The sequence below is a fragment of the Kosakonia sp. S57 genome (assembly GCF_016516575.1).
GTDB lineage: Bacteria > Pseudomonadota > Gammaproteobacteria > Enterobacterales > Enterobacteriaceae > Kosakonia > Kosakonia cowanii.
This window is the reverse complement of sequence record NZ_JACVUL010000002.1, coordinates 115,344-171,742: the sequence shown is the minus strand read 5'-3', so window position 1 is coordinate 171,742 and position 56,399 is coordinate 115,344. Positions and strand designations below refer to the sequence as shown.

Below are 56,399 nucleotides of genomic sequence, written 5' to 3'. Positions count from 1 at the left end.
GTCAGCGCGTAATCGCCTGCATAGCCTGCTGGATGAAGGATCGCTGGTTGAACTGGGCAGCGAACTTGAGCCGAAAGATGTGCTGAAGTTCCGCGACTCGAAGAAGTATAAAGACCGTCTGGCGACAGCTCAGAAAGAGACCGGCGAGAAAGACGCGCTGGTCGTGATGAAGGGCACGCTGCATGGCATGCCGGTTGTCGCAGCGGCCTTTGAGTTCGCGTTCATGGGCGGTTCTATGGGTTCCGTAGTTGGCGCGCGCTTTGTGCGTGCGGTTGAGCAGGCGCTGGAAGATAACTGCCCAATGATCTGCTTCTCCGCTTCCGGCGGTGCGCGTATGCAGGAAGCGCTGATGTCGCTGATGCAGATGGCGAAAACCTCTGCGGCGCTGGCGAAAATGCAGGAGCGCGGTCTGCCGTACATCTCCGTGCTGACCGACCCGACCATGGGCGGCGTCTCTGCCAGCTTCGCGATGCTGGGCGATCTCAACATCGCTGAGCCGAAAGCGCTGATCGGTTTTGCCGGCCCGCGCGTTATCGAGCAGACCGTGCGCGAGAAACTGCCTGCCGGTTTCCAGCGCAGTGAGTTCCTGATCGAAAAAGGCGCTATCGACATGATTATTCGCCGCCCGGAGCTGCGCTTTAAGCTGGCGCGTATTCTGGCGAAGATGATGAATCTGCCGGCGCCGGATGCGGACGATACGCATATTGGCACGGTGGTGACGCCAGAGCCGGATCAGGAAGGCGAAGCCTGATAATACACGTCACGCTTTCTGCTGCGGGTGCGTTGATGCGCCTTGCTTAGCTCGCTCTTTCTCCACACAGGAAAGCGGGATGGCTATGTGACCACGCGCCAGCAGCGAAAACGAGCATGTGTATACTCATGAGGGCAGGGCCAAAAGGCACTGCCCTTTTGCTTTTCAAACCGCACACTATCAACGGGCATCATGGACACTCTCTCTACTCCGCAAGCCACGTCGCCCCTGGCCGCATGGCTCTCTTATCTGGAACAGCTGCACAGTAAACCTATCGATTTAGGGCTCGATCGCGTAAGCCAGGTGGCGGCGCGGCTTGATGTGCTGCGTCCCGCACCTTTTGTCTTCACCGTCGCCGGAACCAACGGCAAAGGCACCACCTGCCGCACGCTGGAGTCGATCCTGCTGGCGGCCGGTTATCGCGTCGGCGTTTATAGCTCGCCGCATCTGGTGCGCTACACCGAACGCGTACGCGTGCAGGGCGGGGAGCTGGCAGAAAGCGCACATACCGCTTCCTTCGCGGAGATCGAAGCCGTGCGCGGTGATATCTCTTTAAGCTATTTTGAATTTGGCACCCTGTCAGCGCTGTGGCTGTTTAAGCAGGCACAGCTGGACGTGGTGATCCTCGAAGTGGGCCTCGGTGGACGGCTTGACGCCACCAATATGGTCGATGCCGATGTCGCGGTGGTCACCAGCATTGCGCTCGATCATACCGACTGGCTCGGGCCGGATCGCGAAAGCATCGGTCGTGAAAAAGCGGGCATCTTCCGCGCAGGTAAGCCTGCCGTAGTCGGCGAGCCGGATATGCCGCACACCATCGCGGAGGTGGCGCAGGAGAAGGGCGCGCAGCTGTTACAGCGCGATGTGGCGTGGCACTACGAGGTTGGCGCACAGAGCTGGCGTTTTCGCGATGCGCAGGGCGAGCTGAGCGATCTGCCGCTGCCGCAGGTGCCGCAGCCGAACGCGGCTACCGCGCTGGCCGCGCTGCGCGCCAGTAAACTGGCAGTAAGCGAGCAGGCGATCCGCGATGGCATAGAACGGGCGATTTTACCCGGTCGTTTTCAGATTGTGAGCGAATCACCACGTCTGATCCTCGATGTCGCGCATAATCCTCATGCCGCAGGCTATCTTGCCGGGCGGCTGGCGGCGCTGCCGAAAAGCGGCCGCGTGCTGGCGGTGGTTGGCATGCTGCATGATAAAGACATTAGCGGAACGCTTGCCTGTCTGGAGCCGGTGGTCGATAGCTGGTATTGTGCCCCTCTGGAGGGGCCGCGCGGCGCGACGGCGGAGCAGCTGCTGGCGCACCTGACGTCGGGGCAAGCATTCCCGGACGTGACCCAGGCTTGGCAGGCGGCAATGGCGGAAGCTGACGCCTGCGATACCGTGCTGGTGTGTGGCTCGTTCCACACCGTGGCGCATGTCATGGAAGCGATGGAAGCGGGGAGAACCGGTGGCAAGTAAGTTTCAGAACCGTTTAATGGGCACCGTTATACTGGTCGCGCTTGGGGTGATTATTCTGCCCGGGCTGCTCGACGGGCAGAAAAAGCATTATCAGGATGAGTTCGCGGCGATCCCGCTGGTGCCGAAGCCGGGCGATCGGGACGAGCCGGATATGATGCCGGCCGCAACCCAGGCGCTGCCCGCGCAGCCGCCGGAAGGCGCAGCGGAAGAGGTGCGTGCTGGTGATGCCGCCGCACCGTCCCTTGATGCCTCAAGGTTTGCGGCAAACAGCAATCCCGATCCGGAAGTGACCACCACGCCGGTGACGCCAAAGCCAAAACCCGTTGAAAAGCCGCAGCCTAAACCGCAGCCGCAGCAGCAGTCACAACCGCAGCCTGCGCGCGAGCAGCAGACGGCGGCGAACGCGGCACCGGCTAAAGCGCAGGAGGAGAAACCTGCTCCGACCGGCAAAGCCTATGTGGTTCAGCTGGGCGCGCTGAAAAACGCCGATAAAGTGAATGAAGTGGTGAGTAAACTGCGCGCGGCGGGCTATCGCGCTTACACATCGCCGACGACGCCGGTTCAGGGTAAAATCACCCGCATTCTGGTCGGCCCTGATGCTTCGCGCGATAAACTCAAAGCGTCGCTTAGTGAGCTGAACCAGCTGTCAGGACTCAATGGCGTGGTGATGAACTACAGCGCCAATTAACCGCGCAACCCTGCGCTATTTTGCTGGCAACGGCCCGTAAAACGGGGCAGGGAAGCCAGATAAATGTGCGGTCATTAGGGCCAATGTTCTGCTGGCGTTGAATATTTTTTCAGCGCCATTTTTATTTCCGCGCGGGAAGGAAATCCCTACGCAAACGTTTTCTTTTTCTGTTAGAATGCGCCCCGAACTGGATGACAGGGCGTAAAATCGTGGGACACATATGGTCTGGATTGATTACGCCATCATCGCGGTGATTGGTTTTTCCTGTCTGGTAAGCCTGATCCGCGGCTTTGTTCGTGAAGCGTTATCGCTGGTGACATGGGGTTGTGCTTTCTTTGTCGCCAGCCATTACTACACTTACCTGTCAGTCTGGTTCACGGGCTTTGAAGAGGAACTGGTACGTAATGGAATTGCCATCGCGGTGCTGTTTATCGCGACGTTGATTGTGGGCGCTATCGTTAACTACGTTATCGGTACGCTGGTGGAGAAAACCGGCCTGTCGGGTACAGACAGGGTGTTGGGGATCTGCTTTGGTGCGCTTCGTGGCGTACTGATCGTCGCCGCCATTCTGTTCTTTCTGGATACCTTTACAGGCCTGTCGAAAAGCGAAGACTGGCAAAAGTCGCAGCTTATCCCGCAATTCAGCTTCATCATCAGGTGGTTCTTTGACTATCTGCAAAGCTCGTCGAGTTTCTTGCCCAGGGCTTAAGCCCTGAGATGTGGCTTAGAGTTTGGTTTAACAGGCGGTTTTCGCGCGCTGTCGCTGTTCAAGCGGTCTTTGACGATTACGCCTGGTAAACCAAGCTCTTAACGAGGAAAAGACGTATGTGCGGTATTGTCGGTATCGCCGGTTTCATGCCGGTAAACCAGTCGATTTATGACGCGTTGTCGGTGCTGCAGCACCGTGGGCAGGATGCAGCGGGCATCATCACCATTGATGCCAATAACTGTTTCCGTCTGCGTAAAGCGAATGGCATGGTGAATGATGTATTCGAAGCCCGCCATATGCAGCGCCTGCAGGGCAATATGGGGATTGGCCACGTGCGTTACCCTACCGCGGGCAGCTCCAGCGCTTCAGAAGCGCAACCCTTCTACGTTAACTCCCCGTACGGCATTACGCTTGCGCACAACGGCAACCTGACCAACGCGCACGAACTGCGTAAAAAGCTGTTCGAAGAGAAGCGTCGCCACATTAACACCACCTCAGATTCTGAAATCCTGCTCAATATTTTCGCCAGCGAGCTGGATAACTTCCGTCATTACCCACTTGAAGCGGATAACGTTTTCGCCGCGATTGCCGCGACCAACCGCCAGATCCGCGGTGCCTACGCCTGCGTGGCGATGATTATTGGTCACGGTATGGTCGCCTTCCGCGACCCGAACGGCATTCGCCCGCTGGTGCTGGGCAAGCGCGAACTGGGCGATGGTCGCACCGAATATATGGTGGCCTCGGAGAGCGTAGCGCTCGATACGCTGGGCTTTGAGTTCCTGCGTGATGTCGCACCGGGTGAAGCGGTTTATATCACCGAGAAAGGGCAGCTTTACAGCCGTCAGTGCGCGGAAAACCCGGTCAGCAACCCGTGCCTGTTCGAGTACGTCTACTTTGCGCGCCCGGACTCCTTTATCGACAAAATCTCCGTCTACAGCGCCCGCGTCAATATGGGCATGAAGCTCGGCGAGAAGATCGCCCGCGAGTGGGAAGATCTCGATATTGACGTGGTGATCCCGATTCCGGAAACCTCCTGCGATATCGCGCTGGAGATCGCCCGCATTCTGGACAAGCCTTACCGTCAGGGTTTTGTGAAAAACCGCTACGTTGGCCGCACCTTTATCATGCCGGGCCAGCAGCTGCGCCGTAAATCGGTGCGCCGCAAGCTGAACGCCAACCGCGCCGAGTTCCGCGACAAGAACGTGCTGCTGGTGGATGACTCCATCGTGCGTGGCACCACCTCGGAGCAGATTATCGAGATGGCGCGCGAAGCCGGGGCGAAGAAGGTTTACCTCGCTTCCGCAGCACCGGAAATTCGCTTCCCGAACGTCTACGGCATTGATATGCCGACCGCCAATGAGCTGATTGCCCACGGTCGTGAAGTGGATGAAATTCGCCAGATCATCGGCGCCGACGGGCTGATTTTCCAGGATCTCAACGATCTGATTGATGCCGTACGCGCAGAGAACCCGGATATTCAGCAGTTTGAGTGCTCGGTGTTTAACGGTATTTACGTCACCAAAGATGTCGATCAACAGTACCTTGATTACCTCGACTCCCTGCGTAATGACGATGCCAAAGCGGTACAGTTGCAGAACGAAGTTGAAAGCTTAGAGATGCACAACGAAGGCTAATCCCGCCGCGCCCCTCGCGTGAGGGGCGCAACTTGTTGCAACACCCTCTATAATCAGGCAAAGTTTGCGCTTATGTTAGCGGGTGGATAAGCAGATGAAACGACTGATTGTGGGCATTTCCGGCGCCAGCGGCGCAATTTATGGCGTTCGCCTGTTACAGGTGCTGCGCGATGTCGCTGAAGTAGAGACCCATCTGGTGATGAGCCAGGCCGCCCGGCAAACTCTCTCCCTTGAAACCGACTACTCCCTGCGCGATGTCCAGACGCTGGCAAACGTGGTGCATGACGCCCGCGATATCGCCGCCAATATCTCCTCTGGCTCGTTCAAGACCGCAGGCATGGTGATCCTTCCCTGTTCCATTAAAACCCTCTCCGGCATTGTTCACAGCTACACCGACGGGCTTCTGACCCGTGCGGCAGACGTGGTGCTGAAAGAGCGTCGCCCGCTGGTGCTCTGCGTGCGTGAAACGCCGCTGCATCTTGGTCACTTACGCCTGATGACCCAGGCGGCAGAACTTGGTGCGGTGATCATGCCCCCGGTGCCGGCGTTTTATCACCGTCCGCAGAGCGTGATGGATATCGTCGATCAGACCGTCAACCGCGTTGTGGATCAGTTTGATATCGAACTGCCGGAAGATCTTTTTGCCCGCTGGCAGGGTGGCGATGCTGCAAAATAGTGCAACGTATCGCCGGATGCGCTTTTTTAGGGCAATTTTGTAAGCGCGATCATATCCTCAACATTTAATCCTCTTTTCCCCCGCTTACTGCTGCGGTTCGTTCCGCAGACCTGCTATCTTTCATCACAACGGTCAATCTGCAACGTTTTATTAACATTTCCCGCACCGCATTATTTGGCCCTCGGGAAAGTGGCATAAGACGTGCAAGGCTACTGGCTGCAACACAACACACGACACAATAAAAAAACAGCACACTTGAGGGTAATGTATGAAGAAGACGGTCCTCGCTCTGTCTTTACTGCTGGGGCTCTCCGCCACCGCCAGCGTTTATGCAGCGCTTCCCCAGACAGTCCGTATCGGCACCGATGCCACCTATGCACCTTTCTCCTCGAAAGATGCGAAAGGGGAGTTTGTGGGCTTTGATATCGATCTTGGTAATGAGATGTGCAAACGCATGCAGGTGAAATGCACCTGGGTCGGCAGCGATTTCGATGCCCTGATCCCCTCGCTGAAAGCGAAGAAGATTGACGCCATTATCTCGTCGCTCTCTATTACCGAAAAACGCCAGCAGGAGATCGCCTTCTCCGAGAAGCTCTACGCGGCGGATTCACGCCTGATTGCAGCCAAAGGCTCGCCCATCAAACCGACGCTGGAGTCGCTGAAAGGTAAACATGTCGGCGTGCTGCAAGGCTCAACGCAGGAAGGCTACGCCAATGATAACTGGCGCAGTAAAGGCATCGATGTGGTCGCCTATCAGAACCAGGATCAGATCTACTCTGACCTGGCTGCCGGTCGCCTCGATGCGGCATTCCAGGATGAAGTGGCCGCCAGCGAAGGCTTCCTGAAACAGCCAGCGGGCAAAGAGTTTGCTTTTGCCGGCCCGTCGGTGAAAGACAAAAAGTACTTTGGCGACGGCACCGGGATTGGCCTGCGTAAAGATGATACCGAGCTGAAAGCGGCGTTCGACAAAGCCTTTACCGAGCTGCGTAAAGATGGAACCTACGACAAGCTTGCCAAAAAATACTTCGACTTTAACGTCTACGGCGAGTAAGGCTGTACGGCCTGCGCCAGCGGGCCGTAAGGGAAAACGCTGCGCCATGCGCCTTTCGCGGCATGGTGCAGTAAACGGTGTCTGTTCCAGTGTGGTGCAGTGGCTGCATCACAATAGTGCAGGGCTGCATAGTTACGCACTCAGATTGCAAAAAAAGTTATCCTGCCGCGTTTATCTTTTGCCTTGCCGGGGGAGATGATGGCACGATAACGCACCGTTAAGTTGTGAGAATTCCCTTAGGAAAGACAGTCTGTTGAGGATAATGATGAAAAAATTGGTGCTCTCCCTTTCTCTGGTGCTCGCTGTTTCCAGCGTCTCTACTGTATTTGCTGCAATCCCGCAAAAATTACGTATCGGTACCGATCCCACTTATGCCCCGTTTGAATCAAAAAATGCGCAGGGTGAGTTGGTCGGTTTTGACATCGATCTGGCAAAAGAGCTCTGTAAGCGCATTAATACGCAGTGTGTGTTCGTTGAAAACCCGCTGGACGCGCTGATCCCTTCATTAAAAGCGAAGAAAATCGACGCGATTATGTCCTCGCTGTCGATCACCGAAAAGCGCCAGCAGGAGATTGACTTCACCGACAAACTCTACGCGGCGGATTCCCGTCTGGTGGTGGCAAAAGATTCTGACATTCAGCCGGAGCTGGATAAGCTGAAAGGCAAGCGCATCGGCGTATTGCAGGGCACCACTCAGGAGACCTACGGTAACGTGCACTGGGCACCGAAAGGCGTTGAGATCGTCTCCTATCAGGGCCAGGACAATATCTACGCCGACCTGACCGCAGGCCGAATTGACGCCGCGTTCCAGGATGAAGTAGCCGCCAGCGAAGGTTTCCTGAAAACCCCGATGGGCAAAGCCTACAAATTCGGCGGGCCGTCGATTAAAGATGAGAAGCTGTTTGGCGTCGGCACCGGCATGGGCGTGCGTAAAGGCGATAGCGAACTGCGTGACGCGCTGAACAAAGCCTTCGCCGAGATGCGCGCTGACGGCACCTACGACAAGCTGGCGAAGAAGTATTTCGATTTTAATGTTTACGGTGGTTAATCCCACCCCCCATTAACGTGCGCCCCCTCCCGCAAGGGAGGGGAAGAGACACGGCAAACACCACACACGACAGGACAGGCTGCATGCTGCACGGGTTTTCTCAAGTGATATTCCAGGGCGCGCTGGTGACCCTCGAGCTGGCGCTCAGCTCCGTGGTGCTGGCGGTGCTGATTGGCCTGGCGGGCGCAGGCGCGAAGCTCTCCAAAAGCCGCGCACTGGCGCTGATCTTTGAAGGTTACACCACGCTTATTCGCGGCGTGCCCGATCTGGTGCTGATGCTGCTTATCTTCTACGGCCTGCAAATTGCCCTTAACGCCATTACCGACGCGCTCGGCATGGCGCAGCTGGATATCGATCCGATGGTGGCTGGCATCATTACCCTCGGCTTTATTTACGGCGCTTACTTTACCGAAACCTTTCGCGGCGCTTTTATGGCGGTGCCGAAAGGGCAGATTGAAGCGGCGACGGCGTTTGGCTTTACCGGCCGCCAGGTGTTCCGCCGTATTCTGTTTCCGGCGATGATGCGTTTTGCGCTGCCGGGCATCGGCAACAACTGGCAGGTGATCCTGAAAGCGACGGCGCTGGTCTCCTTACTGGGGCTGGAAGATGTGGTGAAAGCGACGCAGCTCGCAGGTAAAAGCACCTGGGAGCCGTTCTACTTCGCCATTGTCTGCGGCGCGATCTATCTCATTTTTACCACGGCCTCCAACGGTGTCCTGCTGCTGCTTGAACGCCGCTACTCGGTGGGTGTGAAGAGGGCCGACCTGTGATTGAGATTATTCAGGAGTACTGGCAATCCCTGCTCTGGAGCGACGGCTACCGCATTACCGGCGTGGCGATCACCCTCTGGCTGCTGATCGCCTCGGTGGTGATGGGCGGCATACTGGCGCTGTTTCTCGCTATCGGGCGCGTCTCCAGCAACAAATTTATCCGCTTCCCGATCTGGTTATTCACCTATATCTTTCGCGGCACGCCGCTCTATGTGCAGCTATTGGTCTTCTACTCCGGCATGTACACGCTGGAGATTGTGAAAGGTACCGAGCTGCTAAACGCCTTTTTCCGCAGCGGCCTCAACTGTACGGTGCTGGCGCTGACGCTCAATACCTGCGCTTACACCACCGAGATTTTTGCCGGGGCGATCCGCTCGGTGCCGCACGGTGAAATTGAAGCGGCGCGGGCGTATGGCTTCTCATCTTTTAAAATGTACCGCTGCATTATTTTGCCTTCGGCGCTGCGTATCGCGCTGCCGGCCTACAGCAACGAGGTGATCCTGATGCTGCACTCCACGGCGCTGGCCTTTACCGCGACGGTGCCGGATCTGCTGAAAATCGCCCGTGATATTAACTCCGCCACCTACCAGCCCTTTACGGCGTTTGGTATCGCGGCGGTGCTCTATCTCATTATTTCGTATGTTCTGATTAGCCTCTTCCGCCGGGCGGAAAAGCGCTTTTTACAGCATATGAAGCCCTCTTCGACGCACTGAGAGCACGATGTCTGAGAATAAATTAAACGTTACCGATCTGCATAAGCGCTACGGCGAGCATGAAGTGTTGAAAGGCGTGTCGTTGCGGGCTAACGCCGGGGATGTGATCAGCATCATCGGCTCCTCCGGCTCCGGCAAAAGCACCTTCCTGCGCTGCATCAACTTCCTTGAGAAACCGAGCGAAGGCACCATTGTGGTGAGCGGGCAGAATATCAATCTGGTGCGCGACAAAGATGGCCAGCTGAAAGTCGCCGACAAGAATCAGCTGCGTCTGCTGCGCACGCGCCTGACGATGGTGTTCCAGCACTTCAATTTGTGGAGCCACATGACGGTGCTGGAGAACGTGATGGAAGCGCCGATTCAGGTGCTGGGGTTGAGCAAGCAGGAGGCGCGCGAGCGGGCGGTAAAATACCTGGCGAAAGTGGGTATCGATGCGATGCAGCAGATCAAGTATCCGGTGCATCTCTCCGGCGGCCAGCAGCAGCGCGTGTCGATTGCCCGCGCGCTGGCGATGGAGCCGGAAGTGCTGCTGTTCGATGAACCAACCTCAGCCCTCGACCCGGAGCTGGTGGGTGAAGTGTTGCGCATCATGCAGAAGCTGGCAGAAGAGGGGAAAACCATGGTGGTGGTTACCCACGAAATGGGCTTCGCCCGCGATGTCTCCAGCCACGTCATCTTCCTGCATCAGGGCAAAATTGAAGAAGAGGGCACGCCGGATGAGCTGTTCGGCAACCCGAAAAGCCTGCGCTTGCAGCAGTTCCTCAAGGGATCGCTGAAGTAAGCCATGATTGCCTGATGGCGCTGCGCTTATCAGGCCTACGGGAAGCGCTGTTGTAGGCCGGATAAGGCGAACGCCGCCATCCGGCACTGCGCCGTCGCAATATCACTTATCCGGGCGATTAACCGGCCACCAGCCTTGCGGAATACCTGAGGCGGAAATAAAACGGTAATGGGTGAATATCGCCCCACGTGCGGAGACGCGCTTCTCAAGCTGAACCGTTTGCGCACCAGGCGGCACAAGCGCGTCGCGGGTGCAGAGTTCAATCGGGCGGTTTAACCACGCATCGTAAAAGCGCAGCCCCGCCGGGCAACGGTTGGTGCGGGTGATGGGCGGGCCTGGGTGACCAATAGTAAACGTTACCTCACTCTCTACTATCTCGCTGGCAGTAAACTTTACCCACGCTTCCGGCACGTTCCACAGGGTTGCGAGGCTAAGCAAACACAGGACAACAAAACAAAGCAGCTTATTGCGCAGCGTCGTAAAGGGGCCGCGCCAGGCCGCCAACAATCCCACCAGCACGGCAACGATCAGGATAATCCAGGGATCCGGCTCACCGTTTTTCAGATAGACCTTGTGGCTAAACCCGCTGGAGAAAAGCAGCCATATCACCCACAAAAAGAAGATCACAACCCCGAGAGTGGCTTTCGCTTTGGCTGATTTGAACATCCTCTTAGTGCTTTTCACGGCGATAGATCCAGTCATCATAATATTTCCCGCGCAGCAAATAGGCCTGCTCCAGCACCTGTACGCGGGTGAAACCGCTCTTCTCCAGCACCCGCACCGAGCCGAGGTTGTCCGACAGCACCCAGGCGTTAAGGGCGTGAATATCGCGCTGGGTAAAGGCGAAATCGCACAGGGCGGCAACCACTTCTGACGCCACGCCCTGGCCTTGTGCTTCAGGCAGGATCGAGTAGCCGACATCCGCTTCCTGCAAAAGATGTGGACTCGGGCGCAGGCCGACATCACCAATTGCATGACCCTGCTCATCGCGGATCACAAAGGCATTCGGATCGTTAAGCCGATCTTCAAACAGGGTGCGGATCTGGCTTTCAGAGGCGATCTCAGCCATATAGCGCATCACGCTTTTATCCTGACGTATCTGCAAAAAGAAGGGCCAGTCAGACGCCTGAAATGGCGTGAGGGTAAAACGGGGGGTCTGCAACGTCATGACGCGTCCTTGTGAGAATCAAACGAAGAAGCTTAGCACTGCAAAGGCGCGCGCGAGTGCCACAAAAATTAGGGGATAGCAGGCTGCCAGGCGTAGGTTTTGCCATTCTCAGCGATAAAACGGTAGCGGGTAAACCAGGCCCCGCGTGCGGCGAGGCGTTTTTCGACCTGCACCGAGCTGGCGTCGCGCGGCACGCTCTCTGTGTGGGTGCACAGCGTGACTAATCGCCCGAGCCACGCATCATCAATGCGCAGCCCGGCTTCGCAGTGGCTTTTGCGCCCGAGCGAAGGGCCGGGATAGGTGAGGCGAAAGGTGACGTCGCTCTGTACCGTTTCGCCTGCCGTCAGGCGAACCCAGCCTTCCGGGACATTAAGCAGCGTAACGCCAACAAAGGCCGCGACGCTGAGGAAAAGCTGCCACGGGGCTAACGCCTTAAATGCGCTCGCCTCACCGCGTACTGCCCTGCGCCAGCCACACCAGACTCCAGTCAGCAGGGCAACTACCAGCAGAAATGGCGTATCGGGCGCGCCATCACGCATAAAAACCGTCACCGCCAGCTTGTTGCTCTCCCACATCCAGAGTGCCCATACCAGAAGCAGCAGACAGAGTGCGCAGAGGCGGATTTTTTGCGACCGGGTCAATGGCAAGCCTTTTGCTTTAAAAGGCGTAGCTTACCACTGCTGCAATCATGAGAGACTATGCTTGTCTCTGAAAGTTAATCATGTAGACCTGCGTATACGTGTTGAGCGGTCAATATAGTTTCCTTCCTCATCAAAATAGCGTTCGGGCCAGATTACTGCAGGATCCAACTCCAGTGCTTCAGCAATAATTTTTTCCCCTTTAGGCCAGGGGCGCTGCAGCGTGTTTGCAAGGGTAGATGAACTTAAACCTGCTTGTCGTGATAGTGCCGCTAAAGACATTTTACGTTTATGCAGCATTGCAATGATATCTGCGGGATGTATGCCATCACTTGTTTTCATATATTTTCCTTAATAAATGAGGTGGCTCAAATAATGTACTCAAATACTAAGTAATACTTAGCGTTTTCTCAATGGCACAAAACCAAAATCATGACTTTGCTTCCAGAAAAAAAGAGTTTTTATGCTTCCCCATAGGTTAAAGACGGCAAGGTTGAAAGCTGGGTTATCACAGCAGAAGTTAGGTATCTTGGCCGGGATTGATGAGGCCACTGCAAGCGCAAGAATGAATCAGTATGAAAAAGGCATTCATACTCCTGATTTCGCATTGGCCTGCAGGCTGGCGGGAGTCTTGCACGTGCCAGTCTGCTATTTTTATACGGTTGAGGAGGATTTGGCAGCTTATATTCAAAGCTACTATTTGAAATGAATGGAATATAAACTCAACATTGGCAGAGATATATATGGCAAAGAATCGTGACGATTTTACAAAAAAAGTTATTAGAGAGCTTAAAGATAGGGTTAATGATATATGCTCAAATCCCTCATGCCGTGTCAGCACGAAAGGTCCAAAGGGTAACAATGATTCTTTTACTATTGGTGTGGCCTCTCATATATGTGCGGCTGCGCCAGGAGGGCCAAGATATGATGCTTCAATGTCTTCTGAGTATAGGAAATCTTTCGAAAACGGAATATGGCTTTGTGCAAACTGTGCCACTAAAATTGATAAAAACACATCTCCTTACTCTATTAAAACTTTAAATAAATGGAAGCGTGATGCTGAAGCTGACGCTAGAAATAACATAGGGATAAAATCAATAACACATCAAGACGCATTAGATATGTTAACAATGTCTCTAACTGGCTTCCCTAAGAAATTTATCGTTCAAACTATCGAAAATGCTCATATTGCAACCTCGCAATCTATTGCACAATTGGATTCGAGATTTGACGTGGTCTCATCATATAGTAAAGGAACAACGTCTTTTATATTGAATGCTAACGTACCTGTTGAGCTTACCGCCTCAATCAATGATTACGAAAAGTATCAAAAAGATTTTTCGGAATTAATTAGGGCAGGTAAGACACTAAGACTGGATAACAAGGATGTGAATTTTTCAGGATCGCCTATTTTTGAAGATCTAATTGATAAACAAGAAGGTAAGTTAATCTTCTCAGCTCTTGAAAAAAAAGCTTTATTGAAAGTTTCATTAGTTGGTGAGAGTAATAATGAAATTGAAAGTCTTGATGATATTGGTGGAGCGCTAGTTGGTGGTAACGAAGCGATCTCTTTTTGTGGAGGTTGTTATGACGGGCTACTTCATTTTTCGGTTGCGTTTGATTTTAAAAATAACAATGGCAATATGACCTTTTCATCTAAATTAAAAAAATGGCAAGGCATAGATATAAGTAAATTGCCCTTTTTTAAAAAAGTTTTCAATCTTTACGAGAAGCTAAATGCAGGCTGGAAATTCGTCATCAAGCTTGAGGTTGATGGAGAGGTTATTTTGGGAAATACGTTTGTAGATCTTAAAGAGAGCGAGAAATTCCCTTCAATTATTACATTGCTTAAATATACAAGGGTCGCTAGGATTATCTCCAAGAAAACGAATAACTTGGTTGCTTTTACATCAAATGTTAATTTTACGGCAGAAGAACATAAGAAATTAAAAACAGTTGCCGAATTGCTTGAAAGTGATAATATTCTTTATAGTCATGATTTAGATTCTAATCCTATGATTAGTGTCTACGTTAATCAAGAAATTAAATCTGCATTAGATAGTAGTAATGATGATGTAAATGCTAACTTTAGGTATGTTGAGGAGAGTGGTGAGGAAATAAAAATATTTAATAGTATTATTGTGCTGCCAAAGAAATCTATCGAGTTTATTGCAGTGAAATTAAAAATTGATAATGATTTTATTGAAATGAGTAAGGACGATTTAATAGTGATTGAGCTTATTCCAAAGCAAGGTTTTAAGCTTGTTCAAAAATACATTTTCAACTAATAATAAAATGCGCACTAACAGTGCGCATTAATTGATTAGTTCACCACATCCGTCAGCGCCTCTTCGAGATCGTGCCAGCGAAAGGCAAACCCGGCCTCTTCCAGGCGTTTAGGCAGCGCGCGCTGGCCGCCGAGCACCAGCACCGAGGATTCCCCCATCATCAGGCGTACAGCCGTGGCGGGCGCGCGCATAAACGCCGGGCGGTGCAGGGCATGACCGAGCGCGTGAGCGAACTGCTCATTACGCACCGGGTAAGGGGCGACCATATTAAACGGCCCGCGCAGATCGTTATCCAGCAGCCAGAGGATGGCGTTGACCATATCGTCGATATGGATCCAGGCCATATATTGCCGGCCGGTGCCAATCGGCCCGCCGAGACCGAGGCGGAAGAGCGGCAATAGTTTGCCGAGAATGCCGCCTTTCGGCGTTAACACCACGCCGGTGCGCAGCAGGCAGACGCGGGTGCGGTCGCTCTGCGCTTCGCAGGCGATCTGCTCCCAGCGCGCGCAGAGCTTATGGGTAAACTCGTTATGCGGCGGCTCCTCTTCTGTTACCACCACTTCGCCGAGATCGCCGTAGTAGCCGCAGGCGGAACCGGAGATCAGCACCTGCGGTGGGTTGTCGCTGGCTTTGATCAAATCCGCCAGTTGCTGCGTAATCTGCCAGCGGCTGTTGCACAAGCGCTGCTTCTGCTCCTCGGTCCAGCGCTTATCAGCAATTGGTTCGCCTGCCAGATTGATCACCGCATCAAAGGTGTTGAGATCCGCAAGATCGTTAAGCCCCTTCAGCAGGCTGACGCGGGCATCAAGCTTTTGCTGCGCTTTGGCCGGATTTCGTGTGACCACCGTTACGCTGTGGTGTAACTCCAGAAGACGGGGGATCAGATGGTGGCCAATCAGGCCGGTACCGCCAGTAACGAGTATCTTCATGCTTCCCTCCGAAGCGTGATTATCCTTAAAACGCGCAGCTTATGGCAGCTGCGCTTTCTGCAATGCACTCTCAGTGGCCGGGCGCGTGCGAATGCGCTCAAACCAGTTAAAGACCGCCGGGTAATCCTCAAGCGAAATACGCTGGCGCGCATGCGCATTAATCCATGGCCAGGCGGCGATATCCGCAATGCTGTAGTGCTGGCCCGCCAGCCACGGCACCTGCTCAAGACGTTTATTCATCACCTGATAGAGCCGCTGCGTCTCCACCTGGTAGCGCTCGATGGCATAGGGCACCGGCTGTGGCGCGAAGTGGTTAAAGTGATGATTCTGCCCGAGCATCGGCCCCAGTCCCGCCACCTGCCAGAATAGCCACTGCAAAGTGACATGACGCTCGCGCAGCTCACCGCTCAGGAGCTGGCCGGACTTCTCCGCCAGATAGAGCAGGATCTCGCCCGACTCGAACAGGCTAAGCGGTGCACCGCCGTCGGCGGGTTCATGATCGACAATCGCCGGGATCTTATTATTTGGTGAGATATCTAAAAATTCCGGGCGAAACTGCTCGCCTTTACTAATATCTACGCGGATCAGACGATACGGCAGCCCGGCCTCTTCGAGAAACAGCGTTATCTTATGGCCGTTCGGTGTCGGGGCGAAATAGAGGTCTATCATCGAAACTCCTGTGAGCGGAATGGGCGTCGCCTGTTAAGTATAGGTGTTCCCGGTAATGACAACGTTTTCCGCGAGTGACAGAAGGCAGAAGAGGCTATATTTTGGTCGAAACCTATCCGCTAAACGAGGATGTTATGAGCGAACCGGCAATCACGTTGTGGTCTGACAAAGAGTACTTCTCCCCGTATGTGCTGTCGGCGTACGTTGCCCTGCATGAAAAGGCGCTGCCGTTCACGCTGAAAACCGTCGATCTGGCGAGCGGCGCGCAGCACGGCGCGGGCTGGCCCGGCTTTCGTCTGACGCAACGTGTTCCTTCCTTAGAGATTGATGGCTTTGTGCTGAGCGAGTCCTCGGCGATTGCCGAATACCTCGACGAGCGTTTTGCGCCGCCGGAGTGGGAGCGTCTCTATCCCCATGACCGCGAGAACCGCGCCCGCGCGCGGCAGGTGCAGGCCTGGCTGCGCAGCGATCTGCTGCCGATCCGTGAAGCGCGCTCAACGGATGTTGTGTTTGCCGGGGCGAAAAAAGCGCCGCTCAGCGAAGCAGGCCAGGCGAGCGCCGATAAGCTGTTTGCCATCGCGGGCGAATTGCTGGCACACGGCAAGCCGAACCTGTTTGGCGAGTGGTGTATTGCCGATGTCGATCTCGCTCTGATGCTTAACCGGCTGGTGATGCATGGCGACCCGGTACCGGAGCGCTTAGCGGAGTACGCCACCTTCCAGTGGCAGCGCTCCTCGGTTCAGCGCTATGTTGCACTTTCCGCTAAGCGCGCGGGCTGATAAGCGCTTCGCGTTCCGGTATCATATGGGCGTTTTTTTCAAAGAGGTGCAGTGATGAAACTGATGTTTGCATCGGATATTCACGGGTCGTTGCCCGCGACGGAACGCATACTGGAACGGTTCGCGCAAAGCGGCGCCCGCTGGCTGGTTCTGCTTGGCGATGTACTCAATCACGGGCCGCGTAACGCGCTGCCGGAGGGGTATAATCCGGCGCAGGTGGCAGAACGGCTCAATACGCAGGCGAGCCGGATTATCGGCGTACGCGGCAATTGCGACAGCGAAGTGGATCAGATGCTGCTGCGCTTTCCCATTACCGCGCCCTGGCAGCAGGTGTTGTTACCCGCGTGCCGCCTGTTTTTGACCCACGGTCATCTCTTCGGCGCGGAGAATATTCCGCCGCTGGAGGCAGGCGATGTGCTGGTGTATGGGCATACCCATATTCCGGTTGCCGAGCAGCGTGATGGGATTGTGCACTTCAACCCCGGTTCGGTCTCTATTCCGAAAGGTGGATTTGCCGCCAGTTACGGCATGCTGGAAGAGAATATGTTACGTGTTATCGCACTTAATGATCAGCGGGTTATTGCGCAGGTTGCGATTAATCCGTAATTTACCCGTCAACCGAAACGCGCCGTAAGAGCGCCATAAAGAGAAGATGTCCCGATGGTGGAACAGAGTCATTTTGCAGGCATGGAATGGGTAGATATTGTCAACGAAGACAATGAGGTGATCGCACAGGCCAGCCGGGAGCAAATGCGCGCGCAGTGCCTGCGTCATCGCGCAACCTATATTGTGGTGCATGATGGGATGGGCAATATTCTGGTGCAGCGTCGTACCGAGCTAAAAGACTTTATGCCCGGTAAGCTGGACGCCACCGCGGGCGGCGTGGTACAGGCGGGTGAAAACCTGCTGGAGTCCGCGCGCCGCGAAGCGGAAGAGGAGCTGGGCATTGCTGGCGTACCGTTTGCCGAGCATGGTCAGTTCTACTTTGAAGATGAGCACTGTCGGGTGTGGGGCGGGCTGTTCAGCTGCGTCTCCCACGGGCCGTTTGCCCTGCAGGAAGAGGAGGTGAGTGAAGTCTTCTGGATGACGCCGGAAGAGATCACCGCCCGCTGCGACGAGTTTACCGACGATTCGCTGAAAGCGCTGGCGCTGTGGATGAGCCGTAACGCCAGCAATGATGTGGAAAAGCGCGAGCAGGAGACGGAGTAACCTCTCTTGCTTTGCAGAAAAAAGCGACCTTGAGGGTCGCTTTTTTATTGCCGGTTTGCGGCTGCGGAGGGTGTTTTTGCCGGATGGCGCTGCGCTTATCCGGCCTACAATCCTCCGTATAAAAAAGGCGACCCGAAGGTCGCCTTTTTTTGTCTGGTGGCGGAGAAGCTTATCAAACCGTAGGTCGGATAAGGCGCAGCCGCCATCCGACATCTTACTGCTGCTGGGACGCCTGAATCGCGGTCAGAGCGATGGTGTAGACGATATCGTCTACCAGCGCGCCACGAGAGAGGTCGTTCACCGGCTTGCGCATACCCTGCAGCATCGGCCCGATGGAGATCAGGTCGGCAGAGCGCTGCACCGCTTTGTAAGTAGTGTTACCGGTGTTCAGATCCGGGAAGATGAACACGGTAGCGCGACCGGCAACCGGCGAGTTCGGCGCTTTAGATTTCGCTACATCCGCCATAACCGCGGCGTCATACTGCAGCGGACCGTCGATAACCAGGTCAGGACGTTTTTCCTGCGCCAGGCGAGTCGCTTCACGCACTTTCTCAACGTCGCTACCCGCGCCGGAGTTGCCGGTGGAGTAGGAGAGCATCGCCACGCGCGGCTCGATGCCGAACGCGGTTGCGGAGTCAGCGGACTGAATCGCGATCTCGGCCAGCTGCTCAGCGGTCGGATCCGGGTTGATTGCACAGTCACCGTAAACATAAACCTGTTCCGGCAGCAGCATAAAGAATACGGAGGAGACCAGCGAGCTGCCCGGCGCAGTTTTGATCAGCTGCAGCGGCGGACGAATGGTGTTCGCAGTGGTGTGAACCGCACCGGAAACCAGGCCGTCAACTTCATCCTGCTCCAGCATCAGCGTGCCGAGCACCACGTTGTCTTCCAGCTGCTCGCGCGCCACGGCTTCGGTCATGCCTTTGCTTTTACGCAGCTCAACCAGGCGAGCAACGTAGCTTTCACGCACCACGTCCGGATCGACGATTTCGATCCCGGCGCCCAGCTCAACACCCTGTGCTGCCGCAACGCGATTGATCTCATCCGGGTTGCCCAGCAGGATACAGGTCGCGATACCGCGTTCAGCACAGATAGCGGCCGCTTTCACGGTACGCGGCTCGTCGCCTTCCGGCAGTACGACGCGTTTGCCCGCTTTACGCGCCAGCTCGGTCAGCTGGTAACGGAAGGCTGGCGGCGAGAGGCGACGGCTGCGCTCGGAGGTGGCGGTCAGGGAGTCGATCCACTGCGCGTTGATGTAACGGGCAACGTACTCCTGCACGTTTTCAATACGCTCGTTATCGTCAACCGGCACTTCCAGGTTGAAGCTCTGCAGGCTCAGGGAGGTCTGCCAGGTGTTGGTGTTCACCATAAATACCGGCAGGCCGGTGGCAAACGCGCGTTCGCACAGCTTGCGCACGCTCTCTTCCATCTCGTAGCCGCCGGTCAGCAGCACGGCACCAATCTCAACGCCGTTCATCGCTGCCAGGCAGGCAGCAACCAGCACGTCAGGACGATCGGCAGAGGTCACCAGCAGTGAACCCGGACGGAAGTGTTCCAGCATGTGCGGAATGCTGCGCGCACAGAAGGTGACGGACTTCACGCGGCGGGTTTTGATGTCGCCTTCGTTGATGATGGTCGCATTCAGGTGGCGCGCCATATCGATCGCACGGGTGGCGATCAGATCGAAGCTCCACGGCACCGCGCCCAGTACTGGCAGAGAGCTGGTCTCTTGCAGCTGTGCCGGATCGATATGCACTACTTTTGCTTTTGAGGAGTCATCAAAGATCTCAGAGAGATCCGGGCGCGTACGGCCCTGCTCATCAACCGGGGCATTCAGTTTGTTGACGATAACGCCGGTGATGTTGCTGTTTTTCACGCCGCCGAAGCTGTTGCGCGTAAGCTCGATGCGCTCTTTCAGTTGCTCCTGCGTGTCAGTGCCCTGAGACATGACGAAGACGATTTCCGCATTCAGCGTTTTCGCGATTTCGAAGTTCAGGGACTGGGCGAACTGGTGTTTACGGGTCGGGACCAGGCCTTCAACCAGCACCACTTCAGCGTCTTTGCTGCTTTCGTGGTAGCGGGCGATGATCTCTTCCATCAGCACATCTTTCTGATTGCTGGAGAGCAGCGACTCGACGTGGCTCATTTTCAGCGGTTCAGCCGCCGGCAGCCCGGAGTTAGCGCGCACGATGGTGGTGGTCTGGTCAGGCGCATCGCCGCCCGCACGTGGCTGGGAGATCGGTTTAAAGACGCTCAGACGAACGCCTTTGCGTTCCATAGCACGGATCACGCCAAGGCTGACGCTGGTCAGGCCGACGCTGGTTCCGGTAGGGATCAGCATAATAATACGGGACACGGTTAATCCTCTTTCGTTACCGTCGAAGCGGACGGGTTACAAAACAGCACCGCCAGCGTTGGCTGGCGGTGTGGGTAAGCTATCAGGCAGTCAGGCGGCTTGCGTCTTGCGCAATCACCAGCTCTTCGTTAGTCGGGATAACGATCGCCGGGCGGGTGCCTTCTTTGTTGATAAAACCAGACTTGCCGAAACGGGCAGCCAGGTTGCGTTCGTGGTCAACTTCGAAGCCGAGCACGCCCAGTTTGCCCAGGGAGAGCTCGCGTACCATCGCTGCGTTTTCACCGATACCGCCGGTGAAGATCACCGCGTCCAGACGACCATCCATCAGCGCAGTGTAAGAGCCGATGTATTTCGCCAGGCGATGGCAGTAAACGTCCATCGCACGCTTCGCGTCTTCTTTGGTTTCGTAGTTATCTTCTACATAACGGCAGTCGCTGGTGACTTCGGTCAGGCCCAGCAGGCCAGACTCTTTGGTCAGCATTTTGTTGATCGCTTCAACGCTCATGCCCAGGGTGTCATGCAGATGGAAAATGATCGCCGGGTCGATATCACCAGAACGGGTACCCATTACCAGGCCTTCCAGCGGGGTCAGACCCATGGAGGTATCAACGCACTCGCCGTTACGGATAGCGGAAACAGAGCCGCCGTTGCCGAGGTGGCAGGTGATGATGTTCAGTTCAGAAACCGGCTTGTTCAGCACTTTTGCCGCTTCCTGAGTTACATAGAAGTGGCTGGTGCCGTGCGCGCCGTAGCGACGAACGCCGTGCTCTTTGTACAGTTTGTACGGCAGGGCGTAGAGGTAGGACTCTTCCGGCATGGTGGTGTGGAACGCGGTGTCGAACACGGCAACGTTCTTCTCTTTCAGGCTCGGGAAGGATTTCAGCGCTTCGGCGATACCGATGAGGTGAGCCGGGTTGTGCAGCGGGGCGAAGGAGGCCGCGTCTTTAATACCCTGAATCACAGACTCATCGATCACCACGGAACGGGTGTATTTTTCACCACCGTGGACGATACGGTGACCGATTGCGGTCAGCTGAGCAGACAGTTCTGGTTTTTGTGCCAGAATAGTGTTAACGATAAAGTTAAGCGCTTCGCTGTGAGCGGCACCTGCACCTAAAGCCGCTTCTTGTTTACCGCCATCCATTTTCCACTTGATGCGTGCTTCAGGAAGGTGGAAACATTCGGCTAAACCAGAGAGGTACTCTTCACCGTTAACAGCATCGATAATTGCGAATTTCAGTGAGGAGCTACCGCAGTTCAGAACCAGTACTAACTTACTCGACATGGAAGTACCTATTTATGATACGTGGCTAAAAAAGGTCAGTGAGTCGCACAGCGTAGCGCAGGTTGACGCTGACATTTATGATTAACATCATGTCGAGAGAACTTTCTGACACGATGAAAGAATAGTTAAAATTTTAAGCTATTTTGCGCAATTTTCAGACAGTGGCATAATGAGCTTATTATTTGACGACTCAAACCTATTCGTCTAAGGCCTGGTAAAGGCCGCCACAGAATACCCGATAGCAGGTGGGATTGACAAAAAATTTTAACGTTGTCATTCACAGTTGTTGTTTTGCATAAAATTTTTAATTTTTATACGTGAAGTTGAGGTGAAGCCATGTCAAATCCTGAGATTCGACCCGTCAGTTTCTTCAGTTTATTTCGCCGGGGTCAGCACTATGCGAAGACCTGGCCTATGGAAAAACGCCTCGCTCCCATGTTTGTAGAGAACCGTACCATTCGCGCGACACGCTACGCGATTCGCTTTATGCCGCCGCTGGCAATCTTCACGCTCTGCTGGCAAATCGCCCTCGGCGGGCAGCTCGGCCCGGCTGTCGCCACCGCGCTGTTTGCCCTGAGCCTGCCAATGCAGGGGTTATGGTGGCTCGGCAAGCGCTCGGTCACGCCGCTGCCGCCCTCGATTCTGAACTGGTTCTATGAAGTGCGCGGTAAGTTGCAGGAGGCGGGCCAGGCGCTGGCACCGGTTGAAGGCAAGCCGGACTACCAGGCGCTGGCCGATACCCTTAAGCGCGCCTTTAAGCAACTGGATAAAACCTTTCTTGATGAGCTTTAAAGTTGTGCGTGATTGATAAGAAGAGAGCATCCCCGGATGCTTTCTTTTTTGGTAGATAGGCGCAACACCCCCGGCAAATCAAGAAAGCGCCTTTTACTCACAGGTAGACTGAGGCCAACTTATTTTACTGCGCCGAAGTGCCACAGGAGTCGAAGATGGAAATGACCAATGCCCAACGTCTGATCTTATCCAATCAATACAAGATGATGACCATGATGGACCCGGCTAATGCGGAGCGTTACCGCCGTTTGCAAACCATTGTCGAACGGGGATATGGTTTGCAGATGCGCGAGCTGGATCGCGAATTCGGCGAGCTGAAAGAGGAAACGTGCCGCAACATCATCGATATCATGGAGATGTATCACGCACTCCACGTCTCCTGGACCAATATGAAAGATAACGCCACCATTGACGAGCGTCGCGTCACTTTCCTCGGCTTCGACGCCGCGACCGAAGCGCGCTACCTCGGATATGTGCGCTTTATGGTTAATATTGAAGGGCGCTATACCCATTTTGATGCCGGTACCCACGGCTTTAATGCCCAAACGCCGATGTGGGATAAATACCAGCGTATGCTGAGCGTGTGGCACGCCTGCCCGCGCCAGTACCACTTGAGCAGTAACGAAATTAATCAAATTCTCAACGCCTGAGGAGGTGAACGTGCAGTGCAAAGGCTTTCTGTTTGATCTGGATGGAACCCTGGTAAATTCACTCCCCGCCGTTGAGCGAGCCTGGTGCAGTTGGGCCGATCGCTTTGGCATCAGCCATGACGAGGTGCTGAATTTTATTCACGGCAAACAGGCCATCACCTCACTGCGTCACTTTATGGCGGGTGCCTCAGAAGCGGAGATTGCGGCTGAATTTACCCGCCTTGAGGAGATTGAAGCGTCAGACACGGACGGCATTACGCCGCTGCCGGGCGCGATTGAACTGCTTCAGCATCTGGATGCCTCCGCGATTCCGTGGGCCATTGTTACCTCCGGCTCGGTGCCGGTCGCCCATGCCCGCCATCGCGCGACCGGTTTGCCGATGCCGAAAGTCTTTGTCACCGCAGAACAGGTGAAGCATGGCAAGCCTGAACCGGATGCCTACCTGCTCGGTGCCGAGCTGTTAGGGCTGGCACCGGAAACCTGTGTGGTGGTCGAGGATGCGGCTGCGGGGGTGCTCTCCGGCCTCGCCGCCGGGTGTCACGTGATTGCCGTCAATGTGCCGCCGGGTTCACCGGGGCTTGAGAAGGTCGACTTCTCGCTGACAAGCCTGGAGGCGATAAGCGTCACAAAACAGCATGACGGCATCGTCAGCGTCGATCTAAAAGCCTGATTCAATGATGTAACCCCACCCCGGTGGGGTTTTTTTATGGCACTCTTTTACCACCCTCAACAAACAAGGACAGGTTGTGAACGGTGAATTGATTTGGGTTCTCTCTCTGCTGGGCATTGCCGTGGTGCTCTTTGCGACGAGCAAAGTGCGCATGGACGCAGTGGCGCTGTTTGTCATTGTCGCTTTTGTGCTGAGCGGTACGCTGACGCTTCCCGAAGCGCTCTCCGGTTTTAGCGATCCAAACGTTATTTTAATTGCCGCGCTGTTTATTATCGGCGACGGGCTGGTGCGCACCGGCGTGGCAACCAATATGGGCGCCTGGCTGGTGACGATGGCGGGCAGCAGCGAAACCAAAATGCTGGTCCTGCTGATGATCACCGTCGCCGGGCTGGGTGCCTTTATGAGTTCGACCGGCGTGGTGGCGATTTTTATCCCGGTGGTGTTGAGCGTCTCGCTGCGCATGCAGGTCTCGCCGTCGCGGTTAATGATGCCGCTCAGCTTCGCCGGGTTGATTAGCGGCATGATGACACTGGTGGCGACGCCGCCAAACCTGGTGGTGAACAGCGAACTGCTGCGCGAAGGGCTGGAGGGATTTGGCTTTTTCAGCGTCACGCCGCTTGGCCTGGTTATCCTGCTGCTTGGCATCGTCTATATGCTGTTAATGCGCTTTATGCTGAATGCCGAGGGGAGCGACGCTCAGCGCGAGAGCTGGAAGCGGCGCTCGTTTCGCGATCTCATCCGCGAGTATCACCTGGCAGGCCGCGCGCGGCGGTTAGCGATTCGCCCCGGCTCGCCGATGATTGGTCAGCGTCTTGACGATCTGCAACTGCGTGAGCGCTATGGTGCCAACGTTATCGGCGTCGAGCGCTGGCGGCGTTTTCGCCGGGTGATTGTTAACGTTAATGGCGTCTCGGAGTTTCGCGCTCGTGACGTGCTGCTGATTGATATGTCCTCTGCGGATGTCGATCTGCGCCAGTTCTGCGTCGAGCAGCAGCTGGAGCCGATGATCCTGCGCGGGGAGTACTTCTCCGACCAGGCGCTGGATGTCGGCATGGCGGAAGTCTCGCTGATCCCCGATTCCGAACTGCTGGGCAAAACGGTGCGCGAAATCGGTTTTCGTACCCGCTACGGTCTGAACGTGGTAGGCCTGAAGCGCAACGGCGTGGCGCTGGAAGGGGCGGTGACTGACGAGCCGCTGCAACTCGGCGACATTTTCCTTGTGGTCGGCAACTGGAAGTTAATCAGCCAGCTTGCCGGACACGCCCGCGACTTCGTGGTGCTGAACCTGCCCGTTGAAGAGAGTGCGGCTTCGCCAGCACACAGCCAGGCACCGCATGCGATTTTCTGCCTGGTATTGATGGTTGCGCTGATGCTGACCGACGATATTCCCAATCCCATCGCCGCCATTATCGCCTGCATGCTAATGGGGAAATTCCGCTGCATCGACGCCGAGAGCGCCTATAAAGCGATCCACTGGCCAAGCATCATTCTGATCGTTGGCATGATGCCTTTTGCGCTGGCGCTGCAAAAAACCGGCGGCGTCGATCTGGTGGTCAAAGGGTTGATGGAGCTGGGCGGGGGCTATGGCCCGCACTTGATGCTGATCTGTCTGTTTGTGATGTGCGCGGCGATTGGGTTGTTTATCTCCAATACCGCCACGGCTGTGCTAATGGCACCCATTGCGCTGGCGGCAGCGAAATCGATGGGCGTCTCGCCTTATCCCTTCGCCATGATGGTGGCGATGGCTGCCTCGGCCGCCTTTATGACGCCGGTCTCATCGCCAGTGAACACGCTGGTATTAGGGCCGGGCAACTACCGGTTCAGCGACTTTATCAAACTCGGTGTGCCCTTTACCCTGCTGGTAATGATGGTGTGCGTGGTGATGATCCCGATGCTGTTTCCCTTTTAACCGGGCGGGTTCGCCCTTGTTATAAGGGCGAATCCTGGCTGATCTCATCCAGCGACAGCTGGAAGCTTGGCACAAACACCTGCATAAAGTAATCCATCTCCGGGCTGCGCCTGGCGTCGAGGGTTTTCTCCAGCCGCGATTTGGCCAGCAGAAACTCATTGTTGCCGGCGGAAAGCTCTTCGAGGCACTTCAGGTAGGCGCAGAGCGCATCGGCCTGTTTAACAATTAATCGCTCCTCTTCGCTGTAGTTATGCTCATCAATCAGCGGGGCGAAAATATCCTGCAGCTCTTCCGGCACCATCTCGACCAGCTTCTGCTGGGCGATCTTCTCAATCGCTTTGTACTCCTGGGCAATCTGCGAGTTGAAGTACTTCACAGGGGTCGGGAGATCGCCGGTGATCACTTCAGAGGCATCGTGATAAATCGCCAGCAGCGCAATGCGCTCTGCGTTAAGCGAGCCGCCGAATTTGCGGTTTTTGATCGCCGCCAGCGCGTGCGCGACCATTGCCACTTGCAGGCTATGCTCGGAGACATTCTCGGTGCGCACATTGCGCATCAGCGGCCAGCGGTTGATCAGTTTCAGGCGGGAGAGGTGGGCGAAGAAGTGACTCTGACTCATAGTTAACCTTGTCTTGAATGCGACTGGAGCCATTGTGCGCAGAGAGTGGGGGAAGATGCAAACCCTCCCCCTGAGTCAATTATTGATGATAACCGGAGAGGAAACGCCCGAAGCGGGTGATGGCCATTTCCAGATCGTCCTCGCGCGGCAGGGTAACGATGCGCACGTGATCCGGCCACGGCCAGTTGAAGGCGGTGCCCTGGACCAGCAGCACTTTCTCCTGCAGCAGGAAGTCGAGCACCATCTTCTGGTCATCCAGAATATTGAAACGTTTCGCGTCGATTTTCGGGAACATATAGAGCGCGCCGCTCGGTTTTACGCAGGAGACGCCGGGAATGTCGTTAATCAGCTCCCACGCGCGGTTGCGCTGCTCATAGAGACGCCCGCCGGGCACGATAAATTCGCTGATGCTCTGATAGCCGCCGAGAGCGGTCTGGATCGCATGCTGTGCCGGCACGTTGGCGCACAGGCGCATTGAGGCAAGCATCTCCAGCCCTTCGATATAACCTTTGGCGTGCTTTTTCGGCCCGCTCAGCACCATCCAGCCCTGGCGGAAACCAGCCACGCGGTAGGTTTTCGACAAACCGTTAAAGGTAATGGTGAAGAGATCCGGTGCCAGCGCGGCGATAGAGTGGTGCTGCGCTTCGTCGTAGAGGATCTTGTCGTAGATCTCATCGGCGAAAATAATCAGGTTGTGCTGGCGCGCCAGCTCGACAATTTCCAGCAGCAGCTCTTTTGAGTAGACCGCGCCGGTCGGGTTGTTCGGGTTGATGATCACAATGCCGCGCGTGCGCGGGGTGATTTTGGCGCGAATGTCGTCCAGATCTGGGAACCAGCCGGCGGATTCATCACAAAGGTAGTGCACCGCTTTGCCGCCGGAGAGCGACACCGCCGCGGTCCACAGCGGATAGTCCGGCGCCGGGACCAGCATCTCATCGCCGCTGTTCAACAGCGCCTGCATCGACTGCACAATCAGCTCAGAGACGCCGTTGCCGATATAGATATCTTCGACGGTGACTTCACGCATGCCGCGCGCCTGATAGTGCTGCATGATCGCTTTACGGGCAGAGTAGAGCCCCTTTGAATCGCAGTAGCCCTGGGCGCCAGGGAGGTTGCGGATCACATCGACCAGAATCTCATCCGGGGCTTCGAAGCCGAACGGGGCAGGGTTACCGATGTTGAGTTTGAGAACCTTGTTGCCTTCTTCTTCCAGACGCTTTGCTTCTTTAAGAACCGGGCCACGGATGTCATAACAGACGTTATCTAACTTGCTGGATTTTTCGATGGAGGACATGAACCTTTGCCTTTTTACTGGAATCGCCACTCCCTGCCGTGGAAGTGAATACGGAACAATGTACTCCCACGCCCGTCTGTTTTGAAGGGTTAACAGGAGAAGATTTTGCCAGGCCGGGCAGTTGCCTTTAACGATCTTTTAACTATTAAGCGCGCTATTTTTCTCTTTTCTGTGCTGTCAATTTGCACGTAGTAAGTAATTAATGCCAGTTAATGATTGATTGCCACTACTTTTCACCATTCAATGGCCTCCCGGCAGTGGGGGATTAAATCTTTTGTCGCGGCTACCCGCGCGAGGAAGATGAAAAAAGAGGGTTATAACGAAGATATAAAGTAACGGTTAGCGTCCCGCTTTGTTGCTGTGAAGATAATGTTAATTTCTATTAAAGAGATCCATTTTCAGAACCGTTCGCTATTTAATATTGAGAATAGTAACTATGACCATCACTAATATTTATATGTCTCATTTTTTCGTACTGACATTTTAAGAATTTAAGATAATTCGTATTAACGCTTATAAATAAAAAGGTTTTGGGGTAAACTCAGACAGCCTGAAAGGGCGCTCAGGGGCAAAGCCCTGAGTTCAGTAAGGTTGAATTCTTAATTTTACTTAATTGCTATTACTCTTTTTTTACTTCAGAGCCTCTGTTGGGTTCACCTTTATCTGCGACGCGCGATGTTAAATCGGTATTCGCCGCGAAAGACGCGTTTTAAATGCATCAACACCATTTGGCTGGTTTATATATCCCCGAGCGGGATGTTTGCCAAATAAAAGACGTTGAGTTCTGCTTGCATCAGGTGGCGAACAAAAACATCACACACATTGCCAGGTTTCATCGGCAATGGCAGTGCAGGATGCGCTTTTTAAATGGATTTACTTAATCTTATGAACACAGCATAAACCCGGGGCACGCAACGCGAGCAACCCGTAAGTGAAAAATGATGATAAATGCAAATCGTCCGATACTGAATCTCGACCTCGATCTGCTGAGAACCTTTGTTGCAGTCGCGGATTTAAACACCTTTGCAGCCGCCGCTGCGGCGGTTTGCCGTACGCAATCCGCTGTAAGCCAGCAAATGCAGCGCCTCGAACAGCTAGTGGGAAAAGAGCTGTTCGCCCGTCATGGCCGCAATAAATTACTGACTGAGCATGGTATTCAGCTATTAGGCTATGCGAGAAAGATCCTGCGCTTTAATGACGAAGCCTGCACCTCGTTAATGTTCAGCAATTTGCAGGGCGTATTAACTATTGGTGCGTCAGACGAATCCGCCGATACGATCCTGCCGTTCCTGCTTAATCGTATTAGCTCGGTCTATCCAAAGCTGGCGCTGGATGTGCGGGTAAAACGCAATCCGATGAGCAGCGATCAGCTTCAGGAGGATGAAGTTGATCTGGTGGTGACCACGCATCGTGTCCAGCCGTTTGACTATTTAACGCTGCGCACCTCACCGACGCTCTGGTATTGCGCGGCGGAGTATGTGCTGCAAAAAGGGGAGGCGGTGCCGCTGGTCCTGCTGGATGAGCCGAGCCCGTTCCGCGATATGGTGCTTAACGCGCTTAATGAAGCCGAGATTCCATGGCGCATGGCCTATGTGGCCTCAACGCTCTCGGCGGTGAAAGCAGCCGTTAAAGCAGGTCTTGGCGTGACGGCGCGACCGGTCGAGATGATGAGTCCTGACCTGCGGGTATTAAGTCACGCTGAAGGCTTCCCGGCCTTGCCGGAAACGGAATATCTGCTCTCGCGCAACCCGAACAGCGGGAACGAGCTGGCGCAGGTAATTTTCGATGCCATGGAGCACTATCGCGACCCCTGGCACTACAAAGGATCTACTCCGGAAGGGGGAGATGAACAGCTGCTGATTGATGGCGATTTCTAGCTACCATTTCGCCGCAAACTGGTAACAATTTGTAAGTGTAAAAATGGCCAACTGATGAGAGAAACGATCACAGTGGGCCATTTTTTGCACAAATAATAAGCATCTGAATTATTCCTGCTCTAAATCATTATTTCTTTCAATCTGTTAATCCACCTCACAGCACAATCCCCCTTTATCATCTATAGTCTTTCATGCCCTCTGCTCATGTTAAAAATCAAGCAAGATTGTTGCCGAATCATTGTATGAATTAACAAAAGCGTGTCTCAGATCAAAAAAATACCTCCGCAGAGGGGGAGGAATCCTGGGTAAATCCTGTCAAAATAGGAGGGTAATTTTTGTAATCCTCCACAACGGACTCGATTCAACACCGGATTTTGCCGCAGGAAAAGTTGTTGCTGGTCAATAAAACGGCACTAAATGTTAATGGATTGCTGCCGATGTAAACTAATGTGAGGAAACTTTTGTTAAAGTTGACAAAAGGTTATAGAAAGGAGTAAAAACCCACATCATTTAGCTGTTTTTCAGCTTTTTGCACAGTAAGTATGTGGTTTTTTATTCCTCCCCGTGAATCGATGTGGCGTCATCTGCCAGCAAGAGCAGAGGTTTTAACGCTACCTTTTGAGTTAAGCAATGCGTATGTCAACATCCACTGAAATCATCGCTCATCACTGGGCATTCGCTGTCTTTCTTATTGTCGCCATCGGCCTCTGTTGCCTGATGCTGGTCGGCGGTCGGTTTTTGGGCGGACGCGCGCGCGCAAGGCACAAAAACGTACCTTTCGAATCTGGTATCGACTCCGTCGGTTCCGCTCGCTTACGTCTCTCCGCCAAGTTCTATCTGGTCGCCATGTTCTTCGTCATCTTCGATGTCGAAGCGCTCTATCTCTACGCATGGTCTACGTCCATTCGTGAGAGTGGCTGGGTGGGATTTGCCGAAGCCGCAATTTTTATCTTAGTGCTGCTGGCTGGTCTGGTTTATCTGGTGCGTATTGGCGCGCTCGATTGGACGCCGGTGCGTTCGCGCCGCGCGCAGGTTAACCCTGAGACCAACAGCTACACTGACAGTCAACGCTAACCGCGAGGCAATAAGATGGATTATACGCTCACCCGCATAGATCCTAACGGTGAGAACGACCGTTACCCCCTGCAAAAACAGGAGATCGTAACTGACCCCCTGGAACAAGAGATCAACCGTAGCGTCTACATGGGCAAGCTCGAAAATGTCCTGCACGATATGGTGAACTGGGGTCGTAAGAACTCAATTTGGCCGTATAACTTCGGCCTTTCCTGCTGCTACGTTGAGATGGTGACCTCGTTTACCGCCGTGCACGACGTGGCGCGTTTTGGCGCGGAAGTACTGCGTGCCTCGCCGCGCCAGGCTGACCTGATGGTCGTTGCCGGTACGCCGTTCACCAAGATGGCACCGGTTATCCAACGCCTCTATGACCAGATGCTGGAGCCGAAATGGGTTATCTCCATGGGTGCCTGCGCAAACTCTGGCGGTATGTACGACATCTACTCCGTCGTGCAGGGCGTCGACAAATTTATCCCGGTGGATGTTTACATCCCTGGCTGCCCGCCGCGTCCTGAAGCCTATATGCAGGCGCTGATGCTGCTGCAGGAGTCGATTGGCAAGGAGCGTCGTCCGCTCTCCTGGGTGGTTGGCGATCAGGGCGTTTACCGCGCCAACATGCAGTCAGAGCGTGAACGTAAACGCGGTGAACGTATTGCCGTCACCAACCTGCGTTCGCCGGACGAGATTTAATTTGCGCCTGTGGGCAAGGGTAAAAAGCGTCGCATTTCAATAATCCAATAACGCGACGCACTGCCCCACAGTCACCACGGACCCTTTGCAATGGTGAAAAATATGACCGATTTAACTGCGCAAGAAGCCCCATGGCAGACCCGCGATCATCTGGATGATCCGGTCATTGGCGAATTGCGCAACCGTTTTGGGCCGGATGCCTTTTCCGTTCAGGCGACCCGCACCGGGGTACCCGTCGTTTGGGTGAAGCGTGAGCAGTTACTGGAAGTGGTCGATTTCTTAAAGAAATTACCGAAGCCTTACGTCATGCTGTTCGATCTTCACGGCATGGACGAGCGTCTACGCACACACCGCGCCGGTCTGCCCGCCGCGGATTTTTCCGTTTTCTACCACTTCCTGTCGATCGATCGTAACAGCGACATCATGCTGAAAGTGGCCCTCGCAGAAAACGATTTGCATGTGCCGACTATCACTAAACTCTTCCCGAACGCTAACTGGTATGAGCGTGAAACTTGGGAGATGTTTGGTATCACTTTTGATGGCCACCCGCATCTGACGCGCATCATGATGCCGCAGACCTGGACCGGCCACCCGCTGCGTAAAGACTACCCGGCGCGCGCCACCGAATTCGATCCGTTTGAGCTGACCAAAGCCAAGCAGGATCTGGAGATGGAGGCGCTGACCTTTAAACCGGAAGATTGGGGCATGAAGCGCGGCACCGACAACGAGGACTTCATGTTCCTCAACCTCGGTCCAAACCACCCCTCTGCGCACGGTGCGTTCCGCATCATTCTGCAGCTTGATGGCGAAGAGATCGTCGACTGCGTGCCGGATATCGGTTATCACCACCGCGGTGCGGAGAAGATGGGCGAACGCCAGTCATGGCACAGCTACATTCCTTATACCGACCGCGTTGAGTACCTCGGCGGCTGCGTCAACGAGATGCCATACGTACTGGCGGTCGAGAAACTGGCAGGCATTACCGTGCCGGAACGCGTGGAAGTGATTCGCGTCATGCTCTCTGAGCTGTTCCGCATCAACAGCCACCTGCTCTATATCTCTACCTTTATTCAGGACGTCGGCGCGATGACGCCGGTCTTCTTCGCCTTTACCGATCGTCAAAAAATCTACGATCTGGTGGAAGCGATCACCGGTTTCCGTATGCACCCGGCCTGGTTCCGCATCGGCGGCGTCGCGCACGATCTGCCGCGCGGCTGGGATCGCCTGCTGCGCGAGTTCCTCGACTGGATGCCGAAACGTCTGGCTTCCTATGAGAAAGCTGCACTACGCAACTCCATTCTGAAAGGCCGTGCTCAGGGCGTTGCCGCTTACGGCGCGAAAGAGGCGCTGGAGTGGGGCACCACCGGCGCAGGCCTGCGTGCTACCGGCATCAACTTTGACGTGCGTAAAGCGCGCCCGTACTCCGGCTATCAGAACTTCGACTTCGAAATCCCGGTCGGCGGTGGCGTCAGCGACTGCTACACCCGCGTGATGCTGAAAGTGGAAGAGCTGCGCCAGAGCCTGCGCATTCTTGAGCAGTGCCTCAACAATATGCCGGAAGGGCCGTTCAAAGCGGATCACCCGCTGACCACGCCGCCGCCGAAAGAGCGCACGCTGCAACATATCGAAACCCTGATTACTCACTTCCTGCAGGTATCGTGGGGCCCGGTGATGCCAGCCAACGAATCCTTCCAGATGATTGAAGCAACCAAGGGTATCAACAGTTACTACCTGACCAGTGACGGCAGCACCATGAGCTACCGTACCCGTATCCGTACGCCGAGTTTCCCGCATCTGCAGCAAATTCCGGCGGCAATCCGCGGCAGCCTGGTCTCAGACTTGATTGTCTACCTGGGTAGTATCGATTTTGTTATGTCAGATGTGGACCGCTAATTATGCACGAGAATCAACAACCAGAAACCGGGGCTTTTGAGCTGAGTGCGGCAGAGCGTGAGGCAATTGAGCACGAGAAGCACCACTACGAAGACCCGCGTGCGGCGTCCATTGAAGCGCTGAAGATCGTTCAGAAACAGCGTGGCTGGGTGCCGGACGGCGCAATTTACGCTATCGCCGACGTGCTGGGCATTCCGGCGAGCGATGTCGAAGGCGTGGCAACGTTCTACAGCCAGATCTTCCGCCAGCCGGTCGGCCGCCATGTGATCCGCTACTGCGACAGCGTGGTGTGTCACATCACGGGCTATCAGGGGATCCAGTCGGCGATTGAGAGCCACCTGAAGATCAAGCCGGGCCAGACCACCTTTGATGGCCGCTTTACGCTGCTGCCAACCTGCTGTCTCGGCAACTGCGACAAAGGGCCGACTATGATGATCGATGAGGACACCCACAGTTCTCTGACGCCGGAAACGATCCCTGACTTGCTGGAGCGGTATAAATAATGAAGACCATTATCCGTACTCCCGAAACCCATCCGCTGACCTGGCGTCTGCGCGATGACAAACAGCCGGTCTGGCTTGAAGAGTATCAAAGCAAGAACGGCTATGCCGGTGCGCGCAAAGCCCTGACCGGGCTGGCACCGGACGAAATCGTCAACCAGGTAAAAGACGCCGGCCTGAAAGGGCGCGGCGGCGCGGGCTTCTCCACCGGTCTTAAGTGGAGCCTGATGCCGAAAGACGAATCGATGAACATTCGTTACCTGCTGTGTAACGCCGATGAGATGGAGCCGGGCACCTATAAAGACCGCCTGCTGATGGAGCAGTTGCCGCACCTGCTGGTGGAAGGCATGCTCATCTCCGCCTTTGCGCTGAAAGCCTATCGTGGCTACATCTTCCTGCGCGGGGAGTACATCGAAGCGGCGGTGCATCTGCGCCGTGCCATTGCTGAAGCTACCGAAGCGGGCCTGCTCGGCAAAAATATTCTCGGCAGCGGATTCGACTTCGAACTTATCGTCCATACCGGCGCGGGTCGTTATATTTGCGGCGAAGAGACGGCGCTGATCAACTCGCTGGAAGGGCGTCGTGCGAACCCGCGCTCAAAACCGCCTTTCCCGGCAAGCTCCGGCGTATGGGGTAAACCGACCTGCGTTAACAACGTCGAAACCCTGTGCAACGTCCCGGCGATCCTTGCCAACGGCGTGGAGTGGTATCAGAACCTGTCGACCAGTAAAGATGCCGGTACCAAACTGATGGGCTTCTCCGGGCGCGTGAAAAACCCGGGCGTCTGGGAGCTGCCGTTTGGCACTACCGCGCGTGAAATCCTCGAAGAGTACGCGGGCGGCATGCGCGACGGGCTGAAATTTAAAGCCTGGCAGCCGGGCGGCGCGGGAACCGACTTCCTTACCGAAGCGCACCTCGATCTGCCGATGGAGTTCGAAAGCATCGGCAAAGCGGGCAGCCGTTTAGGTACCGCGCTGGCGATGGCCGTTGACCATGAAATTGGCATGGTGCCGCTGGTGCGTAACCTGGAAGAGTTCTTCGCCCGCGAATCCTGCGGCTGGTGTACGCCGTGCCGCGACGGGCTGCCGTGGAGCGTCAAAATCCTGCGTGCGCTGGAGCGTGGCGAAGGCCAGCCTGGCGATATCGAAACCCTGGAGCAACTCTGCCGCCAGCTGGGGCCGGGTAAAACCTTCTGCGCACACGCGCCGGGTGCGGTTGAACCCTTACAGAGCGCAATTAAGTACTTCCGCGAAGAGTTCGAAGCGGGGATCAAGCAGCAATTCAGCAATACCCATGCGATTGGCGGTATCCAGCCAAACCTGCTGAAAGCGCGCTGGTAATGGTTCCCCCTCATCGTGAGCAGGTGAGGGGACGCGGAACGAATTTTGATTAATTCTCAGCTCCGGCTGAGACAACTGGAAGCATGCTAATGGCTACTATTCACGTAGACGGCAAAGAATACGAGGTAAACGGCGCAGACAACCTGTTAGAGGCTTGTCTCTCGTTGGGCCTTGATATTCCTTATTTTTGCTGGCATCCGGCGCTGGGGAGCGTGGGTGCGTGCCGCCAGTGTGCGGTGAAGCAATATCAAAACGCGGAAGACACGCGTGGCCGCCTGGTTATGTCCTGTATGACACCGGCATCCGACGGCACATTTATCTCTATTGACGATCACGAAGCGAAAGAGTTCCGTGAGAGCGTGGTGGAGTGGTTGATGACCAACCACCCGCACGACTGTCCGGTTTGCGAAGAGGGCGGCAACTGCCACCTGCAGGATATGACCGTTATGACCGGTCACAGCTTCCGTCGCTACCGTTTCACCAAACGTACGCACCGTAACCAGGATCTCGGTCCGTTCATCTCCCACGAGATGAACCGCTGTATCGCCTGCTACCGCTGTGTGCGCTACTACAAAGATTATGCCGACGGTACCGACCTGGGCGTCTATGGCGCACATGACAACGTCTACTTCGGCCGCCCGGAAGAGGGTACGCTGGAGAGCGAGTTCTCCGGTAACCTGGTTGAAATCTGCCCGACCGGCGTTTTCACCGACAAAACCCACTCCGAGCGCTATAACCGTAAATGGGATATGCAGTTCGCGCCGAGCATCTGCCAGCAGTGCTCGATCGGCTGTAACACCAGCCCGGGCGAGCGTTACGGCGAACTGCGTCGTATCGAGAACCGCTACAACGGTACGGTTAACCACTACTTCCTCTGCGACCGCGGTCGTTTCGGCTATGGCTACGTCAACCTGAAAGATCGTCCGCGCCAGCCGGTACAGCGTCGCGGCGACGATCTGATTACCCTCAACGCCGAACAGGCGATGCAGGGCGCGGCGGATATTCTGCGCCAGTCGAAGAAAGTGATCGGCATCGGTTCTCCGCGCGCAAGCGTTGAGAGCAACTTCGCGCTGCGCGAACTGGTCGGTGCGGAGAACTTCTACACCGGCATCGCGAAAGGCGAGCAGGAGCGACTGACGCTGGCGCTGAAAGTGCTGCGCGAAGGTGGCATCCGTACTCCGGCGCTGCGTGAAATCGAATCTTACGACGCGGTGCTGATCCTCGGCGAAGACGTCACCCAGACCGGCGCGCGCGTCGCGCTGGCGGTCCGTCAGGCGGTGAAAGGTAAAGCCCGCGAAATGGCGGCGGCGCAGAAAGTTGCCGACTGGCAGATTGCGGCGATCATGAACATTGGTCAGCGCGCTAAACATCCGCTGTTTGTCACCAACGTCGACAGCACCCGTCTGGACGACATCGCTGCGTGGACCTACCGCGCACCGGTAGAAGATCAGGCGCGTTTAGGCTTTGCCATCGCCCATGCGCTGGATAACTCCGCACCGGCGGTTGACGGCCTGAGCAGCGATCTGCAGGGCAAAGTGGATGTGATTGTCCAGGCACTGGCCGGGGCGAAGAAGCCGCTGATTATCTCCGGCACTAACGCCGGTAGCAGCGACGTGATCCACGCGGCGGCGAACGTGGCGAAAGCGCTGAAAGGGCGCGGTGCCGATGTCGGCATCACCATGATTGCCCGCTCCGTTAACAGCATGGGCCTCGGCCTTATCGGCGGCGGCAGCCTCGATGATGCACTCTCCGAACTGGAGAGCGGCAGCGCCGACGCGGTCGTGGTGCTGGAAAACGATCTGCACCGTCACGCTTCTGCTGCGCGCGTAGATGCTGCGCTGGCGAAAGCGCCGCTGGTGCTGGTGGTCGATCACCAGCGCACGGCGATTATGGATAACGCCCATCTGGTGCTCTCTGCGGCAAGCTTCGCAGAAAGCGACGGCACGGTGATCAACAACGAAGGCCGCGCTCAGCGCTTCTTCCAGGTTTATGACCCGAGCTACTACGACAACAAAGCGCTGATGCTGGAAAGCTGGCGCTGGCTGCACTCGCTGCACAGCACCGTGCTGAACCGCGAAGTGGACTGGACGCAGCTCGATCATGTGATCGACGCCGCCGTCGCCGCGCTGCCGCAGCTGTCGGGCATCAAAAATGCCGCACCGGATGCCAGCTTCCGCATTCGCGGGCAGAAACTGGCGCGTGAGCCGCACCGCTACAGCGGTCGCACCGCGATGCGCGCCAATATCAGCGTCCACGAACCGCGTCAGCCGCAGGATAAAGACACCATGTTCGCCTTCTCGATGGAAGGGAACAACCAGCCTTCAGCGCCGCGCTCGCAAATTCCGTTTGCCTGGGCACCGGGCTGGAACTCCCCGCAGGCCTGGAACAAATTCCAGGACGAAGTGGGCGGCCATCTGCGTCACGGCGATCCGGGCGTGCGCCTGATTGAAGCGACGGAGAGCGGGCTGGATTACTTCACCGTCGTTCCGGGCGCTTTCAGCGCACAGGATGGCGAGTGGCGTATCGCGCCTTACTATCACCTGTTCGGCAGCGATGAGCTGTCGCAGCGTTCGCCGGTGTTCCAGAGCCGTATGCCGCAGCCTTACATCACGCTTAACCCGGCCGATGCCGCGAAGCTTGGCGTAAACGCAGGCGCGCACGTCTCCTTCACCTACGAAGGGCAGACCCTCAGCCTGCCGCTGCAGGTATCGGAAGGTCTGACGGCGGGGCAGGTCGGTTTGCCGATGGGCATGCCGGGTATTGCACCGGTGCTGGCCGGGGCACGTCTTGAAAATCTGCGGGAGGCGCAAGCATGAGCTGGTTAACACCGGATGTTATCGACATTCTGTTAAGCATTCTGAAAGCGGTGGTCATCCTGCTGGTGGTCGTCACCTGCGGCGCCTTCATGAGCTTTGGCGAACGTCGCCTGCTCGGCCTGTTCCAGAACCGTTATGGGCCGAACCGTGTGGGCTGGGGTGGTTCACTCCAGCTGGTCGCGGACATGATCAAGATGTTCTTTAAAGAGGACTGGATCCCGCGCTTCTCGGATCGCGTGATCTTCACCCTCGCGCCGGTGATCGCCTTCACCTCGCTGCTGTTAGCCTTCGCCATTGTGCCGGTCAGCCCCACCTGGGTGGTGGCCGACCTCAATATCGGGATCCTCTTCTTCCTGATGATGGCGGGTCTGGCAGTTTACGCGGTGCTGTTCGCTGGCTGGTCGAGTAACAACAAATACTCCCTGCTCGGCGCGATGCGTGCCTCTGCGCAAACCCTGAGCTACGAAGTGTTCCTCGGGCTGTCGCTGATGGGCGTGGTGGCGCAAGCCGGTTCATTCAATATGACCGACATCGTCAACAACCAGGCGGGTTTGTGGAACGTCATTCCGCAATTCTTTGGCTTCGTTACCTTTGCTATCGCTGGTGTTGCGGTGTGTCACCGCCACCCGTTTGACCAGCCGGAAGCGGAGCAGGAGCTGGCGGATGGTTACCATATTGAATACTCCGGCATGAAGTTCGGTCTCTTCTTCGTCGGCGAGTATATCGGTATCGTCACCATCTCTGCGCTGATGGTCACCCTCTTCTTTGGTGGCTGGCAGGGTCCGCTGTTACCGCCGTTTATCTGGTTCGCGCTGAAAACCGCGTTCTTTATGATGATGTTCATTTTGATTCGCGCCGCACTGCCGCGTCCTCGCTACGATCAGGTGATGTCTTTCGGCTGGAAAATCTGTCTGCCGCTGACACTGCTTAACCTGTTGGGCACGGCGGCAGTCATTCTTTGGCAGGCGCCGTAATAAGGGGTGATGAGACCATGACGTTAAAAGAGTTATTCGTGGGCTTTGGCACCCAGGTTCGCAGTATCTGGATGATTGGCCTGCATGCGTTCGCTAAACGCGAAACGCGTATGTACCCGGAAGAGCCGGTTTACCTGGCCCCGCGCTACCGTGGCCGTATCGTGCTGACGCGCGATCCGGACGGCGCAGAGCGCTGCGTAGCCTGTAACCTGTGTGCGGTTGCCTGTCCTGTTGGCTGTATCTCGCTGCAGAAAGCGGAAACCGTTGATGGCCGCTGGTATCCGGAGTTTTTCCGTATCAACTTCTCGCGCTGCATCTTCTGCGGCATGTGCGAAGAGGCGTGCCCGACAACAGCGATTCAGCTGACGCCGGACTTCGAACTCGGTGAGTTCAAGCGCCAGGATCTGGTGTATGAAAAAGAGGATCTGCTGATCTCCGGTCCGGGCAAATACCCGGAATATAACTTCTACCGGATGGCAGGTATGGCAATCGACGGCAAAGATAAGGGCGAAGCGGAAAACGAAGCCAAGCCTATCGACGTCAAAGGCCTGTTACCGTAAGGAGAGGGGCAATGGAGTTCGCTTTTTATATCTGTGGCCTGATCGCCATCCTGACGACGGTACGCGTGATTACGCATACCAATCCGGTGCATGCGCTGCTGTACTTGATCATCTCTCTGCTGGCGATTGCCGGGGTCTTCTTCTCCCTCGGCGCGTACTTTGCCGGGGCGCTGGAGATCATCGTCTACGCCGGGGCCATCATGGTGCTGTTCGTCTTCGTGGTGATGATGCTCAACATGGGCAATTCGGTGGTCGAGCAGGAGCGTAACTGGCTCACGCCGCAAATCTGGATTGGTCCTGCGGTGCTCTCTGCGGTGCTGCTGGGCGTCATGATCTACGCCATTATGGGCGTTAACGATCAGGGCATCGAGGGCACGGCGATTGGCGCGAAAGCGGTCGGTATTACGCTGTTTGGTCCTTACGTTCTGGCGGTTGAGCTGGCCTCAATGCTGCTGCTGGCAGGTCTGGTTGTCGCGTTCCACCTTGGACGTGAAGAGAGACCTGGCGAATTGCTGAGCAATCGCACGGATGACCGCGCGAAAAGAAAAACGGAGGAGCATGCATGATCCCGTTACAACATGGATTGATCCTCGCGGCGATTTTGTTTGTGCTGGGTCTGACTGGTCTGGTTATTCGCCGCAATCTGCTGTTTATGCTGATTGGGCTTGAGATCATGATCAACGCCGCCGCGCTGGCCTTTGTGGTCGCCGGCAGCTACTGGGGCCAGACCGACGGTCAGGTAATGTATATTCTCGCCATTAGCCTTGCCGCTGCGGAAGCGAGCATTGGCCTGGCGCTGCTGCTGCAACTTCATCGTCGCCGCCAGAGTCTGAATATCGATTCAGTAAGTGAGATGCGTGGATGAACATGCTCGCCTTAACCATTATTTTTCCTCTTATTGGCTTTGTGTTATTGGCTTTCTCCCGTGGCCGCTGGTCGGAGAATCTCTCCGCCGCCGTTGGTATGGGCTCAATTGGTCTCTCGGCGCTGGTCACGGCGCTGGTTGGCGTTGAGTTCTTCAACAACGGCCAGCAGGCTTTTGTTCAGCCGCTGTGGACGTGGATGGCGGTCGGTGATTTCAATATCGGTTTCAATCTTGTGCTGGATGGCCTGTCGCTGACCATGCTCTCGGTAGTCACCGGCGTTGGCTTCCTGATCCACATGTTCGCCTCCTGGTATATGCGCGGGGAGGACGGCTACTCTCGCTTCTTCGCCTACACCAACCTCTTTATCGCCAGCATGGTGATTCTGGTGCTGGGCGATAACCTGCTGCTGATGTACCTCGGCTGGGAAGGCGTGGGTCTCTGCTCCTATCTGCTGATCGGTTTCTACTACACCGATCCGAAGAATGGCGCAGCGGCGATGAAAGCGTTTGTCGTGACCCGCGTCGGTGACGTCTTTCTCGCGTTCGCACTGTTCATCCTCTACAACGAGCTGGGCACGCTGAACTTCCGCGAGATGGTCGAGCTGGCGCCGCAGCACTTCGCCAACGGCAACCATATGCTGATGTGGGCGACCCTGATGCTGCTGGGCGGTGCGGTCGGTAAATCGGCCCAGCTGCCGTTGCAGACCTGGCTTGCAGACGCGATGGCTGGCCCGACGCCGGTCTCTGCGCTGATCCACGCCGCAACGATGGTTACCGCAGGTGTCTACCTGATTGCCCGTACCCACGGTCTGTTCCTGATGACGCCGGAAGTGCTGCATCTGGTCGGTATCGTTGGTGCGGTCACGCTGCTGATGGCCGGTTTCGCCGCGCTGGTGCAGACCGATATCAAACGCGTACTCGCCTACTCGACGATGAGCCAGATTGGTTACATGTTCCTGGCGCTTGGCGTGCAGGCATGGGACGCAGCGATTTTCCACCTGATGACGCACGCCTTCTTTAAAGCGCTGCTGTTCCTCTCCTCCGGTTCGGTGATCCTCGCCTGCCACCACGAGCAGAACATCTTCAAGATGGGCGGCCTGCGTAAGTCGATTCCGCTGGTGTATGCCTGCTTCCTGGTCGGTGGCGCGGCGCTCTCTGCACTGCCGCTGATTACCGCGGGCTTCTTCAGTAAGGATGAGATCCTCGCAGGAGCGGTAGCGAACGGTCACGTTAACCTGATGATTGCGGGTCTGGTCGGGGCGTTTATGACCTCGCTCTACACCTTCCGTCTGATTTTCATTGTCTTCCACGGCAAAGAGCAGATTCACGCCCACGCAGGGAAGGGGATTACCCATCACCTGCCGCTGATTGTGCTGCTGATCCTCTCCACCTTCGTTGGCGCGATGATTGTGCCACCGCTGCGCGGTGTTCTGCCGGAAACGGCTGAGCTGGCGCACAGCAGCGTGGTGATGCTGGAAGTGGCTTCTGGCGCAGTGGCGGTGATCGGCATTCTGCTGGCCGCCTGGCTGTGGCTGGGTAAACGCACGCTGGTGACATCGATTGCCAACAGCGCGGCGGGCCGCTTCTTCGGCACCTGGTGGTTCAATGCCTGGGGCTTCGACTGGCTCTACGATCGCATCTTCGTTAAACCGTATCTGGGCGTTGCCTGGCTGCTGAAGAGCGATCCGCTGAATGCGCTGATGAACCTTCCGACGATCCTCTCCCGCTTTGCCGGGAAAGGGCTGCTGTTCAGCGAGAACGGTTATCTGCGCTGGTATGTGGCCTCCATGAGTATCGGTGCCGTTGTGGTGCTCGGTCTGCTGATGGTGTTGCGCTGAGTTCCTGGGCCGGGGAGCAGAGTTGTTCTCCGGCCTGCGAGCAGAATCTGAATTTTATGAAAATTCGTTGAAAATCAGGTCCGAAAGGACAGGCAGTAACGGTGAAGTCAGATGACGAGCCAGAAAGCCTGAGCTGGACTTAAACAAGGAATATGAATCGCCATGTTATTACCCTGGCTAATATTGATTCCCTTTATCGGTGGTTTCCTGTGTTGGCAAACCGAGCGCTTCGGCGTGAAGGTGCCTCGCTGGATCGCCCTGATCACCATGGGACTGACGCTGGCGCTCTCTCTGCAACTCTGGTTGCAGGGTGGCTACTCTTTATCGCAGGCTGCCGATTTCCCGACGTGGCAGGAGAGCTTTAAACACGACTGGATCCCGCGCTTCGGCATCACTATCCATCTGGCGATGGACGGTCTGTCGCTGCTGATGGTCGTGCTGACCGGCTTTCTTGGCGTGCTGGCGGTTCTCTGCTCCTGGCGTGAAATCGAGAAATATCAGGGCTTCTTCCACCTGAACCTGATGTGGATCCTCGGCGGCGTTATCGGCGTGTTCCTTGCCATCGACATGTTCCTGTTCTTCTTCTTCTGGGAAATGATGCTGGTGCCGATGTACTTCCTGATTGCGCTGTGGGGCCATAAAGCCTCCGACGGGAAGACGCGTATCACCGCGGCAACGAAATTCTTCATCTATACCCAGGCAAGCGGTCTGGTGATGTTGATTGCCATCCTCGGCCTGGTGTTTGTGCACTACAACGCCACCGGCGTGTGGACCTTCAACTATGAAGAGCTGCTGAAAACGCCGATGTCCCACAACGTTGAATACCTGCTGATGCTCGGCTTCTTTATCGCCTTTGCGGTGAAAATGCCGGTGGTGCCGCTGCACGGCTGGCTGCCGGATGCGCACTCGCAGGCACCGACCGCAGGTTCCGTTGACCTCGCCGGGATTTTGCTGAAAACCGCCGCTTACGGTCTGCTGCGCTTCTCGCTGCCGCTCTTCCCGAACGCCTCGGCGGAGTTTGCACCGATTGCCATGTGGCTTGGCGTAATTGGTATCTTCTACGGCGCGTGGATGGCCTTCACGCAGACCGATATCAAACGTCTTATCGCCTACACCTCCGTTTCCCATATGGGCTTCGTACTGATTGCCATCTACACCGGCAGCCAGCTGGCCTACCAGGGCGCCGTGATTCAGATGATTGCCCACGGTCTCTCGGCGGCGGGTCTGTTTATTCTCTGCGGTCAGCTTTACGAACGTCTGCATACCCGCGATATGCGCATGATGGGCGGTCTGTGGAGCAAGATTAAGTGGCTGCCGGCGCTGTCGATGTTCTTCGCTGTGGCGACGCTGGGGATGCCGGGTACCGGTAACTTCGTCGGTGAGTTCATGATCCTGTTCGGTAGCTACCAGGTTGTACCGATGATTACCGTGATCTCCACCTTCGGTCTGGTCTTCGCCTCCGTTTACTCGCTGGCGATGCTGCATCGCGCTTACTTCGGTAAAGCGAAGAGCGAAATCGCGAACCAGACGCTGCCGGGTCTGTCACTGCGCGAGCTGTTTATGATCCTTATCCTGGTCGTGCTTCTGGTACTGCTTGGCTTCTATCCGCAGCCGATTCTGGATACCTCGCACGCTGCGATGGGCAATATCCAGCAGTGGTTTGTTAACTCCATTACTACAAGGCCGTAATTCGCCATGACAATAACTCCACAACACCTGATTGCGCTGCTGCCGCTGCTAATCGTCGGATTGACGGTGGTGGTTGTGATGCTCTCCATTGCGTGGCGACGCAACCATTTCTTCAATGCCACGCTGTCGGTCGTTGGTCTGAACGTTGCACTGCTCTCGCTGTGGTTCGTTGGCCACGCCGGGGCAATGGATGTGACGCCGCTGATGCGCGTCGATGGCTACGCCATGCTCTACACCGGGCTGGTGCTGCTGGCGAGCCTCGCCACCTGCACCTTTGCTTATCCGTGGCTTGAAGGTTATAGCGACAACAAGGAAGAGTTCTACCTGCTGGTGCTGATTGCCGCGTTGGGTGGCATTCTGCTGGCTAACGCCAATCACATGGCGTCGCTGTTCCTCGGGATTGAGCTGATCTCTCTGCCGCTGTTCGGGCTGGTGGGCTACGCCTTCCGCCAGAAACGCTCGCTGGAAGCCAGCATCAAATACACCATTCTGTCGGCGGCCGCCTCCTCATTCCTGCTGTTCGGGATTGCGCTGGTCTACGCTCAGAGCGGCGATCTGTCGTTTGTCGCCATTGGTAAAAACCTCGGTGAAGGCGTGCTGCACGAGCCGCTGCTGCTGGCGGGTCTCGGTCTGATGATTGTCGGCCTCGGCTTTAAACTGTCGCTGGTGCCGTTCCATCTCTGGACGCCGGATGTTTACCAGGGCGCGCCTGCGCCGGTCTCCACCTTCCTGGCGACCGCCAGCAAGATCGCCATTTTCGGCGTGCTGATGCGTCTATTCCTCTATGCGCCGGTAGGTAACAGCGAAGCCGTACGCGTGGTGCTGGGCGTTATCGCCTTTGTCTCCATTATCTTCGGTAACCTGATGGCGCTGAGCCAGACCAATATCAAACGTCTGCTCGGTTACTCCTCCATCGCTCACCTTGGGTATCTGATGGTGGCGCTGATTGCCCTGCGCGGTGGCCAGATGTCGATGGAGAGCGTTGGCGTTTACCTGGCCGGCTATCTCTTCAGCAGCCTGGGTGCCTTTGGCGTAGTAAGCCTGATGTCCAGCCCGTATCGCGGTCCGGACGCCGAGTCGCTCTACTCCTATCGCGGCCTCTTCTGGCACCGTCCGATTCTCTCGGCGGTAATGACGGTGATGATGCTGTCGCTGGCGGGTATCCCGATGACGCTGGGCTTTATCGGTAAGTTCTACATTCTGGCTGTCGGTGTGCAGGCCAACCTGTGGTGGCTGACCGGTGCGGTGGTGGTTGGTTCTGCAATCGGTCTCTACTACTACCTGCGTGTTGCGGTGAGCCTCTATCTCAACGCGCCGCAGCAGCTGAACCGCGATGCGCCGTCGAACTGGGCCTACAGCGCGGGCGGTATTGTGGTACTCATCTCCGCTCTGCTGGTGTTGGTGCTCGGTATCTATCCGCAGCCGCTGATTAGCATCGTCCAGCTGGCGCTGCCGATGATGTAATCGCGCCTTGCGCAAATGAAAAAACCGCCGGGTTTGCAGCCTGGCGGTTTTTTTTGCGCATAAAAAACCCCAGCGGGGGGGGCTGGGGTTTTAACGGTATAGCGCAAACTGGTGAGGGATGCGCCACGCCGTTGTTTACGTTTCCGGCCCGTCAGGGGGTAAGAGCGTATGCAATACTCAACGCGTTGAAGCTTCCGATATATGCTGTTTTATTTCAAGCGCAAACAGTTGGGTTAGCGGATGTTTAAGAAAAACGCCCGAAAACAGGTCGTTTTCCCTGATGTTTTTTAATTATATTTCAGTTGGTTATGTGAGGTGTAGAATCAAATTCGTTGGGGTTACTGCATCTAACTTTCGGGCCGGGCAAAGGATTTCCCCCGCTGTAACACGTGGTGGTGGCAGGGTTCAGGCCTGGAAGGGGCGTAAGTAATACTCAACATCTGCTCGCCCTGATTCGGGGGAGTTTGAGGACCAGTCCGGGCGGCTCCTTCCTCGGTTGAGGAAAACGGATGATGGATAACCGTGAATTCGCGAAACGCGTAATCACGATCATCATTGCTGTACTACAGCTGATCTTGTCGTTCTTGTAATGACCTGAAACGTACTTAAGGCGCTACCGTTTGACCGACGGTAGCGCCTTTAATCGTTGTGCCGGCGTTACTTCGCCAGCAGCGGGGTCGGGGCCATCTGGCGGTGGCTGATCAGCGGGCCGCGAACGTTGTTCGCTGCGCGATCGAGCACCTCCTGGATCACCGCTGAAAGTTCGTTAATTTCGAACTTCGCGACATAGCCATCGGCCTGCACTTTGCGGACGTGATCTTCGTTAGCGCTGCCGGAGAGGGAAGAGTGGATCACCACCGGGATATTTTTCAGGCGCGGATCGGTTTTGATCAGGCGTGTCAGGGTAAAGCCGTCCATCTCCGGCATCTCCAGATCGGTCAGCACCATTGAGATCTTATCGCTTACCGGCACACCCTCTTTTTCCGCCTGCTGGGCAATAAGCTGGATTTTCTCCCACGCATCTTTGCCGGTGATGTGCATCATGCTCGGGATCTCCATGGCGTTCAGGCCTTTTTCCAGCATGGCGCGCGCCACTTTGGAGTCTTCAGCCACAATCGCGATGGAACCCGGTTTCAGGTTGAATTTCTTATCCGGCACATGATCGCCGTGAACGTCATGATCCGCCGGAACGATGTCATAGAGGATCTGTTCAACGTCCAGCACCATCGCCAGGTTGTTGGTGTCCTTATCATCATCGAGGCAGGCAATACTGGTGATATAGCGGCCATTGATCGCTTTCTCCGCCGTGTGCACCTGTTTCCAGTCCAGGCGCGTAATGTTCTCGACGGACTCGACGGCAAAAGCCTGCACGCTACGGGCATACTCAGTGATCAGCAGAATGTTTAAGCCGGTCTCCGGTTTACACCCGGCGACGGCGGAGAGGTCAATTACCGGGATCACCTGATCGCGGATATTGACCATCCCCATCAACGGCGGCTTCATTCCCGCAGGGCGAGTAAATGTGGGCATCGGTACGATTTCGCGCAACTTAAACACATTGATGCCAAACAGCTCAGATTTCGTCGCATCTAATGATGTGCCAAGGCGAAACAGCAACAGCTCAAACCGGTTCGACAGAGTAAGATTCGCCCTGTCATCGATGTCTTTCTGGAAATTATCCATCATGCCCTCAAAGAAGAAATGCCTGCGTATAACTTATTATCGGCATGACGGCGAAAAAATAGAGTGCCTAAATTAAAATCAAATGCGAACTACGTCAAAATCTGCTGCTAAGGTCGTCTCCGGGAAGATTTCACGACACTCTTTTAGCAGCGCCTGGCTCCCCTCAGCGTCATAACGCGAACTGATATGGGTAATCACCAGACGTGAAGCGCCAGCCTGCTGAGCCAACTGCGCCGCCTGCCGCGCTGAGCTGTGCCCGCGGCTGTTGGCCTTCTCTTCCATGGCACTCTCAAGCGTCGCTTCATGCACCACCACATCAACATCTTTCGCTAACTCCAGCGCGGCGGGGCAGGGCGAGGTATCGCCGAAGATTGCCAGCCGTTTACCCGGCTCGGAGGGTGCCAGGTAATCTTTACCATCGATAATGCGCCCGTCATCCAGCGTCACCCTACCGCCCGCCTTTAATGTCTGGAACAGCGGCCCGGCGGGAACGCCCGCGGCGACAAGTGCAGCGGCATTCAGCGCGCCCGGTTTATCGTGCTCTTCTACGCGATAGCCGTAACACTCCACCGGATGCGCCAGCGGGAAGGCCGTCACTTTGTGCAGCCCATCATCCATCACCAGCCCCGGCTTCACCTCTTCAATGGTTAGCGGATAGTCGGTCCACGAACCGCTCAGGCGCAGCGCGGTCTCAACAAACTCCTTGATGCCGTGCGGGCCGTAAATGTGCAGCGGCTGCGTATTGCCCGCCATCGACCGGCTGCAGAGCAGGCCCGGCAGGCCAAAAATATGGTCGCCATGCAGATGGGTAATAAAAATTTTGTCCAGCTTGCCCGGATTAAACGCGGTGTGCAGCAGTTGATGCTGCGTACCTTCACCACAGTCGAAAAGCCACAGTCCGGCGCTCGTCGGGTGCTGAAGATTGAGCAGAATGGCGGTGACGTTGCGCGCCCGCGTCGGGACGCCTGCTGAAGTACCTAAGAAGATCAGTTCCACATGCTTTGCCTGAAATGAAAAGAATCTAGTATAACCACATGAGTCTATTTGAGGAGATAACGATGATCCGCTGGCAAGACCTGCACCATTCCGAACTGACCGTTCCTGCGCTCTATGCGCTGTTGAAACTGCGCTGCGAAGTATTTGTGGTCGAACAGACCTGCCCTTATCTCGATATTGATGGCGACGACCTGGTGGGAGAGAACCGCCACCTGCTCGGCTGGCAGGGTGATGAGCTGGTGGCGTATGCGAGGATTCTGAAAAGTAACGATGATTTCTCGCCCGTTGCCATCGGCAGAGTGATCGTCAGCGCCAGCGTACGCGGGGAAAAACTGGGTTATCAACTGATGTCGCGCGCGGTGGCCTCCTGCCTGCAATACTGGCCGCAGCACGCGCTATACCTGAGTGCACAGGCGCATCTGCAACCCTTTTATCAACAGTTCGGTTTCCAGCCGGTCACCGAAATCTATGATGAAGATGGCATTCCCCACATCGGCATGGCGCGCGAGGTCGGCCAGGCGTAAACGCCAGCTATTGTCTATAGTTAGCGTACAGGTGCATAACATGGAGAAAAGAGATGACTAATCAATTCGATTCACACATTGACGACGACCTGACCCTGCTGAGCGAAACGCTGGAAGAAGTTCTCCGCTCATCGGGCGATCCCGCTGACCAGAAGTACATTGAGCTGAAAGCACGTGCCGAACAGGCGCTGCATGATGTGAAAAACCGCGTCAGCAGCGCGTCTGATACCTACTACTATCGTGCGAAAAAAGCGGTTTACCGTGCCGATGACTATGTGCACGAAAAACCGTGGCAGGGCGTTGGTGCTGGTGCTGCTGTAGGTCTGGTGCTGGGTCTGCTTTTAGCCCGTCGCTAATCTTTATCTCCCCTCCCTGGAAGGGGGTACTGCTATTCATCGTAGTACCCCGTATACTGTGTGGTTTTTAAAACCGTGCCGTTTTTCCGGGAGGGGTTCGCATGTTTTCTCTGTCCTCTGCGCTTGGCGATCTACATCAGCGCCTTGCCGAAACGTTTCCTGATGCTGCTGGTTTTACCCTCTTTGACGTTCCCTTCCCGCTAAACAATGCATTCGACCCGCTGACATGGCTTACGGCTCAGCGTGTTTTTCCACAATTTTACTGGCAGCAGCGCAGCGGTGATGACGAAGCGGCCGCCCTTGGCGCGTTACGCACGTTTACTTCACTTGCTGAGGCGCAACAGCAGCTGCAGGGGTATCCCGACGATGTACGCGTCTGGGGGCTTAACGCTTTTGAACCAAGTGAGGGCGCGCTCTTTCTGCCCCGCCTCGAATGGCGGCGCGAAGGAGGCAAAGCGATGCTGCGCCTCTATCTCTATAGCGCCACCTCGCTGCGTGATGATGCGCAGTGTGCTGCCGATTTTCTTAACGCGCTCTCACCTGCTACTCCACTGGCGATGAGCCCAGCTCGCTGTGTTGAACAGCACCACTTCCCGACGCGTGAGGGGTGGGAAACGCTGATAAGCCAGGCGCTTGAGACCATGCAGCGCGGCGAACTGGATAAAGTCGTGCTCGCCCGCGCCACCGATTACCGCTTCGATGCGCCAATTAATGCTGGCGCGCTGATGGCCGCCAGCCGACGCCTCAACCTGCACTGCTTCCACTTTCTCTATCGTTTCAACGACCAGACCGCCTTTCTGGGATCGACCCCCGAACGGTTATGGCGGCGACGCGGCGTGGCGCTGCGCACCGAAGCGCTGGCCGGGACGGTGGCAAATCATGATGACGACGCACAGGCACAGCAGCATGCAGCATGGTTGATGAGTGACGATAAAAACCAGCGTGAAAATATGCTGGTGGTGGAGGATATCTGCCAGCGGTTGCAGCAGCAGACTGGCGCGCTGGATGTGCTGCCGCCGCAGGTGGTGCGGCTGCGCAAAGTGCAGCACTTGCGGCGCTGTATCTGGAGCGACCTGCGGGTGGCAGACGATGCCCTCTGTTTAGATCTGCTCCAGCCGACAGCGGCGGTGGCGGGGTTACCGCGCCCTGAAGCCCGTCGTTTTATCGCCCGCCACGAGCCGTTTGCCCGCGAGTGGTACGCCGGGTCGGCAGGTTATCTTTCGCGTAAGCAGAGTGAGTTCTGCGTGACGCTGCGCTCGGCGAAGGTGAGCGGCGAGACGGTGCGGCTCTATGCCGGGGCAGGCATTGTGCCCGGTTCCGACCCTGAGCAGGAGTGGCAGGAGATCGATAATAAAGCCGCCGGGCTGCGATCGTTGTTGCTACAGACGCACCCATAGACGACCTATATCAAAAACTCATCATTTCAGAAAATTTATACTTAGTCCCAATATTGATACCGGACAAATTCATGTCGATAAGCTCATTCAACCGACGCTGGGCCGCGGTGATTCTGGAAGCCTTAACGCGCCACGGCGTCAGGCATATCTGCATTGCGCCAGGCTCCCGCTCGACGCCGCTGACGCTCGCCGCCGCCGAAAACCGCGCATTTATTCATCACACCCATTTTGATGAACGCGGGCTGGGCCATCTTGCGCTAGGGCTGGCGAAAGCGAGCCGTGAACCGGTGGCGGTGATCGTCACCTCCGGTACCGCCGTGGCAAACCTCTATCCGGCGCTGATTGAGGCCGGGCTGACCGGCGAGAAATTGATATTGCTGACGGCGGATCGTCCGCCGGAGCTGATTGATTGCGGTGCCAACCAGGCGATTCGTCAGCCCGGCATCTTTGCTTCCCATCCGACAGAGGCTATTGCCTTACCGCGCCCTTCACAGGATATTCCGGCGCGCTGGCTGGTCTCGACGATTGATAATGTGTTGGGCACATTGCAGGGCGGGGCGGTGCATATTAACTGCCCGTTTGCCGAGCCGCTGTATGGCGAAATGGATGAGACCGGGCTTGGCTGGCAGCAGGCGTTGGGCGACTGGTGGCAGGATGATAAGCCCTGGTTACAGGCCAGCGCGTCCTGTGGCATTGATACCCAGCGGGACTGGTTCTCCTGGCGGCAGAAACGTGGCGTGGTGATTGCCGGGCGTATGAGCGCAGCCGAAGGGCGCAAGCTGGCGGAGTGGGCGAAAACCCTCGGCTGGCCGCTGATTGGCGATGTGTTATCGCAAACCGGGCAGCCGCTGCCCTGCGCCGATCTCTGGCTTGCTAATAGCCAGGCCGTTGAGGCGCTCAGCGAGGCGCAGATTGTGCTGCAATTTGGCAGCAGCCTGACCGGAAAACGTCTTTTACAGTGGCAGGCGACCTGCGCGCCGCAAGAGTACTGGCTGATTGATAACCTTCCCGGCAGGCTCGATCCGGCGCACCATCGCGGCCGTCGTTTAGTGGCGGATGTGGCTGGCTGGCTGGCGCTGCATCCGGCTGAACCCCGCGCGCCGTGGTGCGAAACGCTGACCTCGCTTGCAGCAGTTGCCTGGGAGCGCGTGCGTCTACAGCGTGAGGCGTTCGGCGAAGCGCAGCTCGCACATCGTATTAGCAACTACTTACCAAACCAGGGGCAGCTTTTTCTCGGCAACAGTCTGGTGGTGCGGTTGGTGGATGCGCTTGCGCAGCTGCCGGCAGGTTATCCGGTCTACAGTAACCGCGGCGCGAGCGGCATTGATGGCCTGCTCTCGACAGCGGCCGGAGTGCAGCGGGCTACCGCGCGCCCGACGCTGGCAATCGTCGGCGATCTCTCTGCGCTCTACGATCTTAACGCCCTCGCACTGCTGCGCCAGGCCTCCGCGCCCTTTGTGCTGCTGGTGGTCAATAACAACGGCGGGCAGATCTTCTCCCTGTTACCGACGCCGCCCGCCGAGCGCGAGCGCTTCTATCTGATGCCGCAGAATGTCCATTTCGATCATGCCGCCGCGATGTTCGATCTTCCTTACCACCGCCCGGAGAGTTGGGCGCAACTGGAGCAGGCGCTGAGCGAGGCCTGGCAGAAGCCGGGCGCGACGGTGATTGAGGTGGTGGTAAACGAGACGGATGGTGCGCAGACCCTGCAAAACCTTGTCGCGCAGGTCAGCCAGCTATGAGTTTGCACGCAGAGATCCATGCCGGTCGACAACCGCTGCCGTGGCTGGTTTTTCTGCACGGTTTTTCTGGTGATGGCCGCGAATGGCAGCCCGTCGGCGCAGCGCTTGCGGATTTCCCGCGCCTCTATCTCGACCTGCCAGGCCACGGCGCATCCGCCACAACCTGTGTCGACTCCTTTAGCGGGATGGATGCGCTGCTGCGATCGACGCTTAGTCGTTACAACATACTAAGCTACTGGCTGGTGGGGTACTCCCTCGGCGGCCGCATTGCGATGTTTCACGCTTGCCAGCAACCAGCGGGGCTGCAGGGCATCATTATCGAAGGCGGCCACCCAGGGCTTACCGATGAGCAGGCGCGTGCCGCAAGGCTGGAGACTGATGAAGCGTGGTCTCAGCGCCTGCGCCACCAGCCGCTCAGTGAGGTGTTTGATGCCTGGTATCGCCAGCCAATATTTGCCGCACTGACAGAGACAGAACGTGCGGCGCTGGTTGCGCTTCGTAGTCATAACGATGGCAACGCGCTGGCGCATATGCTGGCGGCGACGTCCTTGGGCCGCCAGCCCGATCTGCGCGCTGCGCTGCGGGACGCCGCTTTTCCCGTTCACTATTTCTTTGGCGAACATGACCGTAAGTTTCGGGCGCTGGCGAGCGAAGTCGCGCGCCACTGTTACGCCATTCCTGCCGCCGGGCACAACGCGCACCGGGAGAATCCCGCGGCCGTTGCTGCCCTGCTGGCGCGAATTCTGCCTCTTGAGATTAAGGACCGACCATGATCTACCCTGATGAAAAAGAACTTTATGCCGCCGTTGAGTGGCACGACTGCTCTGAAGGCTTTAGCGATATTCGCTATCAAAAATCCGCTGACGGCATCGCTAAAATCACTATCAACCGCCCGGAAGTGCGCAACGCGTTTCGTCCTGTCACGGTAAAAGAGATGATCCAGGCGCTGGCCGATGCGCGCTACGACGACAATATCGGGGTGATTATCCTGACCGGTGAAGGTGATAAAGCCTTCTGCGCCGGTGGCGATCAGAAGGTGCGCGGCGATTACGGCGGCTACCAGGATGACTCCGGTGTGCACCACCTCAACGTCCTCGATTTTCAGCGCCAGATCCGCACCTGCCCGAAACCGGTGGTGGCGATGGTGGCGGGCTACTCCATCGGCGGCGGTCATGTGCTGCATATGATGTGCGATCTCACCATCGCAGCGGAAAATGCGATCTTCGGCCAGACCGGCCCGAAAGTTGGCTCCTTCGACGGCGGCTGGGGCGCGTCCTATATGGCGCGCATTGTTGGCCAGAAGAAAGCGCGCGAAATCTGGTTCCTCTGCCGCCAGTACGATGCGCAGCAGGCACTGGATATGGGGCTGGTCAACACCGTGGTGCCATTAGCGGATCTGGAAAAAGAGACCGTGCGCTGGTGCCGTGAAATGTTGCAAAACAGCCCGATGGCGCTGCGCTGCCTGAAAGCAGCGCTGAACGCAGATTGCGACGGCCAGGCGGGGCTGCAGGAGCTGGCGGGCAACGCCACCATGCTCTTCTATATGACCGAAGAGGGTCAGGAGGGTCGCAACGCCTTCAACCAGAAGCGCCAGCCTGACTTCAGCAAATTTAAACGGAACCCGTAATGCGCCAGGCGCAGATCTACCGCTGGCAGATCCCGCTGGATGCAGGCGTGGTGCTGCGCGAGCGTCGGCTGAAAACCCGTGACGGGCTCTTAATCCAGTTGCAGGAAAACGGCGGCGAAGGGTGGGGGGAGATTACCCCACTGCCGGGGTTCAGCATTGAGACGCTGGATGAGGTGCAGCCTGCGGTGATGGCGTGGGTGCAAGCCTGGCGTGACGGCGCATCGCCCGCCCTGCCATCGCAACCCAGCGCGGCGTTTGGTCTGAGCTGTGCGCTGGCCGAGCTGGCGGGGCAGTTGCCGCAGCCTGCCGACTACCGCGCGGCGATGCTCTGCACTGGCGATCCCGATGAGCTGTTTGCCGCACTCGCCGCGCTGCCGGGTGAGAAGCTGGCGAAGGTGAAAGTCGGTCTGTACGAAGCGGTGCGCGACGGCATGGTGGTCAATCTGCTGCTGGAGTCGATCCCCGATCTGCGCCTGCGTCTGGATGCTAACCGCGCCTGGACGCCGCTGAAAGCTCGCCAGTTCGCTAAATATGTCGCGCCAGCCAACCGCTCACGCATCGCTTTTCTGGAGGAGCCGTGCCAGAGCCGCGAAGCGTCGCTGGCCTTTGCTGAGGAGACTGGCATCGCGATTGCCTGGGATGAGAGCCTGCGCGAGGCGGATTTCACCTTTACGCCTCAGCCCGGTGTCAGTGCGGTAGTGATCAAGCCAACCCTCACCGGCAGCCTGCAAAAGGTGGCGCAGCAGGTCGCGGCAGCACATGCGCTCGGCTTGACGGCGGTGATCAGCTCATCGCTGGAGTCGAGCCTTGGGCTAACGCAGCTGGCGCGGATTGCCGCCTGGCTGACGCCCGGCACCGTGCCCGGTCTTGATACTTTACAGTTGATGTCCGCGCAGCTGATTCGCCGCTGGCCCGGCAGCGAACTGCCCTGCATCGCGGCGGCGGAACTGGACGCGTTACTATGAATTTTCCCGACTGGCCGTGGCGATACTGGCGCGAGCAGCGCTGCGACCAGCCTGCGCTGCGCTCAGATCAGCATACCCTGAACTGGCAGCAGCTCTGTGCCGAGGTGGATGCGCTGGCAAGCGGCTTTGCTCGCCAGGGTATCGGCGTGGGGGATGGTGTAATGCTGCGCGCGCGCAACCAGCCTAAGACGGTGCTCGCCTGGCTGGCGCTATTGCAGTGCGGCGCACGAGTGTTACCTATCAACCCGCAGCTTCCCGCCGCCTTGCTGGATGCGCTGCTGCCCGCCATGACCCTGCGCTTCGCCCTCGATCTCACCCCCGCGCCGCTGGCACACGATTTGATCCCTCTGCGCTGTGCGCAAGCGCCTGGTGAGCACGCTGTTGAATGGCAGCCGCAGCGGCTGGCATCAATGACGCTCACTTCCGGCTCGAGCGGCTTGCCAAAAGCGGCGGTGCATACCTGCGCCGCCCATCTGGCCAGCGCGCAGGGCGTAGTGGCACTCATTCCTTTTGATGCGGACGATGACTGGCTGCTCTCGCTGCCGCTGTTTCATGTCTCCGGGCAGGGCATTTTATGGCGCTGGCTGTTGGCGGGGGCGCGCATGACGGTGCACGACAAGCTGCCGCTGGATCAGGCGCTGCGCGGCTGCAGCCATGCGTCGCTGGTGCCGACGCAGCTTTGGCGCCTGCTCAATGAGAATGCCCCGCTGTCGCTGAAAGCGGTGCTGCTCGGCGGTGCAGCGATCCCCGTTGAGTTGACCGAACAGGCACGCGAGCGCGGTATCCGCTGCTGGTGCGGGTATGGTTTAACGGAGTTTGCCTCGACAGTATGTGCAAAAGAGGCCGACGGCGCGCCGGATGTCGGTTATGCGTTGCCGGGGCGTGAGGTAAAAATTGTCGGCGAAGAGGTGTGGTTGCGTGCAGAGAGCCTCGCCGCAGGCTACTGGCGCAACGGTGCGTTGCTGCCCCTGCTTAACGATGCCGGCTGGTTTGCCACCCGCGATCGCGGCACGCTGCATAAAGGGCGCCTCACCCTGCATGGCCGGCTGGATAACCTCTTTTTCAGCGGCGGCGAAGGCATTCAGCCTGAAGAGATAGAGCGCGCCATTGCCCGTCATCCGCAGGTCCAGCAGGTGTTTGTGGTGCCGGTTGATGATGTGGAGTTTGGGCAGCGCCCTGTCGCGGTAATTGAGTGCGAAAGCGAGGTCAATGCCGCGGCCCTCAGCCACTGGGCGGCGGATAAGCTGGCGCGTTTTCAACAGCCGGTGCGCTGGCTGCCTTTACCAGAGGAGCTGAAAAACGGCGGCATCAAAATCTCCCGCCGCGCCCTGCAAACATGGGTGAACCAGCAGCAGCGCTAGTGCCGCAACTCTTTTTGCGAGCTGCCTCGACAGAGCGAAAACCGACGGCTGACACGCGCTCAGAGTGTGCTAATTTGCGACAGGGATGCAAAAGCGGATCAGCAGCAGAAGGAGACGTTAATGAACATTGCACAATATCTTCGCGAAGAAGGGCAGGCTCAGGGGCTGGTTAAAGGCCTGGCTCAGGGGCGAGCCGAAGGCGTCCAGCAGGAGGCGATGCGTATCGCGAAAGTGATGCTGGAAAAGGGGATGGAGCCTGACGTTGTGGCCTCCCTGACCGGTATTCCGGTTGAGATGGTAGAGAAAGCCCGCCACTGACACGCTCCGGTGCCAGGCTTTTCGTCCTCGGGCCCGAAAGCGTATTTGCCTCAGGCCGTACACGCTATTAGACGTTCTGCTGTCGGGAAAATAAGCGTACAATCAGACGCTTTGGGGCGCTGCCCCGTTTCGTGCGGAACGTGAAAATGAAAAAGTTAGCTCTATTAGGATGTGCCGGCGTGTTGCTGGCCTCCGCCGGTGCGCAGGCGATTAGCCTGAATGGACAGATTGGTAAAGATTACAGCAGCCTCGGTTTCGGTCTGGGAACCGAAACCAGTGGTATCGCAGTCAGCGGTAACTGGGCGCATAGCGA

General features: G+C 56.5%; 56 protein-coding genes (2 of these 56 cut by a window edge). 44 read left to right on the top strand and 12 right to left on the bottom strand.

The genetic code is table 11. From position 1 onward, the window contains the following. From accD to hisP, 11 genes are all read left to right on the top strand, one after another. Positions 1-751 carry the 3' portion of an acetyl-CoA carboxylase, carboxyltransferase subunit beta gene (gene accD / locus IAE48_RS02620; RefSeq protein ID WP_023479916.1) on the top strand. The gene continues 164 nt to the left of window position 1, outside the view, so the window shows 751 of its 915 coding nt (coding positions 165-915); its start codon lies off the left edge, out of view; the stop codon is at positions 749-751. A 192-nt stretch (positions 752-943) separates the two neighbouring features. Continuing rightward, positions 944-2,212 carry a bifunctional tetrahydrofolate synthase/dihydrofolate synthase gene (gene folC / locus IAE48_RS02615; protein ID WP_200133373.1) on the top strand — a complete coding sequence of 423 codons (1,269 nt, stop codon included), beginning with the start codon at positions 944-946 and terminating at the stop codon, positions 2,210-2,212. Continuing rightward, the gene (gene dedD / locus IAE48_RS02610; RefSeq protein ID WP_200133372.1) at positions 2,202-2,900 is read left to right on the top strand and encodes a cell division protein DedD; all 699 of its coding nucleotides are present in this window, start codon (positions 2,202-2,204) and stop codon (positions 2,898-2,900) included. The genes folC and dedD overlap by 11 nt, the downstream gene beginning before the upstream one ends. Before the next feature lie 220 nt (positions 2,901-3,120). Then, complete coding sequence (cvpA, locus tag IAE48_RS02605) at positions 3,121-3,609, top strand: colicin V production protein (protein ID WP_042716765.1); 489 nt, start codon at positions 3,121-3,123, stop codon at positions 3,607-3,609. Positions 3,610-3,725: 116 nt separating this feature from the next. Then, complete coding sequence (gene purF / locus IAE48_RS02600; RefSeq protein ID WP_023479726.1) at positions 3,726-5,243, top strand: amidophosphoribosyltransferase; 1,518 nt, start codon at positions 3,726-3,728, stop codon at positions 5,241-5,243. A 94-nt stretch (positions 5,244-5,337) separates the two neighbouring features. After that, positions 5,338-5,919, top strand: coding sequence for a UbiX family flavin prenyltransferase (locus IAE48_RS02595; protein ID WP_200133371.1), 582 nt, complete (start codon positions 5,338-5,340; stop codon positions 5,917-5,919). Between the two features lie 268 nt (positions 5,920-6,187). Then, positions 6,188-6,970 (top strand): lysine/arginine/ornithine ABC transporter substrate-binding protein ArgT, encoded by a 783-nt coding sequence (gene argT / locus IAE48_RS02590; protein WP_023479789.1) that lies wholly within the window; start codon positions 6,188-6,190, stop codon positions 6,968-6,970. 265 nt (positions 6,971-7,235) lie between these two features. Beyond that, positions 7,236-8,018 (top strand): histidine ABC transporter substrate-binding protein HisJ, encoded by a 783-nt coding sequence (gene hisJ, locus IAE48_RS02585; protein ID WP_200133456.1) that lies wholly within the window; start codon positions 7,236-7,238, stop codon positions 8,016-8,018. Positions 8,019-8,101: 83 nt separating this feature from the next. After that, positions 8,102-8,788: a histidine ABC transporter permease HisQ gene (locus IAE48_RS02580; RefSeq protein ID WP_023479875.1), complete on the top strand. Its 687-nt coding sequence runs from the start codon at positions 8,102-8,104 to the stop codon at positions 8,786-8,788. Further along, positions 8,785-9,501, top strand: coding sequence for a histidine ABC transporter permease HisM (gene hisM, locus IAE48_RS02575; protein ID WP_200133370.1), 717 nt, complete (start codon positions 8,785-8,787; stop codon positions 9,499-9,501). Before IAE48_RS02580 ends, hisM begins: the two co-directional genes overlap by 4 nt. Before the next feature lie 7 nt (positions 9,502-9,508). Then, positions 9,509-10,282 (top strand): histidine ABC transporter ATP-binding protein HisP, encoded by a 774-nt coding sequence (hisP, locus tag IAE48_RS02570; RefSeq protein ID WP_042712051.1) that lies wholly within the window; start codon positions 9,509-9,511, stop codon positions 10,280-10,282. Positions 10,283-10,384: 102 nt separating this feature from the next. Here hisP and IAE48_RS02565 read toward each other — a convergent pair whose 3' ends face one another. The 4 genes from IAE48_RS02565 to IAE48_RS02550 all read right to left on the bottom strand — a co-directional run bounded on the left by IAE48_RS02565 (position 10,385) and on the right by IAE48_RS02550 (position 12,430). Continuing rightward, positions 10,385-10,987 (bottom strand): hypothetical protein, encoded by a 603-nt coding sequence (locus IAE48_RS02565; RefSeq protein ID WP_233631378.1) that lies wholly within the window; start codon positions 10,985-10,987, stop codon positions 10,385-10,387. Beyond that, positions 10,953-11,450 (bottom strand): GNAT family N-acetyltransferase, encoded by a 498-nt coding sequence (locus tag IAE48_RS02560; RefSeq protein WP_200133369.1) that lies wholly within the window; start codon positions 11,448-11,450, stop codon positions 10,953-10,955. The genes IAE48_RS02565 and IAE48_RS02560 overlap by 35 nt, the downstream gene beginning before the upstream one ends. A 68-nt stretch (positions 11,451-11,518) precedes the next feature. Continuing rightward, positions 11,519-12,091: a hypothetical protein gene (locus IAE48_RS02555; RefSeq protein ID WP_200133368.1), complete on the bottom strand. Its 573-nt coding sequence runs from the start codon at positions 12,089-12,091 to the stop codon at positions 11,519-11,521. A 78-nt stretch (positions 12,092-12,169) separates the two neighbouring features. Beyond that, a complete protein-coding gene (locus IAE48_RS02550) occupies positions 12,170-12,430 on the bottom strand; it encodes a helix-turn-helix transcriptional regulator (RefSeq protein ID WP_200133367.1) in 261 nt (86 codons plus the stop codon). A gap of 121 nt (positions 12,431-12,551) precedes the next feature. Between IAE48_RS02550 and IAE48_RS02545 the strand changes: the two genes are divergently transcribed. Together IAE48_RS02545 and IAE48_RS02540 are read left to right on the top strand one after the other, a co-directional pair. Next, positions 12,552-12,797, top strand: a complete 246-nt coding sequence (locus IAE48_RS02545) for a helix-turn-helix transcriptional regulator (RefSeq protein WP_200133366.1) — start codon at positions 12,552-12,554, stop codon at positions 12,795-12,797. A 34-nt stretch (positions 12,798-12,831) separates the two neighbouring features. Beyond that, positions 12,832-14,376 carry a hypothetical protein gene (locus IAE48_RS02540; protein ID WP_200133365.1) on the top strand — a complete coding sequence of 515 codons (1,545 nt, stop codon included), beginning with the start codon at positions 12,832-12,834 and terminating at the stop codon, positions 14,374-14,376. A 35-nt stretch (positions 14,377-14,411) separates the two neighbouring features. Here IAE48_RS02540 and IAE48_RS02535 read toward each other — a convergent pair whose 3' ends face one another. Further along, complete coding sequence (locus tag IAE48_RS02535; RefSeq protein WP_200133364.1) at positions 14,412-15,305, bottom strand: TIGR01777 family oxidoreductase; 894 nt, start codon at positions 15,303-15,305, stop codon at positions 14,412-14,414. 39 nt (positions 15,306-15,344) lie between these two features. Beyond that, positions 15,345-15,974: a GSH-dependent disulfide bond oxidoreductase gene (gene yfcG / locus IAE48_RS02530; protein ID WP_023479771.1), complete on the bottom strand. Its 630-nt coding sequence runs from the start codon at positions 15,972-15,974 to the stop codon at positions 15,345-15,347. Between the two features lie 134 nt (positions 15,975-16,108). Between yfcG and yfcF the strand changes: the two genes are divergently transcribed. The 3 genes from yfcF to yfcD are packed head-to-tail and all read left to right on the top strand — an operon-like array spanning position 16,109 to position 17,962. Continuing rightward, entirely contained in the window at positions 16,109-16,753 is a 645-nt protein-coding gene (gene yfcF, locus IAE48_RS02525; RefSeq protein WP_200133363.1) for a glutathione transferase, read from the top strand. Between the two features lie 54 nt (positions 16,754-16,807). Continuing rightward, a complete protein-coding gene (gene yfcE / locus IAE48_RS02520) occupies positions 16,808-17,359 on the top strand; it encodes a phosphodiesterase (protein WP_042712057.1) in 552 nt (183 codons plus the stop codon). A gap of 54 nt (positions 17,360-17,413) precedes the next feature. Further along, positions 17,414-17,962 carry an NUDIX hydrolase YfcD gene (gene yfcD, locus IAE48_RS02515; RefSeq protein ID WP_023479717.1) on the top strand — a complete coding sequence of 183 codons (549 nt, stop codon included), beginning with the start codon at positions 17,414-17,416 and terminating at the stop codon, positions 17,960-17,962. Between the two features lie 214 nt (positions 17,963-18,176). Here yfcD and pta read toward each other — a convergent pair whose 3' ends face one another. Both pta and ackA read right to left on the bottom strand, forming a co-directional pair. Next, entirely contained in the window at positions 18,177-20,318 is a 2,142-nt protein-coding gene (gene pta / locus IAE48_RS02510) for a phosphate acetyltransferase (RefSeq protein ID WP_094421263.1), read from the bottom strand. 82 nt (positions 20,319-20,400) lie between these two features. Beyond that, on the bottom strand, positions 20,401-21,603 hold the full coding sequence (ackA, locus tag IAE48_RS02505; RefSeq protein ID WP_023479643.1) for an acetate kinase: 1,203 nt from the start codon (positions 21,601-21,603) through the stop codon (positions 20,401-20,403). Between the two features lie 336 nt (positions 21,604-21,939). Between ackA and yfbV the strand changes: the two genes are divergently transcribed. The 4 genes from yfbV to IAE48_RS02485 all read left to right on the top strand — a co-directional run bounded on the left by yfbV (position 21,940) and on the right by IAE48_RS02485 (position 25,624). Further along, the gene (gene yfbV / locus IAE48_RS02500; protein WP_023479712.1) at positions 21,940-22,395 is read left to right on the top strand and encodes a terminus macrodomain insulation protein YfbV; all 456 of its coding nucleotides are present in this window, start codon (positions 21,940-21,942) and stop codon (positions 22,393-22,395) included. 155 nt (positions 22,396-22,550) lie between these two features. After that, on the top strand, positions 22,551-23,045 hold the full coding sequence (locus IAE48_RS02495) for a YfbU family protein (RefSeq protein ID WP_054803341.1): 495 nt from the start codon (positions 22,551-22,553) through the stop codon (positions 23,043-23,045). Between the two features lie 10 nt (positions 23,046-23,055). Beyond that, a complete protein-coding gene (locus IAE48_RS02490) occupies positions 23,056-23,715 on the top strand; it encodes a sugar phosphatase (RefSeq protein WP_094421255.1) in 660 nt (219 codons plus the stop codon). Between the two features lie 76 nt (positions 23,716-23,791). Further along, positions 23,792-25,624: an SLC13 family permease gene (locus tag IAE48_RS02485; RefSeq protein ID WP_200133362.1), complete on the top strand. Its 1,833-nt coding sequence runs from the start codon at positions 23,792-23,794 to the stop codon at positions 25,622-25,624. Between the two features lie 19 nt (positions 25,625-25,643). Here the strand turns inward: IAE48_RS02485 and yfbR are convergent, their stop codons facing one another. Together yfbR and IAE48_RS02475 are read right to left on the bottom strand one after the other, a co-directional pair. After that, the gene (gene yfbR, locus IAE48_RS02480) at positions 25,644-26,243 is read right to left on the bottom strand and encodes a 5'-deoxynucleotidase (RefSeq protein ID WP_200133361.1); all 600 of its coding nucleotides are present in this window, start codon (positions 26,241-26,243) and stop codon (positions 25,644-25,646) included. A 79-nt stretch (positions 26,244-26,322) separates the two neighbouring features. Next, on the bottom strand, positions 26,323-27,537 hold the full coding sequence (locus IAE48_RS02475) for a pyridoxal phosphate-dependent aminotransferase (RefSeq protein WP_054803343.1): 1,215 nt from the start codon (positions 27,535-27,537) through the stop codon (positions 26,323-26,325). A 941-nt stretch (positions 27,538-28,478) separates the two neighbouring features. Here IAE48_RS02475 and lrhA point away from each other — a divergent pair. The 14 genes from lrhA (at position 28,479) to nuoN (ending at position 45,117) form a co-directional block, all read left to right on the top strand. Then, positions 28,479-29,414 (top strand): transcriptional regulator LrhA, encoded by a 936-nt coding sequence (gene lrhA / locus IAE48_RS02470; protein ID WP_200133454.1) that lies wholly within the window; start codon positions 28,479-28,481, stop codon positions 29,412-29,414. A gap of 630 nt (positions 29,415-30,044) precedes the next feature. Next, positions 30,045-30,488: an NADH-quinone oxidoreductase subunit NuoA gene (nuoA, locus tag IAE48_RS02465; RefSeq protein WP_034812950.1), complete on the top strand. Its 444-nt coding sequence runs from the start codon at positions 30,045-30,047 to the stop codon at positions 30,486-30,488. A gap of 15 nt (positions 30,489-30,503) precedes the next feature. Continuing rightward, positions 30,504-31,178 (top strand): NADH-quinone oxidoreductase subunit NuoB, encoded by a 675-nt coding sequence (nuoB, locus tag IAE48_RS02460; RefSeq protein ID WP_023479723.1) that lies wholly within the window; start codon positions 30,504-30,506, stop codon positions 31,176-31,178. A gap of 90 nt (positions 31,179-31,268) precedes the next feature. Next, positions 31,269-33,071 carry an NADH-quinone oxidoreductase subunit C/D gene (nuoC, locus tag IAE48_RS02455; RefSeq protein ID WP_128482496.1) on the top strand — a complete coding sequence of 601 codons (1,803 nt, stop codon included), beginning with the start codon at positions 31,269-31,271 and terminating at the stop codon, positions 33,069-33,071. Between the two features lie 2 nt (positions 33,072-33,073). Then, the gene (nuoE, locus tag IAE48_RS02450; RefSeq protein WP_023479890.1) at positions 33,074-33,574 is read left to right on the top strand and encodes an NADH-quinone oxidoreductase subunit NuoE; all 501 of its coding nucleotides are present in this window, start codon (positions 33,074-33,076) and stop codon (positions 33,572-33,574) included. Then, positions 33,574-34,911, top strand: coding sequence for an NADH-quinone oxidoreductase subunit NuoF (gene nuoF, locus IAE48_RS02445; RefSeq protein ID WP_200133360.1), 1,338 nt, complete (start codon positions 33,574-33,576; stop codon positions 34,909-34,911). Before nuoE ends, nuoF begins: the two co-directional genes overlap by 1 nt. A gap of 89 nt (positions 34,912-35,000) precedes the next feature. Then, positions 35,001-37,727 (top strand): NADH-quinone oxidoreductase subunit NuoG, encoded by a 2,727-nt coding sequence (gene nuoG, locus IAE48_RS02440; protein WP_200133359.1) that lies wholly within the window; start codon positions 35,001-35,003, stop codon positions 37,725-37,727. Beyond that, entirely contained in the window at positions 37,724-38,701 is a 978-nt protein-coding gene (gene nuoH / locus IAE48_RS02435; protein ID WP_094421240.1) for an NADH-quinone oxidoreductase subunit NuoH, read from the top strand. The genes nuoG and nuoH overlap by 4 nt, the downstream gene beginning before the upstream one ends. A gap of 17 nt (positions 38,702-38,718) precedes the next feature. Next, positions 38,719-39,261, top strand: coding sequence for an NADH-quinone oxidoreductase subunit NuoI (gene nuoI / locus IAE48_RS02430; RefSeq protein ID WP_023479728.1), 543 nt, complete (start codon positions 38,719-38,721; stop codon positions 39,259-39,261). Positions 39,262-39,272: 11 nt separating this feature from the next. Continuing rightward, positions 39,273-39,827: an NADH-quinone oxidoreductase subunit J gene (nuoJ, locus tag IAE48_RS02425; protein WP_023479675.1), complete on the top strand. Its 555-nt coding sequence runs from the start codon at positions 39,273-39,275 to the stop codon at positions 39,825-39,827. Next, positions 39,824-40,126, top strand: coding sequence for an NADH-quinone oxidoreductase subunit NuoK (nuoK, locus tag IAE48_RS02420; protein WP_023479838.1), 303 nt, complete (start codon positions 39,824-39,826; stop codon positions 40,124-40,126). The genes nuoJ and nuoK overlap by 4 nt, the downstream gene beginning before the upstream one ends. Further along, on the top strand, positions 40,123-41,964 hold the full coding sequence (gene nuoL, locus IAE48_RS02415) for an NADH-quinone oxidoreductase subunit L (protein ID WP_200133358.1): 1,842 nt from the start codon (positions 40,123-40,125) through the stop codon (positions 41,962-41,964). The genes nuoK and nuoL overlap by 4 nt, the downstream gene beginning before the upstream one ends. A 162-nt stretch (positions 41,965-42,126) precedes the next feature. Then, positions 42,127-43,653, top strand: coding sequence for an NADH-quinone oxidoreductase subunit M (nuoM, locus tag IAE48_RS02410; protein ID WP_023479637.1), 1,527 nt, complete (start codon positions 42,127-42,129; stop codon positions 43,651-43,653). Positions 43,654-43,659: 6 nt separating this feature from the next. Then, entirely contained in the window at positions 43,660-45,117 is a 1,458-nt protein-coding gene (gene nuoN, locus IAE48_RS02405) for an NADH-quinone oxidoreductase subunit NuoN (RefSeq protein WP_023479817.1), read from the top strand. Positions 45,118-45,774: 657 nt separating this feature from the next. Here the strand turns inward: nuoN and IAE48_RS02400 are convergent. Both IAE48_RS02400 and rnz read right to left on the bottom strand, forming a co-directional pair. Continuing rightward, on the bottom strand, positions 45,775-46,800 hold the full coding sequence (locus tag IAE48_RS02400) for a chemotaxis protein (RefSeq protein ID WP_023479862.1): 1,026 nt from the start codon (positions 46,798-46,800) through the stop codon (positions 45,775-45,777). Between the two features lie 78 nt (positions 46,801-46,878). After that, positions 46,879-47,796, bottom strand: a complete 918-nt coding sequence (rnz, locus tag IAE48_RS02395) for a ribonuclease Z (RefSeq protein ID WP_200133357.1) — start codon at positions 47,794-47,796, stop codon at positions 46,879-46,881. A 62-nt stretch (positions 47,797-47,858) separates the two neighbouring features. Here rnz and IAE48_RS02390 point away from each other — a divergent pair, with 62 nt between their 5' ends. From IAE48_RS02390 to IAE48_RS02345, 10 genes are all read left to right on the top strand, one after another. Further along, the gene (locus IAE48_RS02390) at positions 47,859-48,320 is read left to right on the top strand and encodes a GNAT family N-acetyltransferase (RefSeq protein ID WP_200133356.1); all 462 of its coding nucleotides are present in this window, start codon (positions 47,859-47,861) and stop codon (positions 48,318-48,320) included. 53 nt (positions 48,321-48,373) lie between these two features. Continuing rightward, on the top strand, positions 48,374-48,676 hold the full coding sequence (gene elaB / locus IAE48_RS02385; protein ID WP_023479917.1) for a stress response protein ElaB: 303 nt from the start codon (positions 48,374-48,376) through the stop codon (positions 48,674-48,676). Positions 48,677-48,777: 101 nt separating this feature from the next. Then, positions 48,778-50,073, top strand: coding sequence for an isochorismate synthase MenF (menF, locus tag IAE48_RS02380; RefSeq protein ID WP_200133355.1), 1,296 nt, complete (start codon positions 48,778-48,780; stop codon positions 50,071-50,073). A 71-nt stretch (positions 50,074-50,144) separates the two neighbouring features. Next, a complete protein-coding gene (menD, locus tag IAE48_RS02375; protein WP_200133354.1) occupies positions 50,145-51,815 on the top strand; it encodes a 2-succinyl-5-enolpyruvyl-6-hydroxy-3-cyclohexene-1-carboxylic-acid synthase in 1,671 nt (556 codons plus the stop codon). Next, positions 51,812-52,588 carry a 2-succinyl-6-hydroxy-2,4-cyclohexadiene-1-carboxylate synthase gene (gene menH / locus IAE48_RS02370; RefSeq protein ID WP_200133353.1) on the top strand — a complete coding sequence of 259 codons (777 nt, stop codon included), beginning with the start codon at positions 51,812-51,814 and terminating at the stop codon, positions 52,586-52,588. The genes menD and menH overlap by 4 nt, the downstream gene beginning before the upstream one ends. Further along, positions 52,585-53,442 carry a 1,4-dihydroxy-2-naphthoyl-CoA synthase gene (menB, locus tag IAE48_RS02365; protein ID WP_042714289.1) on the top strand — a complete coding sequence of 286 codons (858 nt, stop codon included), beginning with the start codon at positions 52,585-52,587 and terminating at the stop codon, positions 53,440-53,442. Before menH ends, menB begins: the two co-directional genes overlap by 4 nt. Continuing rightward, positions 53,442-54,407 (top strand): o-succinylbenzoate synthase, encoded by a 966-nt coding sequence (gene menC / locus IAE48_RS02360; protein WP_200133352.1) that lies wholly within the window; start codon positions 53,442-53,444, stop codon positions 54,405-54,407. Before menB ends, menC begins: the two co-directional genes overlap by 1 nt. Beyond that, a complete protein-coding gene (gene menE, locus IAE48_RS02355) occupies positions 54,404-55,768 on the top strand; it encodes an o-succinylbenzoate--CoA ligase (RefSeq protein ID WP_200133351.1) in 1,365 nt (454 codons plus the stop codon). The genes menC and menE overlap by 4 nt, the downstream gene beginning before the upstream one ends. Positions 55,769-55,888: 120 nt before the next feature. Then, positions 55,889-56,086 carry a hypothetical protein gene (locus IAE48_RS02350; protein WP_200133350.1) on the top strand — a complete coding sequence of 66 codons (198 nt, stop codon included), beginning with the start codon at positions 55,889-55,891 and terminating at the stop codon, positions 56,084-56,086. 146 nt (positions 56,087-56,232) lie between these two features. Continuing rightward, positions 56,233-56,399 carry the beginning of a YfaZ family outer membrane protein gene (locus IAE48_RS02345; protein ID WP_023479894.1) on the top strand. The gene runs 376 nt beyond the window's last position, so only the first 167 of its 543 coding nucleotides appear in the window; the start codon lies at positions 56,233-56,235; its stop codon lies off the right edge, out of view.

What these genes read in the sequence shown, in the direction of transcription:
- folC (WP_200133373.1), top strand. Translation starts at nt 944, where the DNA reads ATGGACACTCTCTCTACTCCGCAAGCCACGTCGCCCCTGGCCGCATGG.
- cvpA (WP_042716765.1), top strand. Translation starts at nt 3,121, where the DNA reads ATGGTCTGGATTGATTACGCCATCATCGCGGTGATTGGTTTTTCCTGT.
- purF (WP_023479726.1), top strand. Translation starts at nt 3,726, where the DNA reads ATGTGCGGTATTGTCGGTATCGCCGGTTTCATGCCGGTAAACCAGTCG.
- IAE48_RS02595 (WP_200133371.1), top strand. Translation starts at nt 5,338, where the DNA reads ATGAAACGACTGATTGTGGGCATTTCCGGCGCCAGCGGCGCAATTTAT.
- argT (WP_023479789.1), top strand. Translation starts at nt 6,188, where the DNA reads ATGAAGAAGACGGTCCTCGCTCTGTCTTTACTGCTGGGGCTCTCCGCC.
- hisJ (WP_200133456.1), top strand. Translation starts at nt 7,236, where the DNA reads ATGAAAAAATTGGTGCTCTCCCTTTCTCTGGTGCTCGCTGTTTCCAGC.
- IAE48_RS02580 (WP_023479875.1), top strand. Translation starts at nt 8,102, where the DNA reads ATGCTGCACGGGTTTTCTCAAGTGATATTCCAGGGCGCGCTGGTGACC.
- hisP (WP_042712051.1), top strand. Translation starts at nt 9,509, where the DNA reads ATGTCTGAGAATAAATTAAACGTTACCGATCTGCATAAGCGCTACGGC.
- IAE48_RS02565 (WP_233631378.1), bottom strand. Translation starts at nt 10,987, where the DNA reads ATGATGACTGGATCTATCGCCGTGAAAAGCACTAAGAGGATGTTCAAA.
- IAE48_RS02560 (WP_200133369.1), bottom strand. Translation starts at nt 11,450, where the DNA reads ATGACGTTGCAGACCCCCCGTTTTACCCTCACGCCATTTCAGGCGTCT.
- IAE48_RS02550 (WP_200133367.1), bottom strand. Translation starts at nt 12,430, where the DNA reads ATGAAAACAAGTGATGGCATACATCCCGCAGATATCATTGCAATGCTG.
- IAE48_RS02545 (WP_200133366.1), top strand. Translation starts at nt 12,552, where the DNA reads ATGCTTCCCCATAGGTTAAAGACGGCAAGGTTGAAAGCTGGGTTATCA.
- IAE48_RS02540 (WP_200133365.1), top strand. Translation starts at nt 12,832, where the DNA reads ATGGCAAAGAATCGTGACGATTTTACAAAAAAAGTTATTAGAGAGCTT.
- IAE48_RS02535 (WP_200133364.1), bottom strand. Translation starts at nt 15,305, where the DNA reads ATGAAGATACTCGTTACTGGCGGTACCGGCCTGATTGGCCACCATCTG.
- yfcG (WP_023479771.1), bottom strand. Translation starts at nt 15,974, where the DNA reads ATGATAGACCTCTATTTCGCCCCGACACCGAACGGCCATAAGATAACG.
- yfcF (WP_200133363.1), top strand. Translation starts at nt 16,109, where the DNA reads ATGAGCGAACCGGCAATCACGTTGTGGTCTGACAAAGAGTACTTCTCC.
- yfcE (WP_042712057.1), top strand. Translation starts at nt 16,808, where the DNA reads ATGAAACTGATGTTTGCATCGGATATTCACGGGTCGTTGCCCGCGACG.
- yfcD (WP_023479717.1), top strand. Translation starts at nt 17,414, where the DNA reads ATGGTGGAACAGAGTCATTTTGCAGGCATGGAATGGGTAGATATTGTC.
- ackA (WP_023479643.1), bottom strand. Translation starts at nt 21,603, where the DNA reads ATGTCGAGTAAGTTAGTACTGGTTCTGAACTGCGGTAGCTCCTCACTG.
- yfbV (WP_023479712.1), top strand. Translation starts at nt 21,940, where the DNA reads ATGTCAAATCCTGAGATTCGACCCGTCAGTTTCTTCAGTTTATTTCGC.
- IAE48_RS02495 (WP_054803341.1), top strand. Translation starts at nt 22,551, where the DNA reads ATGGAAATGACCAATGCCCAACGTCTGATCTTATCCAATCAATACAAG.
- yfbR (WP_200133361.1), bottom strand. Translation starts at nt 26,243, where the DNA reads ATGAGTCAGAGTCACTTCTTCGCCCACCTCTCCCGCCTGAAACTGATC.
- IAE48_RS02475 (WP_054803343.1), bottom strand. Translation starts at nt 27,537, where the DNA reads ATGTCCTCCATCGAAAAATCCAGCAAGTTAGATAACGTCTGTTATGAC.
- lrhA (WP_200133454.1), top strand. Translation starts at nt 28,479, where the DNA reads ATGATAAATGCAAATCGTCCGATACTGAATCTCGACCTCGATCTGCTG.
- nuoA (WP_034812950.1), top strand. Translation starts at nt 30,045, where the DNA reads ATGCGTATGTCAACATCCACTGAAATCATCGCTCATCACTGGGCATTC.
- nuoB (WP_023479723.1), top strand. Translation starts at nt 30,504, where the DNA reads ATGGATTATACGCTCACCCGCATAGATCCTAACGGTGAGAACGACCGT.
- nuoC (WP_128482496.1), top strand. Translation starts at nt 31,269, where the DNA reads ATGGTGAAAAATATGACCGATTTAACTGCGCAAGAAGCCCCATGGCAG.
- nuoE (WP_023479890.1), top strand. Translation starts at nt 33,074, where the DNA reads ATGCACGAGAATCAACAACCAGAAACCGGGGCTTTTGAGCTGAGTGCG.
- nuoF (WP_200133360.1), top strand. Translation starts at nt 33,574, where the DNA reads ATGAAGACCATTATCCGTACTCCCGAAACCCATCCGCTGACCTGGCGT.
- nuoG (WP_200133359.1), top strand. Translation starts at nt 35,001, where the DNA reads ATGGCTACTATTCACGTAGACGGCAAAGAATACGAGGTAAACGGCGCA.
- nuoH (WP_094421240.1), top strand. Translation starts at nt 37,724, where the DNA reads ATGAGCTGGTTAACACCGGATGTTATCGACATTCTGTTAAGCATTCTG.
- nuoI (WP_023479728.1), top strand. Translation starts at nt 38,719, where the DNA reads ATGACGTTAAAAGAGTTATTCGTGGGCTTTGGCACCCAGGTTCGCAGT.
- nuoJ (WP_023479675.1), top strand. Translation starts at nt 39,273, where the DNA reads ATGGAGTTCGCTTTTTATATCTGTGGCCTGATCGCCATCCTGACGACG.
- nuoK (WP_023479838.1), top strand. Translation starts at nt 39,824, where the DNA reads ATGATCCCGTTACAACATGGATTGATCCTCGCGGCGATTTTGTTTGTG.
- nuoL (WP_200133358.1), top strand. Translation starts at nt 40,123, where the DNA reads ATGAACATGCTCGCCTTAACCATTATTTTTCCTCTTATTGGCTTTGTG.
- nuoM (WP_023479637.1), top strand. Translation starts at nt 42,127, where the DNA reads ATGTTATTACCCTGGCTAATATTGATTCCCTTTATCGGTGGTTTCCTG.
- nuoN (WP_023479817.1), top strand. Translation starts at nt 43,660, where the DNA reads ATGACAATAACTCCACAACACCTGATTGCGCTGCTGCCGCTGCTAATC.
- IAE48_RS02400 (WP_023479862.1), bottom strand. Translation starts at nt 46,800, where the DNA reads ATGGATAATTTCCAGAAAGACATCGATGACAGGGCGAATCTTACTCTG.
- IAE48_RS02390 (WP_200133356.1), top strand. Translation starts at nt 47,859, where the DNA reads ATGATCCGCTGGCAAGACCTGCACCATTCCGAACTGACCGTTCCTGCG.
- elaB (WP_023479917.1), top strand. Translation starts at nt 48,374, where the DNA reads ATGACTAATCAATTCGATTCACACATTGACGACGACCTGACCCTGCTG.
- menF (WP_200133355.1), top strand. Translation starts at nt 48,778, where the DNA reads ATGTTTTCTCTGTCCTCTGCGCTTGGCGATCTACATCAGCGCCTTGCC.
- menD (WP_200133354.1), top strand. Translation starts at nt 50,145, where the DNA reads ATGTCGATAAGCTCATTCAACCGACGCTGGGCCGCGGTGATTCTGGAA.
- menH (WP_200133353.1), top strand. Translation starts at nt 51,812, where the DNA reads ATGAGTTTGCACGCAGAGATCCATGCCGGTCGACAACCGCTGCCGTGG.
- menB (WP_042714289.1), top strand. Translation starts at nt 52,585, where the DNA reads ATGATCTACCCTGATGAAAAAGAACTTTATGCCGCCGTTGAGTGGCAC.
- menC (WP_200133352.1), top strand. Translation starts at nt 53,442, where the DNA reads ATGCGCCAGGCGCAGATCTACCGCTGGCAGATCCCGCTGGATGCAGGC.
- menE (WP_200133351.1), top strand. Translation starts at nt 54,404, where the DNA reads ATGAATTTTCCCGACTGGCCGTGGCGATACTGGCGCGAGCAGCGCTGC.
- IAE48_RS02350 (WP_200133350.1), top strand. Translation starts at nt 55,889, where the DNA reads ATGAACATTGCACAATATCTTCGCGAAGAAGGGCAGGCTCAGGGGCTG.